General features: G+C 51.3%; 59 protein-coding genes and 1 tRNA gene (2 of these 60 cut by a window edge). 6 read left to right on the top strand and 54 right to left on the bottom strand.

Annotated features, from left to right (window positions below; translation table 11 throughout):
- Positions 1-55, top strand: the 3' portion of a protein-coding gene (locus tag ACH50O_RS21165) for an aminotransferase-like domain-containing protein (protein WP_446809732.1). 1,376 nt of this gene lie to the left of the window's left edge; only the last 55 of its 1,431 coding nucleotides appear in the window; its start codon lies beyond the left edge, outside the window; its stop codon occupies positions 53-55.
- Positions 56-314: 259 nt separating this feature from the next.
- Here the strand turns inward: ACH50O_RS21165 and ACH50O_RS21160 are convergent, their stop codons facing one another.
- From ACH50O_RS21160 to ACH50O_RS21115, 10 genes are all read right to left on the bottom strand, one after another.
- Entirely contained in the window at positions 315-1,088 is a 774-nt protein-coding gene (locus ACH50O_RS21160) for a tetratricopeptide repeat protein (RefSeq protein ID WP_446809731.1), read from the bottom strand.
- A gap of 434 nt (positions 1,089-1,522) precedes the next feature.
- Complete coding sequence (locus tag ACH50O_RS21155) at positions 1,523-2,068, bottom strand: flavodoxin (protein ID WP_446809730.1); 546 nt, start codon at positions 2,066-2,068, stop codon at positions 1,523-1,525.
- A 334-nt stretch (positions 2,069-2,402) separates the two neighbouring features.
- Complete coding sequence (locus tag ACH50O_RS21150; RefSeq protein ID WP_446809729.1) at positions 2,403-3,677, bottom strand: MSMEG_0569 family flavin-dependent oxidoreductase; 1,275 nt, start codon at positions 3,675-3,677, stop codon at positions 2,403-2,405.
- A gap of 62 nt (positions 3,678-3,739) precedes the next feature.
- On the bottom strand, positions 3,740-4,027 hold the full coding sequence (locus tag ACH50O_RS21145) for an MSMEG_0570 family nitrogen starvation response protein (RefSeq protein WP_446809728.1): 288 nt from the start codon (positions 4,025-4,027) through the stop codon (positions 3,740-3,742).
- A complete protein-coding gene (locus ACH50O_RS21140; protein WP_446809727.1) occupies positions 4,020-5,195 on the bottom strand; it encodes an MSMEG_0565 family glycosyltransferase in 1,176 nt (391 codons plus the stop codon). Before ACH50O_RS21140 ends, ACH50O_RS21145 begins: the two co-directional genes overlap by 8 nt.
- Positions 5,188-6,333, bottom strand: coding sequence for a sll0787 family AIR synthase-like protein (locus ACH50O_RS21135; RefSeq protein WP_446809726.1), 1,146 nt, complete (start codon positions 6,331-6,333; stop codon positions 5,188-5,190). Before ACH50O_RS21135 ends, ACH50O_RS21140 begins: the two co-directional genes overlap by 8 nt.
- The gene (locus ACH50O_RS21130; protein ID WP_446809725.1) at positions 6,330-6,872 is read right to left on the bottom strand and encodes an MSMEG_0567/Sll0786 family nitrogen starvation N-acetyltransferase; all 543 of its coding nucleotides are present in this window, start codon (positions 6,870-6,872) and stop codon (positions 6,330-6,332) included. Before ACH50O_RS21130 ends, ACH50O_RS21135 begins: the two co-directional genes overlap by 4 nt.
- Before the next feature lies 1 nt (position 6,873).
- Positions 6,874-7,986 carry an MSMEG_0568 family radical SAM protein gene (locus tag ACH50O_RS21125; protein WP_446809724.1) on the bottom strand — a complete coding sequence of 371 codons (1,113 nt, stop codon included), beginning with the start codon at positions 7,984-7,986 and terminating at the stop codon, positions 6,874-6,876.
- Positions 7,964-8,968: a Nit6803 family nitrilase gene (locus tag ACH50O_RS21120; protein WP_446809723.1), complete on the bottom strand. Its 1,005-nt coding sequence runs from the start codon at positions 8,966-8,968 to the stop codon at positions 7,964-7,966. Before ACH50O_RS21120 ends, ACH50O_RS21125 begins: the two co-directional genes overlap by 23 nt.
- A gap of 71 nt (positions 8,969-9,039) precedes the next feature.
- A complete protein-coding gene (locus ACH50O_RS21115) occupies positions 9,040-9,522 on the bottom strand; it encodes an MSMEG_0572/Sll0783 family nitrogen starvation response protein (protein ID WP_446809722.1) in 483 nt (160 codons plus the stop codon).
- Positions 9,523-10,369: 847 nt separating this feature from the next.
- On the opposite strand from ACH50O_RS21115, the gene ACH50O_RS21110 reads away from it, so the two are divergent.
- Complete coding sequence (locus ACH50O_RS21110; RefSeq protein ID WP_446809721.1) at positions 10,370-11,530, top strand: sigma-54 interaction domain-containing protein; 1,161 nt, start codon at positions 10,370-10,372, stop codon at positions 11,528-11,530.
- On the opposite strand, the gene ACH50O_RS21105 is transcribed toward ACH50O_RS21110, so the two are convergent.
- The 8 genes from ACH50O_RS21105 to ACH50O_RS21070 form a co-directional block, all read right to left on the bottom strand.
- Positions 11,527-12,372, bottom strand: a complete 846-nt coding sequence (locus ACH50O_RS21105) for an amidohydrolase family protein (RefSeq protein ID WP_446809720.1) — start codon at positions 12,370-12,372, stop codon at positions 11,527-11,529. The two genes, ACH50O_RS21110 and ACH50O_RS21105, sit on opposite strands and share 4 nt — an antisense overlap.
- Before the next feature lie 42 nt (positions 12,373-12,414).
- Complete coding sequence (gene ssuD, locus ACH50O_RS21100; protein ID WP_446809719.1) at positions 12,415-13,554, bottom strand: FMNH2-dependent alkanesulfonate monooxygenase; 1,140 nt, start codon at positions 13,552-13,554, stop codon at positions 12,415-12,417.
- Positions 13,551-14,780 carry a bifunctional 3,4-dihydroxy-2-butanone-4-phosphate synthase/GTP cyclohydrolase II gene (locus tag ACH50O_RS21095; RefSeq protein WP_446809718.1) on the bottom strand — a complete coding sequence of 410 codons (1,230 nt, stop codon included), beginning with the start codon at positions 14,778-14,780 and terminating at the stop codon, positions 13,551-13,553. The genes ssuD and ACH50O_RS21095 overlap by 4 nt, the downstream gene beginning before the upstream one ends.
- Before the next feature lie 8 nt (positions 14,781-14,788).
- A complete protein-coding gene (locus ACH50O_RS21090) occupies positions 14,789-15,970 on the bottom strand; it encodes an acyl-CoA dehydrogenase family protein (RefSeq protein ID WP_446809717.1) in 1,182 nt (393 codons plus the stop codon).
- Entirely contained in the window at positions 15,970-17,073 is a 1,104-nt protein-coding gene (sfnG, locus tag ACH50O_RS21085) for a dimethylsulfone monooxygenase SfnG (protein ID WP_446809716.1), read from the bottom strand. The genes ACH50O_RS21090 and sfnG overlap by 1 nt, the downstream gene beginning before the upstream one ends.
- Positions 17,074-17,158: 85 nt before the next feature.
- Positions 17,159-18,340 (bottom strand): acyl-CoA dehydrogenase family protein, encoded by a 1,182-nt coding sequence (locus ACH50O_RS21080; RefSeq protein WP_446809715.1) that lies wholly within the window; start codon positions 18,338-18,340, stop codon positions 17,159-17,161.
- A gap of 12 nt (positions 18,341-18,352) precedes the next feature.
- Entirely contained in the window at positions 18,353-18,922 is a 570-nt protein-coding gene (msuE, locus tag ACH50O_RS21075) for an FMN reductase (protein WP_446809714.1), read from the bottom strand.
- A 54-nt stretch (positions 18,923-18,976) separates the two neighbouring features.
- The gene (locus ACH50O_RS21070) at positions 18,977-20,260 is read right to left on the bottom strand and encodes an OmpP1/FadL family transporter (RefSeq protein WP_446809713.1); all 1,284 of its coding nucleotides are present in this window, start codon (positions 20,258-20,260) and stop codon (positions 18,977-18,979) included.
- A 739-nt stretch (positions 20,261-20,999) separates the two neighbouring features.
- On the opposite strand from ACH50O_RS21070, the gene ACH50O_RS21065 reads away from it, so the two are divergent.
- Together ACH50O_RS21065 and gor are read left to right on the top strand one after the other, a co-directional pair.
- Positions 21,000-21,524: a peroxiredoxin gene (locus ACH50O_RS21065; RefSeq protein ID WP_446809712.1), complete on the top strand. Its 525-nt coding sequence runs from the start codon at positions 21,000-21,002 to the stop codon at positions 21,522-21,524.
- A 64-nt stretch (positions 21,525-21,588) separates the two neighbouring features.
- Entirely contained in the window at positions 21,589-22,938 is a 1,350-nt protein-coding gene (gor, locus tag ACH50O_RS21060; protein WP_446809711.1) for a glutathione-disulfide reductase, read from the top strand.
- A 303-nt stretch (positions 22,939-23,241) separates the two neighbouring features.
- Here gor and ACH50O_RS21055 read toward each other — a convergent pair whose 3' ends face one another.
- From ACH50O_RS21055 to moaB, 24 genes are all read right to left on the bottom strand, one after another.
- Positions 23,242-24,795, bottom strand: a complete 1,554-nt coding sequence (locus tag ACH50O_RS21055) for an NCS2 family permease (RefSeq protein WP_446809710.1) — start codon at positions 24,793-24,795, stop codon at positions 23,242-23,244.
- 990 nt (positions 24,796-25,785) lie between these two features.
- On the bottom strand, positions 25,786-26,619 hold the full coding sequence (locus tag ACH50O_RS21050; protein WP_446809709.1) for a c-type cytochrome: 834 nt from the start codon (positions 26,617-26,619) through the stop codon (positions 25,786-25,788).
- Between the two features lie 182 nt (positions 26,620-26,801).
- Positions 26,802-26,975, bottom strand: a complete 174-nt coding sequence (locus tag ACH50O_RS21045; protein ID WP_446809708.1) for a hypothetical protein — start codon at positions 26,973-26,975, stop codon at positions 26,802-26,804.
- Between the two features lie 183 nt (positions 26,976-27,158).
- Positions 27,159-28,286: a fatty acid desaturase family protein gene (locus tag ACH50O_RS21040; RefSeq protein ID WP_446809707.1), complete on the bottom strand. Its 1,128-nt coding sequence runs from the start codon at positions 28,284-28,286 to the stop codon at positions 27,159-27,161.
- Positions 28,287-28,933: 647 nt separating this feature from the next.
- A complete protein-coding gene (locus ACH50O_RS21035) occupies positions 28,934-29,854 on the bottom strand; it encodes an SIR2 family protein (protein WP_446809706.1) in 921 nt (306 codons plus the stop codon).
- Positions 29,851-30,507, bottom strand: a complete 657-nt coding sequence (locus ACH50O_RS21030; protein WP_446809705.1) for a hypothetical protein — start codon at positions 30,505-30,507, stop codon at positions 29,851-29,853. Before ACH50O_RS21030 ends, ACH50O_RS21035 begins: the two co-directional genes overlap by 4 nt.
- 4 nt (positions 30,508-30,511) lie before the next feature.
- On the bottom strand, positions 30,512-32,407 hold the full coding sequence (locus tag ACH50O_RS21025) for a hypothetical protein (protein ID WP_446809704.1): 1,896 nt from the start codon (positions 32,405-32,407) through the stop codon (positions 30,512-30,514).
- A gap of 4 nt (positions 32,408-32,411) precedes the next feature.
- Positions 32,412-32,645, bottom strand: a complete 234-nt coding sequence (locus tag ACH50O_RS21020; protein WP_446809703.1) for a hypothetical protein — start codon at positions 32,643-32,645, stop codon at positions 32,412-32,414.
- Between the two features lie 631 nt (positions 32,646-33,276).
- Positions 33,277-34,590, bottom strand: coding sequence for a type I restriction enzyme subunit R domain-containing protein (locus ACH50O_RS21015; RefSeq protein WP_446809702.1), 1,314 nt, complete (start codon positions 34,588-34,590; stop codon positions 33,277-33,279).
- A 4-nt stretch (positions 34,591-34,594) separates the two neighbouring features.
- A protein-coding gene (locus ACH50O_RS21010; protein WP_446807918.1) for an IS3 family transposase occupies positions 34,595-35,754 on the bottom strand; the annotation gives its coding sequence in 2 pieces (ribosomal slippage) (positions 34,595-35,481 and positions 35,481-35,754; 1,161 coding nt in all).
- Between the two features lie 29 nt (positions 35,755-35,783).
- Positions 35,784-37,247 carry a type I restriction endonuclease subunit R gene (locus ACH50O_RS21005; protein ID WP_446809701.1) on the bottom strand — a complete coding sequence of 488 codons (1,464 nt, stop codon included), beginning with the start codon at positions 37,245-37,247 and terminating at the stop codon, positions 35,784-35,786.
- Entirely contained in the window at positions 37,232-37,510 is a 279-nt protein-coding gene (locus ACH50O_RS21000) for a type I restriction-modification system subunit M N-terminal domain-containing protein (RefSeq protein ID WP_446809700.1), read from the bottom strand. Before ACH50O_RS21000 ends, ACH50O_RS21005 begins: the two co-directional genes overlap by 16 nt.
- Positions 37,511-37,660: 150 nt before the next feature.
- A complete protein-coding gene (locus tag ACH50O_RS20995; protein ID WP_446809699.1) occupies positions 37,661-38,761 on the bottom strand; it encodes a tyrosine-type recombinase/integrase in 1,101 nt (366 codons plus the stop codon).
- 40 nt (positions 38,762-38,801) lie between these two features.
- Complete coding sequence (locus tag ACH50O_RS20990; protein WP_446809698.1) at positions 38,802-39,269, bottom strand: hypothetical protein; 468 nt, start codon at positions 39,267-39,269, stop codon at positions 38,802-38,804.
- A gap of 176 nt (positions 39,270-39,445) precedes the next feature.
- A tRNA-Thr gene (locus ACH50O_RS20985) sits at positions 39,446-39,521 on the bottom strand.
- Positions 39,522-39,531: 10 nt separating this feature from the next.
- Positions 39,532-39,918 carry a phosphoribosyl-AMP cyclohydrolase gene (gene hisI / locus ACH50O_RS20980; protein ID WP_446809697.1) on the bottom strand — a complete coding sequence of 129 codons (387 nt, stop codon included), beginning with the start codon at positions 39,916-39,918 and terminating at the stop codon, positions 39,532-39,534.
- Complete coding sequence (hisF, locus tag ACH50O_RS20975; RefSeq protein WP_446809696.1) at positions 39,915-40,688, bottom strand: imidazole glycerol phosphate synthase subunit HisF; 774 nt, start codon at positions 40,686-40,688, stop codon at positions 39,915-39,917. The genes hisI and hisF overlap by 4 nt, the downstream gene beginning before the upstream one ends.
- A gap of 24 nt (positions 40,689-40,712) precedes the next feature.
- Positions 40,713-41,459, bottom strand: coding sequence for a 1-(5-phosphoribosyl)-5-[(5-phosphoribosylamino)methylideneamino]imidazole-4-carboxamide isomerase (hisA, locus tag ACH50O_RS20970; RefSeq protein WP_446809695.1), 747 nt, complete (start codon positions 41,457-41,459; stop codon positions 40,713-40,715).
- 67 nt (positions 41,460-41,526) lie between these two features.
- Positions 41,527-42,168, bottom strand: a complete 642-nt coding sequence (hisH, locus tag ACH50O_RS20965) for an imidazole glycerol phosphate synthase subunit HisH (protein ID WP_446809694.1) — start codon at positions 42,166-42,168, stop codon at positions 41,527-41,529.
- A 47-nt stretch (positions 42,169-42,215) separates the two neighbouring features.
- Entirely contained in the window at positions 42,216-42,809 is a 594-nt protein-coding gene (hisB, locus tag ACH50O_RS20960; RefSeq protein WP_446809693.1) for an imidazoleglycerol-phosphate dehydratase HisB, read from the bottom strand.
- 49 nt (positions 42,810-42,858) lie between these two features.
- Positions 42,859-45,501: an aminopeptidase N gene (pepN, locus tag ACH50O_RS20955; RefSeq protein ID WP_446809692.1), complete on the bottom strand. Its 2,643-nt coding sequence runs from the start codon at positions 45,499-45,501 to the stop codon at positions 42,859-42,861.
- 3 nt (positions 45,502-45,504) lie between these two features.
- On the bottom strand, positions 45,505-46,053 hold the full coding sequence (locus ACH50O_RS20950; RefSeq protein WP_446809691.1) for a phosphate-starvation-inducible PsiE family protein: 549 nt from the start codon (positions 46,051-46,053) through the stop codon (positions 45,505-45,507).
- A 3-nt stretch (positions 46,054-46,056) separates the two neighbouring features.
- On the bottom strand, positions 46,057-46,425 hold the full coding sequence (locus ACH50O_RS20945; protein ID WP_446809690.1) for a DUF423 domain-containing protein: 369 nt from the start codon (positions 46,423-46,425) through the stop codon (positions 46,057-46,059).
- Entirely contained in the window at positions 46,425-46,946 is a 522-nt protein-coding gene (gene moaB / locus ACH50O_RS20940; protein ID WP_446809689.1) for a molybdenum cofactor biosynthesis protein B, read from the bottom strand. Before moaB ends, ACH50O_RS20945 begins: the two co-directional genes overlap by 1 nt.
- 157 nt (positions 46,947-47,103) lie before the next feature.
- On the opposite strand from moaB, the gene ACH50O_RS20935 reads away from it, so the two are divergent.
- Positions 47,104-48,183 carry an AI-2E family transporter gene (locus tag ACH50O_RS20935; RefSeq protein WP_446809688.1) on the top strand — a complete coding sequence of 360 codons (1,080 nt, stop codon included), beginning with the start codon at positions 47,104-47,106 and terminating at the stop codon, positions 48,181-48,183.
- A 507-nt stretch (positions 48,184-48,690) separates the two neighbouring features.
- The gene (locus tag ACH50O_RS20930; RefSeq protein ID WP_446809687.1) at positions 48,691-49,056 is read left to right on the top strand and encodes a Rieske (2Fe-2S) protein; all 366 of its coding nucleotides are present in this window, start codon (positions 48,691-48,693) and stop codon (positions 49,054-49,056) included.
- 65 nt (positions 49,057-49,121) lie between these two features.
- Here ACH50O_RS20930 and ACH50O_RS20925 read toward each other — a convergent pair whose 3' ends face one another.
- The 12 genes from ACH50O_RS20925 to murI form a co-directional block, all read right to left on the bottom strand.
- Positions 49,122-49,589 (bottom strand): CBS domain-containing protein, encoded by a 468-nt coding sequence (locus ACH50O_RS20925; protein ID WP_446809686.1) that lies wholly within the window; start codon positions 49,587-49,589, stop codon positions 49,122-49,124.
- A 165-nt stretch (positions 49,590-49,754) separates the two neighbouring features.
- Positions 49,755-50,258: a M48 metallopeptidase family protein gene (locus ACH50O_RS20920; protein WP_446809685.1), complete on the bottom strand. Its 504-nt coding sequence runs from the start codon at positions 50,256-50,258 to the stop codon at positions 49,755-49,757.
- 22 nt (positions 50,259-50,280) lie between these two features.
- Positions 50,281-50,568, bottom strand: coding sequence for a DUF5710 domain-containing protein (locus ACH50O_RS20915; RefSeq protein ID WP_446809684.1), 288 nt, complete (start codon positions 50,566-50,568; stop codon positions 50,281-50,283).
- A 146-nt stretch (positions 50,569-50,714) separates the two neighbouring features.
- Positions 50,715-50,870 (bottom strand): hypothetical protein, encoded by a 156-nt coding sequence (locus tag ACH50O_RS20910; protein WP_446809683.1) that lies wholly within the window; start codon positions 50,868-50,870, stop codon positions 50,715-50,717.
- 159 nt (positions 50,871-51,029) lie between these two features.
- Positions 51,030-51,656 carry a TIGR04282 family arsenosugar biosynthesis glycosyltransferase gene (locus ACH50O_RS20905; protein ID WP_446809682.1) on the bottom strand — a complete coding sequence of 209 codons (627 nt, stop codon included), beginning with the start codon at positions 51,654-51,656 and terminating at the stop codon, positions 51,030-51,032.
- Positions 51,653-52,444, bottom strand: a complete 792-nt coding sequence (locus ACH50O_RS20900; protein ID WP_446809681.1) for a sterol desaturase family protein — start codon at positions 52,442-52,444, stop codon at positions 51,653-51,655. Before ACH50O_RS20900 ends, ACH50O_RS20905 begins: the two co-directional genes overlap by 4 nt.
- Complete coding sequence (locus ACH50O_RS20895) at positions 52,444-53,127, bottom strand: TIGR04283 family arsenosugar biosynthesis glycosyltransferase (protein ID WP_446809680.1); 684 nt, start codon at positions 53,125-53,127, stop codon at positions 52,444-52,446. The genes ACH50O_RS20900 and ACH50O_RS20895 overlap by 1 nt, the downstream gene beginning before the upstream one ends.
- Positions 53,127-54,095, bottom strand: a complete 969-nt coding sequence (arsS, locus tag ACH50O_RS20890) for an arsenosugar biosynthesis radical SAM (seleno)protein ArsS (RefSeq protein WP_446809679.1) — start codon at positions 54,093-54,095, stop codon at positions 53,127-53,129. Before arsS ends, ACH50O_RS20895 begins: the two co-directional genes overlap by 1 nt.
- A gap of 3 nt (positions 54,096-54,098) precedes the next feature.
- Entirely contained in the window at positions 54,099-54,755 is a 657-nt protein-coding gene (locus ACH50O_RS20885; protein WP_446809678.1) for a DUF3047 domain-containing protein, read from the bottom strand.
- Positions 54,756-54,761: 6 nt separating this feature from the next.
- On the bottom strand, positions 54,762-55,445 hold the full coding sequence (locus ACH50O_RS20880) for a TVP38/TMEM64 family protein (protein ID WP_446809677.1): 684 nt from the start codon (positions 55,443-55,445) through the stop codon (positions 54,762-54,764).
- Positions 55,446-55,495: 50 nt separating this feature from the next.
- On the bottom strand, positions 55,496-56,926 hold the full coding sequence (locus ACH50O_RS20875; RefSeq protein ID WP_446809676.1) for a dihydrolipoyl dehydrogenase family protein: 1,431 nt from the start codon (positions 56,924-56,926) through the stop codon (positions 55,496-55,498).
- 152 nt (positions 56,927-57,078) lie between these two features.
- Positions 57,079-57,462, bottom strand: the 3' portion of a protein-coding gene (murI, locus tag ACH50O_RS20870; protein WP_446809675.1) for a glutamate racemase. 459 nt of this gene lie beyond the right edge of the window; only the last 384 of its 843 coding nucleotides appear in the window; the start codon falls outside the window, past its right edge; its stop codon occupies positions 57,079-57,081.

Here is a 57,462-nt window from a genome sequence, read left to right as displayed (position 1 = left end):
AGCCTTGAAGAAGCTTGGAGATATGGCGAGGGATTTGATGGTGGAGAAACGTTGAGAGCCAAGGGCGGAGGTGTATAGGACGTGCTGAGCGGTAGCGAGGCGCATCGATCGCGAACGTTGTTTGTCGCTTCCTATGGGACTTGATTAGTTTGGTGTCACTGGCGAGACAGCTGATTGAATGCCGGATGCCGCTTTGATCCTGCGCTACGAAGACTTTGAACGGGAGCTCCATTGCGGTAATCGAAACCTTTTAATATTTGCGCAGTTTATTTGGCTGTTGAATTTGACGGCTATCAGACTCCTCCTTGCTGGAGTTAGAGCTTGAGAATGTCGTTTGCAATCTCAGGATAAAGATCTGCAAAGTAATTTTTGTCTATATTTTTGGTGTCCATTTCCTTAGTTGAAGAAATTTGGGCCTCATATTCTTGCTCGCGCCCCGATTTTTTATAGCAATATGCAAGTGCTATAGAATGCCACGGCTGAAAGTTCTTACCTTTATTCAGTTTTTTAACTTCTTCTAGCATAGATATGGCTTCATCGTATAAGTCCATTCCAATTTTTGCATAAGCAAGGTTAGCGATGGGCTTGTAATAAATTCCACTACTCTTTGGTAGGTTTGACTTTACGTAATCAAAAACCTTAGAAGCTTTTGCAAAGTCTTTTTGTCGCAGAAATGCCCGACCAACACCAATAGCCGACCATGCATCATCAAGAGAAAGCAGACGATCTATTGTTTTAAAAATATCATTTAGGTCAGTATCCCTGTTAATAGAAGACAAATCTTGTTTAGCTTCTATCCTTTCAACCTTCTTAAGTATTAAGTCTTTAAAAGTGTCAGAGTCCCCAAAGTCCATTGGTGCATATAGAGCCTCTCTTTTGAACCAGAGCAATATAAAGAAGGAAAATGCAATTGCAGTTGGATACAGAATAATAAACCAAACAAGTAATACTGCGTATGGCTTATCGGAAACAGCATGAAGTGAAACGGTCGCTACTGTTTCAATGAGGAATACGAATGTGGCAATCATCCCGAGTGGGTTGCTGGGGAGGATGCGACTCTTTGTGGACTCTTTTTGTGATTCAGACATCTTATTTATTGTAGTGTTTAATTGCAATTACCGGTCATTGCAATACTTATTTAACCTAACTTATTTAGCTTAGTGAAATATCAAATAAGTTTTCTGCGGCAAAGTTTCCGAAACTCTTTAGGGCGCGTCTGCATAGACCAGATATATTCTCAAATTGACCAATGATAGTCTATTGGTTCTACCTAAAATTAATTTTAGGGCCGTTGTGCTGAAAAGCGTGAAGCGCACCGTTCGCGACGGATGCGTCTCCTAACGAGACGCACATTCTACAAACTAGAACCACAACTTTCATATGGGATTTGCTACTTAGGTAGTTTCAATCAATTGCGAATCGCAGCCCACCGCCCACAATCGGCTCCCGGCCGGTCTTTTACATCATGCGGAATCTTCAATCCCACGAGCCACTAGGGAAGAGGCTAAATTACCGGCAGCAATCAATTCAGCTTCTCCACCAACGCCGGCTTCACTTGCTCGAGCCAATCCAGAATCCGGGTTTTGGTCATTTCTGGCTGGTTGTGATGATCCAACACCAAACCGACAAATTTACCATCGACCACGGAACTGGAATGGGTAAAGTGATAACCCTCCGTGCTCCAGGCCCCGACGACTTCGGCGCCGTAACCGGCGACATGGTGATACAAATGAATCAAGGAGCTGGCAAAGCGCGCATAGTATTTCTGCTGATTGCCCAAACCGAATAAAGCGACGCGCTTGCCGGACAAATCGGCCTGGTCCAGACGGAACAAAAACTCTTCCCAGTTGCCTTCCTCGCTGCCGGTGGTTCTGCCGGGAATTTCGCCGACGCCGTAACTGGGCATGCCCAAAATCAAGGCCTTATAGCCCAGCATTTCCGCGACCGAGGCCCGATTGACGTTCACCGGTTCACTGGCAATCTCGTCGCCTAACACCCGATACATCACCTGAGCCATCATCTCCGTCATGCCTTTCTCGGTACCGTAAAAAATGCCTATCTTGTTCATCGCCAAATCTCAGTTAACTGTCTACAGTCACCGAAGCAAAATTTAAACCAGCATTGAGCCGCGCTTGGTGTAAGCGATTAACCTGGGCATTAATGGGTTCTATAAAAATCAAAGCGATCTGCTGCTTCCGCCTAGGGAAGCCAGGAATGAAGCAATTAAATCAGCAGCTTACGCCCTAGCCCCAATCATCTTCCCAAGGCAAAAGGCATTACCGGCAGTTAGCTTAATCCGGCGCCGAAGAGAACGCCGGATGCGCACTTGGTGATTTTAGTAACAATAAAACCGACAGACGGACGAATTTGCGACAAAAATCTAACTGAATAAATTTAGGCCGTTAAGCCCCATAAGCCATATCCTTAACCGCCAGCTTTCCTTCAATAATCCCCGCCAAATACTGCGCGTCGTCGGCGATGCCCAAAAACCGTCCGGACCCCCAAGTATGCAGCCAGGGTAAACCGATGAAATACAGCCCATCAACATTGGTGATACCTCGGTCGAATTGCGGGAAGCCGCGGCCGTCGAACACCGGTAGTTCTATCCAGCGATAGTTCGGCCTAAAACCAATCGCCCAGATGATGCTGGTGATGTTTGCTTGGTCGGCATCGATGCCAGTCGGATCGAACTCCGGTTCCCAGACTTTGCGGAACGGCGGCTCGACCGGGGCCTCGATATTATTGGCGGCAATATAGCGGTCGATGTCGTTGCGGATGCTGACGTAGACTTCGTCGGCATCGTCCAGATTTTTGGTCAAATCCGGCAAAAACTCCAGTTTGCTGCCGCTGATATTAGCCATGCTGCCGTAGAGTTTGACGCCTTCCAGCGCGAATTTGCGCAAATCGATTTCGTGGCCGCCGCTGCGTCCGGTCAGATAATGGTTGGTCTTATGCTTGGCCTCGTCGCCCAAGGGATGGCGGTCTATGGTCAATTGGTAGAAACCCAGGTCGTACAACCATTCGGTGGTCTCCCGGCCGCGATACATGCGCGGCGAACGCGGCGCGCTCCCAACCGCCAAATGCACTTTACGGCCGGCCAGATGCAAATCTTCCATCAGCTGCACCCCGGACTGGCCGGTGCCGACCACCAGCACCTCGCCCTCGGGCAACTGGTCCGGGTTGCGGTAATTCACCGAGTGAATCTGGGTGATGTGCTTGGGCAGACTATGGGCGTAATCGGGCACGATGGGGATGTCGTAACCGCCGGTCGCGACCACCAAATGATCCGCCGTAAACTCGCCGCTACTGGTGACGACATTCAGCACTCCGCTTTTGCCTCGGGAAACACGCAGAACCGATACGCCTTCCATGATCGGCGGTTTAATTTTTGCGGCGAAGGCTTCCACATATTCGACAATTTCATCCTTTAACATGAAGCCTTGCGGATTGTTGCCGGGATACGGAAAATCCGGCAGACGGCATTGCCAGTTGGGCGTCACTAGGCAAAAGCTGTCCCAGCGGTCGTTACGCCAGGAATGGCCGATACGGTTTTTCTCGAAGATGATGTGGTTGATGCCGTGTTTTTGCAGGTAATAACTCACCGACAAACCGGCTTGACCGCCGCCGACGACAATCACTTCGTAATGCAGGCGGGTGTTTTCGCGTTTTTCTTGCATGGCTTCCTCTTTTATTGTGTTAAGTGCGTTTTGGAATGTGTGTGGGCCGGAATAAAACGGCCTTATTCGATGAACTCGATCACGGTCACGCTGGGTGTTTCGCTGTCCCAAAACCGGGTGGCGACGGCTTCGATGTCGGCCAGCTGGCTCATCGCGCTGGAGCAGGTATAGCCGTATTTCTGCCTGACCCGCTCGCTAGCAATCCCTAAGGCCTCGCGGCTGCGGCTGACAAATTCGTTTAACGGATAGCTTTGGCCGGCGTCGAAAAAATCCTTAATCACCAGCGACGGCGAATAACACAAGCTCTCGGACTGGTCCGGCCAGCGGACGCGGAAGCGCATTTCAGGCATATAGGGTTCCTTTGGTGTGAATGAGTGAACGGTAAATATCGCAATGGGTTTTGGCCGCTTGCCGCCAACAGAATTCGGCGCTCAAACGTTGGGCGATGGCGGGCAAGCTATCGCTTGGAAAGTCGGATATGGCGGCCCGCATCGCGGCGGCTATCGCGGCACTGTCCTCCGGGTCGGTCCAGACGCAGTCCCGATATTTCAAATATTCGGTAAACGGCGGCCGCAACGAGACGATGGCCGGCGTACCGGAAGCGATGGCTTCCAATACAGCCAAACCGAAACCCTCGGTTAAAGACGGAAACACCAAGGCATCGGCCAAGCGAAATACGGCCGGCATATCGGCGTCGGGTAGCGGTCCGGTCATGATCAGCGCTTGGCCCGGACCGTCGGCGATACCGCTTTCGGCGACGGCGGCCGCGAATTGTTGCCGGTACGCGCCATGGTCTAACAGGCTGGCACCGCCGACGATCAGTAATTGAGCGCCGGGCAGCTGCGGTAAAATTTGGCGAAAGGCGGTAAAGATGCGCAAGGTATTTTTACGTGCTTCGACGCCGCCGACGGCTAAAAACAGCGGTCCCCCGCGACGCAGCCCCAACAGTTGCCGCAGCGCTTCGTCGCCGGCTTGCGGTATTGGCGTATAACGCCGGGTATCGACGCCGTTATTGACCCGGATGGCAGTAATGCCGTGTTCGGACCGTAGCGTTTCCCGCCAACCCCGGCTGACGCACAACACCTGTTGCGCTTCGATGAAGGCCCGGTTTTGCCAGGCCGTGAATGTCGGATTGTCGAAATCGTCCAGATGGTGCACGGTCCGTATAAACCCCGGTATTACGCCGCGCGCCGTCAGTTCCGCCATCGCGCAACCGCTGATAGAATCCTGGGCATGGTAGACGTCGAACGCTTCCACGGCCGGTTGGCTGAAGTAATCGATATAAGCCTGAATCCGCTGACCGACGTTGGCGGTCAAGTCCTCGGATAAAGCCGGCAGCGGAATTAACTGCGTCCGGCAACGCGGAGCACGGAAAAAATCTTTGCCGGCTTCGGTGGCGGCAATCAGCGTTACCTCGTGGCCCAAGTCCTGCAACGCTTCGGCCAACTGCAGCGCATGCACCACCCCGCCGCGCGGATTGACGGAGTGGGTCAGCATCGCAATCCTTAATTTAGTCATGGCGGCTCTCCTTTGGGCTTGGGCCGCAGCCGGTCAAAGCTTCCGCGTTTAAATCCCAGAGCAGTTGGCGGTTGCCGCTATCGGCTAAATACACTTGGCGGCTGGCATCGGTCCCGCCGATTAGCGCGCAGGCAATATCGCGTTGCGTAAACAGATCGATGACGGCGTCGCAGGCATCGGTATCGACGCTGAGTACGAAGCCAAAGCTGGGAAAGCAGCTCAGCCAGCGTTCCGGATCGATGTTGGCCGGACGCGGTATCGCATTGATGTTTATCGCGCCGCCCAGGCCGGAGCATTCCAACAGCATCAACAGCGTGCCGATCACGCCGGCATTGCTAATGTCCTTGGCGGCAGCGCACAGACCGGTTTCGGCCAGGGTCGGCAGGATTTCCAAATCCTGGCGCAGACGCTCGGGCGGCGCGCCGGTGCTGGCGTCCCACCACAAATAGGGTTCGCGGAAATGGCCGCGCAAATCGATGGCCGCCAGCAGTTGTTGTCCCGGTTTGGCGGCGAAACTGCTGAGCAATTTTTGGGCACGGCCCAGGATAGCCACCGACAGCTGCGGGCGGTCGTTGCGTAAATTGCTGTGGCCGCCGACCACCGGCACGCCGTAAACTTGCGAGGCGGTCGCCATGCCCTCCAGTATCGGTTTGGCTTGGGTTTGGCCGTTGCTCCAGATTGCATCGACCACCGCAATCGGCCGACCGCCCATTGCATAAATATCACTGACGTTGACCATCACCCCGCAATAACCGGCGAACCAGGGCTGGGTAGAGACAAAGTCGTTCAGATAGCCTTCGGTCGCCAGTAGCAGGTAGCCGTCGCCGTCCGGGATCGCGGCGCAGTCGTCACCGACCGGTGTGAGGCTATCGCCTCGATGCTCCGTGTCGGAACTATCAAACCCTCTCCTGCTGGAGAGGAAAGGGAGAGGAGATTCCAAATAAGGTATTTGCCGATTTAACGTCTCCTCACCCCGACCCTCTCCAGCAGGAGAGGGAGATAAGTGGCTGGCGCGCAGTTTTGATACTGGTTGGTTAAGCCCTTTCGGCAAATACTTCATCACCTCGGCGATGTCGCGCTTATGTGCCAGCCCCAAGCCTTGGCGGATGCCGAGCGTCAATTCAGCCAATGCACTCATGCCGCGATCCTGGAGGTGGCGACGAAGCCGATAGCGCCGTCGGCATAGGGCGGATAACTATCCAGATCGGCCTGCATCAAATAATGCGGCCGGCGATGCACCGAGATTTCTTTCAGCGTTCGCCAGTGCAGACGGCGGAACAGCAGTTGGTTGCGTGCCTGTACCTGCGCTAAAAAGGTGTTGCAGCCCTGGGCGTGAGCGGATGTCACCGCCAATTTGATTAATGCCGCGCCGAGACTGCCTTGCCTGCGGTAATCCTGATCGACCGCCAAGCGCGAGCCCCACCAGACGCCGGGCTTTTCTTGGTGTATGCGCACGGTGCCGACTACCCGGTCCGGCAGTCCGGCCACGCAGGCCAGCGCAACAATGGGCGTCGCGACTTTGTCGATATCGTCCAGGTCGTCACCGGCGAAGATGCCCTGCTCTTCGCAGAACACCGCTTGGCGCAGCGCCAACATTTGCTTGCGCTCCCAATCCTGGGTGACGAACTTGATCAGATATTCATTGGCGAAATAGGGTTTAAAGTCCTCGGTCCACATCTCACACCTCGTAACTGGCCAGTGCCGAACAGGCGCCGCATTTAGCGCAGCCGGCTTTCATGTCTTGGGATAGCAGGTTCGCTTGTTTCAACATCGCACCGAGTGGCGGCAGGATTTGCGCCATGAAGGCCGGAGCCGGTGCGGGATACTTCTCCAGTGGCGTGCCGGTGATAGGAACGAAGGGCACGACGAAGGGGTACACGCCTTTGCCGATCAACTGCTCGGACATCGCCAAAATCGCTTCCACCGTATCGCCGAGGCCGGCCAGGATGTAGGTACTGACTTGGCCGCGGCCGAACACTTTCACCGCCGCCTCGAAGGCATCCATATAGCGCTCCAGCGGTACGCCGGCCTTGCCGGGCATTATGCGGGCGCGCACTTCCGGTGTCACCGCTTCCAAATGCATACCTAGGCTGTCGATGCCGCTGGCTTTCATGCGTTCGAACCAGACGTCGTCGTCCGGCGGTTCGCATTGACCTTGAATGGGCAGATCGACGACCGCTTTGACGGCTTGGGCACTTTCGCAGAGTATCGCCGCGCCGCGGTCGGTCAGATTCGGCGTACCGGTGGTCATCACCATGTGCTTGACACCGTCCAGTTCCACGGCGGCCTTGGCGACTTCGGCCAATTGCTCCGGCGTTTTGCGTAATATGGTCTTGCCGGCTGCCAGCGATTGGCCGATGGCGCAGAACTGGCAGGAGGTCTTACGGTTGCCGTAGCGGATGCAGGATTGCAGCAGCGTGGTGGCCAATACGTCCGACGAATGCAAGGTGGCGATCTGCGAATACGGTATGCCGTCGGCGGTCTGCAACTGGTAAAAGCGCGGCTGACGCGGAAACTCGATGCGGCTGACCTCAATGCCGTCGCGGCGGATTACGCTAATGCCGTGTTGGTCGGGGCGGCTGGCGACGAAGGGCGACTCGCAGGCCGAGGCGGTGGCGATAGGAATCATCACGGTTCGGCCAGCCAAGTTAACGGCTTTATGGTCGGAAGGGCCGGCCCCGCCTCGCCGGCCAGTGACGCCAACGTCGCTGTCTTCCAGGCGCAATCCTAAGGCTTGCAGATTGAGCAGCAAAGCCGCCGTGCCGGCGTCAGCCAAGGCTAATGGACTCATGGCGTTCTCCTTCTTGGTTGATGGGGGAAACACTGCTTGGCACCTTCGGAGAATCGCTGAACATCGGCACGGCGGGGCGGTCGTCTATGCGCAGACTGAGCAATTCCGGGCGGGCATAGTGGCCGACCGAATCCATCATCCGCTTACGCTTGGTGATCAAGTTCATGTCCAGGTCGGCGATCAAGATGCCTTCGCCTTCGCGTAAAGGTTCTACGACGTGCTGGCCTTCCGGCGAGATAATCGCGGTGCAGCAACCGCCGCGCAGGGCTTTTTGCAAGGCAGGATCGGTGGTGACCGCATCGATTTGCTCGTCGCTTAACCAGCCGGTGGCGTTGACCACAAAGCAACCGGATTCCAAGGCGTGGTGGCGTATCGTCACTTCGATCTGGTCGGCGAAAATAGGGCCGACCAAAGAGCCCGGAAACTGGCTGCAATGGATTTGTTCGTGCTGGGCCATCAGCGAGTAGCGGGCCAGCGGGTTGTAATGTTCCCAGCAGGCCAAAGCGCCGATGCGGGCTATGCCGGTTTCCACGACTTTTAGGCCTGCGCCATCGCCCTGGCCCCAGATCATGCGTTCGTGATAAGTCGGCGTGATCTTGCGGCGTTTCAGCGCCAGACATCCGGTTTCGTCGAAGATCAATTGAGTGTTGTACAGGCTGCCGTGATCGCGCTCGTTGACGCCCAACACCACCACGACGCCGTGAGCCTTGGCTTGCGCGGCAACCGCATCGGTAATCGGTCCCGGCACCGTCGGCGCATAATCGTACAGTTTCAGATGCTCGCGGCCCTGGGCGACCGGCGGCAACACGAAGGAAAAATACGGGTAATAAGGCACGAAGGTTTCCGGGAACACGACGATTTGCGCACCCTTGGCGGCGGCGTCGCTGATGGCCTGGCAAACCTTGTCGCCGGTGGCGGTGGCGGAATCGAACACCGGCGCAATCTGTACCGCCGCCGCTCTAACGATATTGGGGGTAGTCAAAATTTGATCTCCTGCTGCGGGTCAAAAAATGCCCGAACACTGGTTCGGGCGAGTGCTGATGGCTGGAGGTTTTACAGCGTCCAAGTATCCAAAATAAAGGAGTTGTCACGGTGATGAATCAGAACAATGTCTAACACATCCAATGGGCTGATTGGCCGAATGCCCGGCAACAAACTCGGTTCGCCATGGCCGTACAAGGCTTGTAAGGCAAAGCGGCAGGCGTAGACCTTGCCGCCTTCTTCGATGAATTTGGCGATCTGGTTGGCGTAGTTTTGATGGCCAGGGAAAGATTCGTCTCCCAAACGCGGAAAGCCGCGTTGCAGACCCAGCGTCACGCCCGGCCCGTAGAGCAGAATGGAGGTCTCAAAGCCCTTGCGTTGCAAACGGGTGGCTTGTAACAGATTGACGAAGCCGATTGAGCCTTCGAAGGCGACGGTATGGAATTTAACCAGCGCTTTCTGGCCGGGCTCCGCTTTAACATCTTCGAAGACTTTTTCTTCGAAATCGACAAAATAATCGCCCTTCTGGTGAGCTGGGAAAGTAACGGCTGGCATGAAAATCTCCTGATAGTCAGTAAAAAATCCCTGCATCGGAGAGCGATGCAGGGCAAGTCAACAATGATTGCCAATCCGTTAACGCGATTGACGGTACATACTTTACGGACGCCGCCGATTTCGAAACAGAAGCAGGTGAGAGATGAATAATCGAGTACAGATTTACTTAAATCGAGACTGTGCCCGTAGAAAAAGCGGCTAACTGTTATGCTTGAAATACAAAGAATCAAAAGAACCAATGATGGCCGATCTCATAATTGCGAAATGAAATCTCGAAATTTAAGGAATAGTTAAACGCTTGTTTATGCGGGGAAAGGTTGATTGGCTAGGATCTAGCCTTTGCGGTCTTTCGGATATGACAGTAGCCTATGTGAGCAATACTTCCTTCGGCCGGCATACAAATCTAACCGGCGCCATCCAAATCAAACTATAAGAATATCTTTTTGCCGAACGGTAAAACCCAAAGCTTGGGATACCAAAGCAACTCCGCAGCAATTGGTGTTTGCCCGCAGTCATCAAATGATTAGGCATGCTGGGGTCGGGCGAGGTCAAATCGCTCGGAGAAATAGCCGGACCGGAGAAAACTTCCCCCCTAATGCCCAGAAAATGGATTTGAAGCAAAGGAATTCGGGCAAATATCAATACCCCGCCAACCGTTACGCTTCAAGATTTTCAGCAGATTTGGGCATCCAGGTTGTGACAAGCCATAAATACTCTTATTCAAGTTTGAGATAAACAAATCAATTTAAATCGATTTACCAGTTGCACAGCATGAATTATCCTAACTGCAAACCATTTTATTTTTTACACACCAATGACTTTACTTGCATTCAACAACCCTCAGGAAATGACTCTTTCAATAAGAGCATCCGCCTTGGTATTTGAAGACCCGCAATCTGAGAAACTGCTTAAACGTATTAAGCAAGTAGCGCCATCCGAGGCGAATGTTCTGATCATTGGCGAAACCGGCACGGGTAAGGAATTAATCGCCCGCCATATTCACAGTATTAGTGATCGTAAAAACGAACAATTTGTTGCCATTAACTGTGGTTCGTTATCGGAGTCACTGGTAGAAAGCGAACTTTTCGGCCACGAAAAAGGTGCATTTACCGGAGCGCATGCGGTAAAACAAGGGTGGTTCGAGACCGCTTCCGGCGGTACCTTATTTCTGGACGAAATCGGCGACTTGCCGCTGGCTATGCAAGTGAAATTATTGCGGGTTCTTCAGGAACGCGAAGTGGTCCGCGTCGGCTCGCGCCTTCCCATTCCCATTAACGTGCGCTTGATTGCGGCGACGAATGTCAATCTGGAAGAGGCGGTTCTAGCCGGGCGTTTCCGAGAAGATTTGTATTATCGATTAAGTGTGGCGGTGCTGAATTTGCCACCACTACGTTTGAGGCCGGGCGATATTTTACCGCTTGCCCGTTATTTTTTGGCGTCCTATGGCAGACGCCTGGGCTGTCCGGATAAAACATTCTCGGCGGAAGCTGAGACTCTGATGTTCAGCCACTATTGGCCGGGCAATATCAGGGAATTGGAAAACGCGGTTCATCATGCTGTTTTGGTGTCTGCGACGCAGGAAGTCGCTGCCGAAGATTTTAAATTATCAACGCTGAATACGCGACCCGCCGCAAGCGATAATCCGCAGACCGGTTTTGATGATTTGCAGCCATTATTCGCCGAGTTGTGCAAGCAGCAGCCGGAGAGACTCGCGCTAAGGGTTGAACAGATGCTGCTCAAAGCAGCTTATGAAGCTTGTAATTACAACCAGCTCGCCGCTGCCCGCTTGTTGGGACTAAGCCGTCATGTGGTTAGAGCGAAATTAATTGCCCACGACATTATTCCCGCTAACAGCAAGGCGCAGGTCGGTATTTCAACGACCACGCCCCCTCCTCCCACCGGAGACAAATTGTTGCTGTTTCCTTTCAAAGTAAAACTGCAACATACTGATTTCACCGGTATTGATACGCTTCCGGCTGAAGCTTGTGCCGAGGTTTGGGGCTTTTAGAGCTTGAGTATTCGCTGGGCGTTTTGGTAAAACACCTTGTCCAATACAGTCGCTTTGAAGCCCAATGATCCATAATCGTCTATCGTCTGACGTAAGGCCCGGAAAGGGTAGGACGAACCGAATAACAGCTGATCCTGCAAAAAGCCATTGGCCGCCTCGACATACAAATGCGCACCAGGCTGAAAGATATACATGTCTGGCACCAGATAAATATTGCTGTAGCGAAATGCCGCGCCCAGGATTTCGTTTACAAACGGATAATAACCATGGAAGCAGATAATGTTGAGATCCGGGTAGCGCCGCGCCAAACGCGCCACTGCATTCGGATGTGCGTAATCGAAGTCCGGCGTGGTTGGTCCGCTCATTAGGCAGACCGGTACGGCGAGCTCCAAACAGGTCTGATACACCGGTTCCAAGAGCGGATCGTCGGCATGATGTGCCGGACGGCCAAACCCCGGCTCGATATTGATGGCCTTAAAACCCAATTCGCGCACGGCTCGCTTGATTTCGCTGATTGTTGAATCGGCGCCGCGAGTCTGGACATCCACCGAACCGATACCGATTAAACCTGAGCTATGACTAACCAAGGCCGATATTTGATCGTTATTGATCGTTAGATCCGGGGTCTCCCGACCAACCACTACCGCTTTATCGATGCCCGCCTGTTCCAGCTCGGTTAAATAGCCGCTTAAGGTTGAAGAGCGCTCCAAGTGCCCGACTTCCAGCGAGCCGACTCGGTGGTTGAGCCATACTGCGGTGTCATGGCTGGCGGTTCCGGGACTTGCGCCGAAAAAGTCATGCAAAAATGCCGGGCGGTTACGCATGTCGATGATGGTAGACAAATTGACCTCGCTTTATTCAGATAAGAAATTTAGCCTGTGCGGCTAATGCGCCTTTTCCAAGGCAACCCGGCCGGTATCGCCGACCGGACTCAAATGCACCACCGGTTGCGCCTTGGCTTCACCGCTACGCTTCGCCAAGGGTAGCAACGGAAACAGCAACTCGGCCACCCGATATGCCTCTTCCAGATGCGGATAACCGGATACCACAAAAGTATCTATCCCCAGCGCGGCATATTCTTTTAATCGTATTGCAACGGTTTCGGGATCGCCGACCAAAGCCGTGCCGGCGCCACCGCGCACCAACCCGACACCGGCCCACAGATTGGGGGCGATTTCCAGATGGCCGCGCGAACCGCCGTGAAGTTCGGACATACGCCGTTGTCCTTCCGAATCGGAGCGGGCATAGGCTTTTTGTGCTTGGGCTATCGCCGTGTCGTCTACATCGCGAATCAACTCATGCGCGGCACACCAAGCTTTTTCGTTGGTTTCCCTGACGATAATGTGAATACGCAACCCAAAATGGACCGTTCGGCCCCATTCCGCAGCCTGAGCTTGAACGTCGCGAATTTTTTCTGCGACCGCAGCTAAAGGCTCTCCCCAACTCAGGTAGTAATCGATGTGTTGTGCAGTCAAGCGATGACCTGCTGGCGATGAGGCACCGATAAACAACGGTGGATAGGGTTTTTGCACCGGCGGGAAAGCCAGTTTCGCCTGCTCGACCCGAAGATGCTTGCCCTGATAACTAACCGTTTCACCTTGCATAAGGCGTTTCCAGATTGTCAGAAACTCTTCAGTCAGTTCGTAGCGGCTATCATGATCATGAAACAGACCATCGCCCGCCAATTCCACCGGATCACCGCCGGCCACGACGTTGACCAATAACCGTCCGCCGGATAGGCGGTCCAACGAGGAGGTCATTCTTGCCGCCACGGTTGGCGAGGTCAACCCAGGCCTCACCGCCACTAAAAACTTCAGGTGCCGAGTCACCGGTATCAACGAGGACGCGACTATCCAAGGGTCTTCACAGGTTACGCCGGTAGGAATCAATACGCCGCTGTAATCAAGCCTATCGGCAGCCTGAGCAATTTGCTGCAAGTAACCGTAATCGGCCGCTCTCAGTCCATGTTGCGAGTTCAAATAGCGCCCATCACCGTTGGTCGGTAAGAACCAGAAAATATTCATAAGTCGTTTGTCTCCAGTAAGCTGCTGATCTCTCTTAAATGCCCCATCCTTTCAGTCTTGGTGCGTAGATAATGCAGGTTTTCCGGATTCGGCCTGGGTTCCAGCGGCACCCGACCAGTAATTTTCAGCGCATAACCAGTCAGTCCAGTAAATTTGGCTGGATTGTTGCTCATCAGTAATAAGCTGTTGACGCCGAGATGAGTGAGGATTTGGGCGCCGATGTCGTAATGGCGGGCATCGGCTGGCAAGCCAAGCTCCAAATTGGCCTGTAAGGTGTCGCGCCCCAAATCTTGCAGACCGTACGCCTGGATTTTATGAGCCAAACCGATACCCCGACCTTCGTGACCGCGCAAATACACTAAAACCCCGGCTCCCGCCCGAGCAATCTGTCTTAACGCCATTTTCAGTTGGTTGCCGCAATCGCAACGCAACGATCCGAGTACATCGCCGGTCAAGCACTCGGAATGAACCCGGACCAGCACGTTTTCGCGGCCGGCAATCTCACCTTTGACCAGGGCTATGTGTTCGGAACCGTCTAACAACGATCGGTAGACATGTACTTCAAATATACCGGCTTCTGTGGGCATTCGGGCTTGGGCAACCCACTCGATCAATTTTTCGCTACGCCGCCGATAGGCGATGAGTTCCGCTATCGAGATTAGCGGTAAATCGTAATGTCGGGCAAATTCAATTAAAGCCTCACCTCGCAACATGCTACCGTCATCGTTCACCAGTTCACACAATACCCCGGACGGTTGCAAACCGGCCAAACGTGCCAAATCGCAAGCCGCTTCGGTGTGACCCGGTCGCTGCAACACGCCTTGCGGCTTGGCGATCAGCGGGAATACATGGCCGGGCCTGGAAAAATCGTCCGGCTTGCTCGCGGGGTCGGCCAACGCCTTAACTGTGGCGCTGCGGTCATTGGCTGAAATACCGGTTGTAGTGCCGAGTTTCAGATCGACCGAGACCGTGAACGCGGTATGATGGGCATCACTATTACGTGCCACCATCGGCGGCAGTTGCAATGACTGTGCGCGTTCCTCGGATAAGGCTACGCAGACTATGCCGCTGGTATGACGGACCATAAACGCCATTTTTTCCGGCGTCATTGATTCGGCGGCGATGATTAAATCGCCTTCATTCTCGCGATCCAAATCGTCGACCACTACGACAAACTGACCAGTACGAATAGCGTTAAGCGCCTTTTCGATGTTGTTATCGTCCATAGCGTATCTCATGAGTAAAAGCTGGGTTTAGGTGCTTGGCCGTTCAATAGCCAGGCACCCAAATCAGCTAGTTTGTAGTCAACCGGATCATGCAGGGAATGGGTACGCAGATTACGCCAGAAACGATCGAAACCGGCTTGAGCGGCGGTTGCTCTGGCGCCTGTCACTTCGAACAAGCGTTGCGTCACATCCAATCCGGAGCGGGTTGCCAACACTTTGGCGGTGGCAGCGGCAATAGCGGTATCAGCGCGCTCCTGCACCGTCAAGGAATCCTCTTTGCTCCACGCCAGATCCAATGCTTGCGCGGCATAGTCTGTCGCCAACGCCGCAGCATTGATATCCACCCAAAACTCACCATATTTCTTTAGGGTATAAGGGTCTTGCGTGGCACTCTCCACGCCGGATAGAAACCATGCCCGACTTTGCGAGCGGGTATATTGCCTCGCCTCGGCCAACGCGCCTTCGGCTATACCTAGGTAAATATTGGTCAGGACAAGCTGCGCGATCAACGGCCTAAGCGTCGCGAAGACACTTCCCAACGGTCCGGGGTTACGCAGGATTTCGTGATCGTAGACACGCACATGGTCGAACGCGACACTGCCGCTGTCAGTCTGGCGCTGCCCCATGTTGTTCCAATCGGCAAAGCGGGTAATGCCTGGGCGGTCCGGCGGCAACGCGGCTATAAAAAGCTTGCCGTCGGGCTCGCGTAATGCCGAAACGATCAGATAATCGGCATCCAATGCGCCAGAGCAAAAGCTCTTATGGCCGTCTATCAACCAATCGGCGCCATCCGCAATCAACTTCGCTCGGGTGTCCAACGGATTTAAGGTATTACCCCAAAACCAATTGTGTTCGGCCGTTTCTCGGTAAAAATGCGGCCATTGGTCCCCGAACAGTCTCACGGTAGCCAGTAGTAAATGCTGAAAGCCGAACAGGTGGCCTAGCGAACTGTCTGCACGGGAAATAATCCGAACGACACGTAAGGTGTCATGCCAATTAAAACCAAAGCCTCCCAATTCTCCGGGAATGATGAGTTTCAGCAGCCCGCTGGCGCGCAATTGGTCGCGCTCCTCCTTTGCCGTACCCCCTAAACGATCTCTTTCAATCGCGGTTTTGGCAAAATCGGCGGCGAGCCGCTCGGCCTGCTCGAACACGGCTTGTATTTGGCTGCTCGCCACCACAGGGCCCATCAGGCACCCACCGATTGTTCGCTTTCCAATTGCCTGACCAGCGGCAGTACATGCTTGCCAAAATAGGCCACTTCTTCTTGAAAGTGCAGAAAGCCGGTCAGCACCAAATCAACGCCGATATGTTTCAATGCCACAATACGTTCGGCAATTTGCTCCGGAGTACCGATCAAGTTGGTCTTAAAACCGTCGTTGTATTGCACTAGGTCTTCTAAAGTGGATTTAGCCCAATTACCTTCCCCCTCCGGAGAAGCTTTACCGGCTTGTTGCACTTCACGGCTGAATGCTTGCACCGCCTCCGGATTGGCTTTGTCGATAATTTCGTTCAACACGGCCTTGGCTTCCGCTTCGGTATCGCGAGCGATGACAAAAGCGTTGACGCCAATTTTGACCGAGTGCCCGTTTGCCGACGCCTTGGCACGAATATCGTCCACTTGGGCTTTGATGCCTTCCACGGTATTGCCGTTAGTGAAATACCAATCCGATACTCGTGATGCCATATCCCGGGCCGCGCGCGAGCTGCCGCCCTGGAAAATCTCGGGATGCGGCTGTTGTAGCGGTTTTGGCTTCAACGAGTAATCGTGAAAGCGGTAAAAGTCGCCTTGGAAATTAAAGTTATCCTCGCTCCAAATACCTTTAATGGATCTGATAAATTCTTCCGAGCGACGATAGCGCTCATCGTGTTCCAGCCAGTGTTCGCCGATAGCGGTAAATTCGCCTCGAAACCAGCCGCTGACAATATTCACGGCAATACGCCCCCCGCTTAGGTGATCAATGGTGGCAATTTGTTTGGCCAGCACTGCCGGGTGCCAAGGGCCGGGCAAAACCGCAGCAATCACTCTCAGCGTTGAAGTGGACTCCAATAACGCATGACTGAACGAGACCGATTCGTGCTGATTCTCGGCGCCGTAACCGGCCGTAAAGCGAATTTGAGTCAGCCCGTACTCAAAACCGGCTGCTTCGGCAATCCTTGCCAGCTTGCGGTTATAGTCAATATCCCAACTGGTGCGCTGTTCGATATTACTGATAATTAATCCGCCACTGACATTAGGTACCCAGTAGGCAAATTTAATCGGAGAGAGTTGATTTGAAGATAGCAGACTCACAATAGTGGCTCCTTTTAAGCGCAGAAAGAGTCCGGATGCCGCGCATGGGCAGCATCCGGGCGGACAAGATAGGATGGTTAGTCGGTTATTCGCCGCCAGCCTCGAACAATTCCAGCGGTAACCCAACCAGAACTTTGCCTATCCATTCGCGCGCAATATTGTTGGACGGCCCCATACCGATACCAGCGCGGGCATCGCGGAAAATGCGTTCGATCGGACCTTTTTTGTAGCCGTAACCGCCACTGACATCCAGTGCGTTGCGCGCCGAGATATTAGCCACTTCAGCGGCGTGCACTTTGAATTCGGTCAGTGGAATCAAGATTTGGCCTTGTGGTTCGCCATTAGCCTGTAAATCGTCCAGTTTGCGAGCCAGTTCGCGTTGCCACGGACCAAGGCTTTCGATCAACACTTTGGATTCGCCCAATTGTTGTCTCAACACTTGGTAGTCAGAAAGTTTGCGATTAAAGTCGCGATGTATGTTGGCGGATAAATGTTCCGATGCTCTTTCCAAGGCAGCACGCGCTACACCGTGCCACACCGAACCTAAACCAATTAGATAAACCGGCGATACGCCGTGGTAGACGATGTCCTTGCCTTGGCCTTCTTCACCCAAGCGGTTGCGCGTTTCCACCCGTACATCCTTATAGGTAATCGGGCCACTGTGATTTCCTCTGACGCCTAACGCTTCCCATACGCCGTGACTAATCCCGGGTAACTTGGAATCGACGATAAAAAAACTGATATCGGTTGGTCCCTTGGCACCCGGCGAACGCGTTTGAAAAATGTAATAGTCCGCCTGACCGGCACTGGTGGTGAAGGACTTTTCCGCATTTAACAGGTAGTGGTTGTCCCCGTCTCGAGCCGCTTCGCTGAAATTGAACCACCAGTGTCCGCCAGAAGCTTTTTCGCTGGTTGAGTAAGTGCCGACCAGACCGTCGCGCGCCGGTTTCAGCCAACGTTCCTTTTGATCATGATTCCCGAACAGATTGATGGTTTGCGCAGCACCAGTGTGCATCACGTATACCAGTCCGGTGGAAGCACAGGCACGACCGATTTCCTCGGCTACAATCGAGAAGGCTACATGGTCCAAGCCTAAGCCACCGTACTCCTTGGAAATTAGCACACCGTTCCAACCTTCCTTAGCCAAGGCATTCAGATTTTCCCGTGGGAATATACCTTCATCGGTTTTTTCGGCGTTGGGTCGTATTACCTCATCGACCAGTTTGCGAATGTCGGTGCGAATTTTTTCGTAATCATGTTGAGCCATGGTTGTATTTCCTTATGCGGTTTTCTGAGTGGTTTGAAGGGAGTGAATGCGGGTTTGAGCGGCATCAACAGCCTGTTGTGCCGCCGCCGAGATGCGTTCCAGTACGATTGGTTCGGCAAAACGTTGGCCATCGTAATCCTGCTCCGCCGCATAAATACCAACCGGCAAGGCATTAGCGCCAAAGAATGCAAACAATGGGCGCAGTTGATGCTCGATAACCAACGCATGTTTGTAGCCGCCACCAGTGGCGGCCAAAATCACGGGCACGCCGACCAGAGCATTAGGATCGATAAAGTCGACTAAATGCTTGAAAGCGCCGGTATAGGAACCTTTATAAACCGGACTAACTGCAATCAGCAGATCGGCCGAGGCTATGGTTTGCAATACCTTGCGGGCTTCATCGTTCAATTCTCCTGGGTGTCGAGCCGGACCAAATATTGCTGCCCAGTCGGCTAGTTGATAAACCGTGGAATTAAGCGGTGTCAGTAACTTTATTTCAGCCAAAATCTGTTCGGCTAAAGTCAGGGTTTTGGATGGAAAACCCAGGTTACCGGATACCACCACGACGTTTAATGTACTCATAAATTTAACCTGTGTAGATGTTGAAAAAGTCTTGTTAACCAATGCGTTAAACGCTCAGAATCGGAAATTAGCGCCGGCACCTATCGACCATTCACTGCCATTTACCGAGTAGCTGCCCAGCGCCAGCGTGTCGCGATGCGCCGAACCCTCAAAGGCATACGCACCAAATGCGTCCAAGCGGAATTTTGGATTGAATTGATAGCCGAGACCGGCGGTTACGGTGTGTTGCCAAACCACGGGGCCTAGGGTTGTTTGCACGACTTTGATTAAGTCGTTTTGATTGAGGACACCGGGAACTGTGGTGTCGAGCGGCAGTGTGCCGAGGCCGGAAGCACCGGAAACCGTGCCGTTCGGTTTGTCGCGCAAGACATCGCTGGCATAGCTGTAGCCACCACGAAATTGCCAATTACCTTGACTCCACTGTCCGCCAAGCAATGCAAGGAATTGGTCTTGGTAAATGTCTTGATACAGTGAGGATTCGGACCAACGTTTCCAAAGCACATCGGCCTCAAGCAACAAATTCCGAGTCGGATTGCCAGCCAGTCCCCAAGTAACTTCAAAGGGTTGCTCGACATGCAGAGTCTGGTATCGATCATTGCCTCCCACAGTAGTGGATAAGACGTTGCGATAGCTGTATTTCAGTGGGCTCTTGACTGAAACGCCAATAGAAAGCTCGGGTAATAACTGGTAGGTCGCGCCTAACGAGCCGCGAGTTGAAATATTGTGCGCACTTGCGGTGGTGCCGCCGAAATTGCCCGTCAAGCTTTGTAAGCCGCTGCTGTTACCGCCCGTACCCAGCTGACCGATGCCGTAGCCTACTGTCAATGCGGCACCCACCGATAACTTGGGGGTGATTTCATAGGCCGCCGCCAAGTTGGCGCTAAAGGATAGCAGTTCAACCTGTAACGGCAGAGTTGCCGCGCCGGCGACACCGTTACCTTGTAAACCCAGACCTGCGCCGGCGTTAATAGGTTGTGTTCTGTAATCCGCTCCCAAACCAGAATCCACCCCTATCCCTGCGCCAATTACGAACCCTTGTCCAACTTCTCCACTTAAAGCGACATCTGGAGCAATGTAGTTTGTCGCTTGGCTGTGCGAGATATTGCTGAATCCGGCGTTACTTTGTTGGCTATTGACTTCTGGTTCCAAAATGGCGGCCCCCAAGCCAAAGTTAAAACCTTTAAATTGGGATAAGGTGGCCGGATTCCCAAAAACCGCTGCCGACACTTCTTGAGGGCGGACGAAAGCAGCGCCAGCCATGCCTCCGGCGATGGGCTTCAAGCTCAGATCGAGGTCTGTGCCGGCATTTAACGCCCACACCCAACTGGATACACCCATCAGCGATCCTGTTACTGCGAATTTATAAAATCCTTTTAAACCCGTTCTAGGCTTAAGCTGACAATTAAAACGTTGCTTCATAGGTTGTTACTCACAGTCGTTAAGAAAAAGCTTCTAGCGCATGCATCAGACCTTGCGGATAGCGGGTAGATATCACTGCTTTTTTCTTAATTCAGCCAAAACCGTGCCAACAATTAATTGTTTTAAATCAAACAGATAAAATAAACTCCGATTTGATCGCTGCCTCGATATCGGCAAATTACCAGCAATTAGCCGCTACGGAGGCAAAGCGCATTCGCCGAAAATCTTGGGCATTGGTAAGAAGATTTTCAGTCCTCGACAGGTGCAACTTCTGACGGTTAGCTATTGCCGCCGCTCATTTCGCAGCTGGCGTGATTGGCATAGCTACCGGTTTTTCCTAGGATTCGAGACGACCCGGCATCGGCTACCGTTTCCCCATTGGTGTCTGCGGCACTTCTTCCAGTAGGGCCGAACTATTCGGTACGGCGTCCCTATTGCTACTGCTTAGGAAAACGAAGGTCTCCGATTTTCCTGGAACCATATTTTGCTGACTTGACCTTAGCCCCACAAAATAGATAGTCAATATCTATCGTTAGTATAAAAACAATCGATTTTTCATTGCGATCGGTCGTCGATAGACTATCTCCGTACTGAATCAAAAGCGTTTCACGTATGGCGGCCAAGCCGTCCAACACTGACTTATAACCGGAGAATAACCATGACTAACACCGTACCCAATGTTGTATTCAAAACCCGCGTTCGCGATGAAAGTATCGGCGGCGATAATCCGTTTCGCTGGCAGGATGTGACTAGCGACGATATTTTCAAAAACAGAAAGGTTGTGATTGTGGCGTTACCCGGCGCTTTCACGCCCACTTGTTCAAACACCCATTTGCCGGGCTACGACGCCCAATACCAACAAATCATCGACCACGGCGTGGATGAGATTTACTGCCTTAGCGTGAACGATGCGTTCACCATGTTTCAATGGGGCAAGCATTTGGGCATTCAACATGTAAAGATGCTGCCCGACGGCAACGGCGACTTTACCCGCGGCATGGGCATGCTGGTAAAAAAAGAGAATTTGGGTTTCGGTTACCGGTCCTGGCGCTACGCCATGCTGGTTGAGGATGGCCGGATCGTTAAATTGTTCAGCGAACCGGGACAAGCCGACAACCACCCTGACGACCCTTTCACGATCAGCGATGCCGATACCATGCTTGCTTACTTGAATCGAGCTTAAGCATCCGCCCGGACCGGAGATTCGAAATCTTCGGTCCGGCTTCCAAAACTTGGAGTGAACTAATATGACCGAATACGATGTGGATTTGTTTGTGATCGGCGCCGGCTCCGGCGGCGTGCGCGCGGCCAGAATGGCGGCCGGCTTGGGCTTGCGGGTAGTCGTAGCGGAAAACCAATATTTGGGCGGCACTTGTGTGAACGTGGGGTGTGTGCCGAAAAAACTGTTTGTTTATGCGGCCCATTTCGCGGAAGACTTTGCGGCTGCCGCGGGCTTTGGCTGGTCTGTTTCCAAGCCGCAATTCGACTGGCGGCATTTGCTGGCGCAGAAAAACCGCGAAATCGACAGGCTGCAGGGCATATACAAGGGCTTATTGGAAAATTCCGGCGTGAAGGTCCTTACCGGCCAGGCACGTTTACTCGATGCCCATACCGTAGCGGTAGGCGAGCAACAATTTCGCGCCGAGCGCATCTTACTAGCCACCGGCGCGCAACCGGCGATACCCGATATTCCCGGTAAAGAATATGTCGTCAGTTCCAACGAAATGTTTGCGCTTGAGCATCTGCCTAAACGCGTATTGATTGTCGGCGGCGGCTATATCGCCGTGGAATTTGCCGGCATTTTGCACGGTTTGGGGGTTGAAACGACGCTGAGTTATCGCGGCGATAAACTGTTGCGCGGCTTCGACGACGATGTCCGGGATTTCGTCGCTCAGGAAATGACCAAAAAAGGCATAGTCATCCGTTTTAACAGCCAAATCAACCGTATTGAAAACACCGAGTCCGGTTTGATCGCCCACACCGAACAACCAGAACCCTTGGCCGCCGATTTAATTTTATATGCCACCGGCAGAACGCCGAATACCAGCGGTTTAGGCCTGGACGCCGTGGGCGTGGCGTTCGATGCCAATGGCTCGATCAAGGTCGATGCTTTCTACCAAACGAATATTCCTTCGATTTATGCCCTGGGCGATGTCGCCAATCGCATCAACTTGACACCGGTTGCCACTGCCGAAGCCATGGCCTTTGTCAACCATTGCTACCGCAATCTATCCGCCGCCGTGGATTATGACAACATCCCGACCGCCGTTTTCAGCCAACCCAACATCGGCACCGTCGGTTTAAGCGAAACCGAAGCCAGAAAGCGGTATGCGGACATCGATATTTATAAGTCGGTTTTTACGCCGATGAAACACACGCTATCCGGACTAGGCGAAAAAACGCTGATGAAAATGGTGGTGGAGCGCACTACCGGCAAAGTATTGGGTATACACATGGTCGGCGCCGATGCCGGCGAAATTATCCAGGGTATGGCAGTAGCCATTCGGGCCGGGGCGACCAAAGCGGTGTTCGACTCCACCATCGGCATACACCCGACCGCGGCGGAGGAGTTCGTGACGATGCGCAAACCGGTTTAGCCATAAGTTCATTATCGGCCAACCTGAACGGACGCCCGGTATAGCATCGGGCCTTTGCTACAATTTGCCGGACACACGTATCTGTGAGTTTGCCGTCGAATGCGTAGGGTGCGCGCGTAAGCCCGCCGACACGGCGGTTTTCCAGGCCTTCGATTTTGTAATAATCGTTGAATTGCAAATGCGCTTCCGACCCGGGGACTTAAGCTCAAGCGCAGATCGGCAAAATCAGCGACATTAATTGGCTAAGCCGTTTTGTGTTTTCATCCCGCATCCCCTTGGCGTTCACTGCGTTACGGGTTTAGGCTAAGGCAAGTGGTCGGCATTGGATTTCGCAAGCGTATTGTTCCACCAACCCAATCCGAAAAAGATTGCCGCAATCCCGCCATATCCCAATACAAATGGCCAAGTGTGTGCCGGGCCGTATGCATTGATTACGGCGCCGTTTTCCAGACTGTAACCATGCATCAAGCCGGTGGCACTGACTACAGCGGCAACCACCGCCCACATGGCGGCGGCACGGTAGCGTTTATCGATCAGACAGACGGTCATCGCCGACAAAATCATAGAGGTGAATATAAAACCGCGCTCCAGCGCAATCAATCCGGCAATAGGCATTTGCAGCGTCAACGCTTTGATGCCGACGGCTTCGATATTAGTTCCCGCAGCCCGCAAAGCGCCTTCCAGCAGCATTAAGCCCCAAGCGGCCAAGGCCGGAAAAAAACCGACCACCACTGCGGGTGCATGCGCTTTGGGAGTGGCTTCAAAAGCTTGGGCCGCGATGATAATCCCAATCCACAGCAGTATCGCCGCACCGGCTTCCACCGGTACCAAGGCCGAAACAAAACCCACCAATCCCAACAGGCAAAGCAAAGTAATCGCGACACCATTGGCAATCGAGTAGCCGGCACCAGCGCCCATCTTCTTCCAGCCCGGATGGCCGATATAGATCGTCGTTGGAAAAACGCTTCCGAAGCAGGCGGCGGCCATCGTGCCGAGGCCGTTCATGGCTAACGAGCTTTTCACCGGATAGTGGTCGCCGGCCGCGTTCGCGCTTTCCAAATTCTGCAAGGAACCGAGTAAATTAAATAAGCCCATCGGAATAATCACCGGAAGATAGGTAATTATGTAGGTCGAGAATGTCGTTTCCATCAGGTCGGCGACAAATGGCCGGGGTAGTTGCAACTGAACATGCATGGCATTGACCAGCATTGCCGTATCCATGCGCCCCAATCCCCAGGCCAACAGGGTGCCGAGCACAACCGCGACCAGACCGGCCGGCACATCCTTGGGCAAGGACATGTGGCCGATATATTGGAGCAGGATAAAAGCCAGCGGGATAAATCCGATCAAGGGATCGGCGAACAGACGAAAGCAAAAATCCATGGAAATAAAGGTGATGGCAATGCCGGCCAGTGTGGCCAGCAGGGCCGCGCGCGGCGTGATTTGTTTTACCCGAGCGGCGACAAACGCACCGCCAAACTCAATCAAACCCGAGCCCAGACAAGCCGCCAATCCAACCTTCCACGCCAGTTCCACATCATGAGTTTGATCCAGTACCGGTTTCATCACAAACAGAATAAAGGCAAACAGGGACACGGTATTTACCCCATACGGTAAGGCTGTAACATCGGCTTTTCCGCTGGTTAACGTCAAAGCTCGGGCTTGATAGGCATAGAATAGATTTCCGACTAGCAGGCTGACGGCGACACCGGGCAGAATACGCCCGAACACCATTTCTCCGGGCATGTTCAGGATCGCGCCGCACAACACCACAATCAGGATCAATTGGATCAAATTATCCACGAACAAACCGAAGAAGCCATCCAAATCACCTTTGCGCCACCAACTAAACTGCATCTATCTTCACTCCGAATTGATAGGCAAAAAACCTTGCTAAGCGACATTATTACTATCGATTGCTAACAAAAGTGCCGATGATTGAAGGAACTTCGGTGTTGCCAACCAGTCCTTGACTATGTTTACGCACCACGAGAGCGGAATTTCACGGCAAAAAACGATATTGGCCGGCTAAGCTTGTACCCTTTTCCGATAATCCGATCTTAATTTACTCGTAATGTAGTTTTAAGGAAACCCGGATAAAGTTGCCGCACACAAAAGGACCTAGCCAGTCGGCTTAGGCAGTAATAAGGAAACATTATGGATAATAGAACAGCGATACCGATAAGTAATCATACCGAGATTGAGCAGTGCAGCCATCCCACCTTGATGATGGAGCTTGCCTACGGTGGACCAACCGGAAATTTTATTTGCATGGCATGCGGATGTTTGGTTTCGAGCTCGACGAATCAGCAGAACCGGACCATTAAACCACCCGCTCCGCTAAATACGGCGACGCCGCTCAGATTGCCCGCATTTATCGTTTGAAGTCATGCGAAAAAACTAGGCGCACAAAAAAGCCGGGAATGTCCCGGCTTTGAATTGTCTCATTGACAATTTAGGGCGTTTCCGCACGTTTAAGCATTCTATTTTGTCAGGGTTAGACCAGCCTATTGTCTGATCTCAACGTCTCGCCATGCCTCTACGGCAAACAATGTCAGTTCTTTGATGAGTCCGCGCAAAAACAGCACTAGACCATAGCCAATTCCGGCCAATATCAATATTGCAAATAGTTTCATAATACCTCCCGCAAGCACCAAGCCCGGAGGATTCTGCCACCATCTCACTAAAACTCAATAGGGCTTTCGTCCTTATAATTGACGGAAACCGCTGAAAATTCAAACAAAATCTTCTAAAACAAGCTTATGCAACACTTTATTAAAGTTAATTAAATTTAGCATTTTTGCGTTCGACAACGACTATAGCCTTGTAAATCCCGCGCGTTGACATTCATTTATTGGCGCAAGGTGAAGGTTGTTCGTTTTTCAGCGCGCTAAGATAGTTGACGATGTGTGTAATGGCTTGCTCCCGTTCTTCGGAAGCAAGCATGCGATTTAACGCCGGCATAACCGTGCCAGGCTTTATCACGCTCGGCGCTTCGATCCATTCCTTTAACGCGTTTTCTTGCCAACGGCAGCTTGCCTCAATTAAATCGAGCGGATATTTTTGCCCGCCTATGCCGCGAATACTATGGCAATTTAAGCAATATTTCTCAGTGTCCAACATACCTATCCGAGTCGCTTCCGAAGTATTTTGCGGACGAAGTTTATCTTGGCTGTTTTTGCGTTGTAACTCAATCCGCGTGACCTGATACGGCCAATCATAGGCACCATGGGTAATGAGTTCTTCAACGCCTAAATTAGCCCAAATCAAATAATAAGGCCCTAGCTCAATGCCTTTTTGATCGTGTTCTATATTATCGACGGTAAATGCTTGCGTATCGCTACGCGCGAAGGCCAGATACGCCCGGTACTTTGTCAGTTTTGCACTGGATATGGCCGATCTGTAACCATCTTTGGCGAAGAAAACAATCTGGCTGTCCGCAGACTGCCATTCATTCCCAAACATCCGAAACAACAATTCGTCCATGGGGACTGCGGCATATTCAACGTAAGAGTAACGGCTCTTACTTGTCTGGTGCGGCTCGACAACCTTGATGCTGCGTTCATGTAATTTGTAGTTTGAGATTAAGTCGGCCGCGGCCGGCAAATCTTGTGCGGCACTTGTTCCGGAAATGAACCGCGCGAATAAGGCAAAAAGCACCAGCCTAGAGTAGGTTTTCATAATCAATACGCCAGGGTCAGGAAAAAGATACCGGCACATAACCGCACCCAATGCATATGCTACCAGCGCTAGCTAATGTCACAAGCCGCCATTGGCTTCGCGTAACCATCAATTCTTTTGAACTTTAGAACCTTTAACCGTTTCCCTTCCCCGGCAAACAGCCGAGGGGAAAGCTAACGCAACTAGCTATCGCCGTCGGGTTCTGCCTTCGGAGTATCTTCAACCGTCGTTTTTTTCGGCTCCTCCTTGTTCGATTGCTGATTGATACGTTCCAACTGGGCTAAAAAATACGAATCGTAATTCCAATTGGGCTTGGCCGCGATTGGTTGGGGTCTGGTATCAGTGATATCGCTCATATTGTTTTTCTCGTTAATTTACTCGCGTATGGCCAGGAACATGGCCGTGTGGGATCGTCATCGCCTGCATTGATGTTGGCACGCACGTAGCGAAGTGACGAAAACTAAAAATATTAAACTTGCTCCAGCAGGCATCGAAGACAACACTGCTTTCAATCCTTACTGGAGCAATTCGCTTTCGGTTTAATGCGCAAACGCCGGCTTCAGCATTGAGGTTTTGCCTACCATAATATCCGCTGCTTTCAACATGCGTTTAAATACCGATTCCTGGCAGTAGGGAATATTATGCTTTTGGCATAAAGCTTTCACTTGCGGCTGCATTTTTTGGTATTGACTTAGCGGCAAATCCGGCCACAAGTGGTGTTCGATTTGATAATTCAACCAGCCGTAGAAAAAGTCATTGAAATTAGACCCGGTTGGATAATTGACCGAACCCAAGATCTGCCGCAAATAAAATTCGCCCTTGCTGTGCGATTTCTCATCGAACATCATCACGTCATCGCCGGCATGATTCGGGATCATCACCAAAAAGCTGTGCATATTGGTGAAAATCTCCGCCAGAATGGAATTGATCAACACACTGATGACGGCAAAAGATCCCAGCGGTAAGAACAGCAGCGGTAATAGCACAAAACGATAAGCGGTATAAGGCAATACGCTTTCCAGCCACAATGCCTTGCCTTGCGGCGTAAACAGGCTCCAGGCACCGATACGTGTGGTTTCGGGTTTGGGTTTACCTTGCAAGCGGGCGGCATTCAAAACCAATTCCTTATGCGTGCGCGGCGTGTAATAAATAATTTTCCAGATACCGGAAAAAAACGCCACGATGGCATAGCGCTGCCACATGGGCAGACTGGATTGCCGCAACCATTCCATGTTGTGCTGGGCGTTATTGGGATCGGTTTCTTCGCCCAGGTTGTAATGGTGTAACAAATCGTGTTCGTGATGCCAGCCTGCGGGGGTCATCCAGTCCGGCCAATCCAAAAACCGCCGCCAACCCTTCGCGAATTTTTTACTGGTGTAATTTTTGTCAGTATCCTGCATTTTATCGAAAGCTTTATGCACGATGGGATGACCAACTGCAGTCCAGCGGGAAAAACTACCCTGACTGATTAACAGTGCGGAAACCGGATTTGGCATAATCCACGCCGTAGCGTAACCGACGATAGAACAAGCTTTTCCCCAACGCTCCATCTTTTTCAAATGCGCGAAATCCGCTGGGCCGATATCGGCTAAAGCTTGCTTGTGAAGCTGACTGATGTCTCTGGCTAATTGCTCGCGATCAACCGACTGGTAACTATTTAAACTCAAAATATGTTATCTCTATAAAGTACAAGGGAAGGACGTGAAATACCTTCGGGTAAAAAGTCCTGATTGAAAACCTCGGGACCGCGCTAACAATTAGCGGCCTAAGACCGGCCGGGCCGGGACAAAGCGACTGGCAGGACAGGAAGGCATAAGTCTATACGCCATCCGCATTTTTGCATGCCATCTCACCCTTCCCGGCACTTTGTACGAGAAACTTGCGAGGCAACGTTTGCAAATTTTTAACAAGGTTAATGTGTTGATTTTTTAAATGGTGCCGGCAATAGGAATCGAACCTACGACCTTCGCGTTACGAGTGCTTGTTAGACGAATTGAAACAACCGGAAACTACTGCCCAACCATTATATATCGGAAGTTTCAGTATGTTTCAATATGAGTTGCTTTTAACTCAATTTGTTTGAGATGTGCGCCTAAATTTACGCCTAGTTTTTTAGTAGTTCAATGCGACTAATTTTCCGATCAATCGGCTCGGCCTAGCTTCCTGAATTCGATAACTTATAACTGGGCGATGGTTTTTTAAAATGATGGAAGTTTCGGTTTTGCTTGATTTTGGGTTGGTATCGTTTGATTGGTGCACCTAAATTTGCACTTTGCCTGATACTGAGTTGCACTTGAATTCTACATTAAGCAATTCATTGCTGCCTTTGTGCCGCACGCTGACAAATACTAAAAAGTATTTTTGGGATTTGATCGAAACCAGATACTTGATACTGAAACACACCTCGAGATTCCCAGCTATTCGATAATGGGTCTGCAGCTAGGCTGAATCTCACTCCCCAAAATAGCTCTCCTGTCTGTTGTTTGGCATGTGTATCATTTGCTTTTTTTAGCAAACTTGTTAAATTTTTGTCATGTCCAGATAGCCCAATAAACAGGCATGTATGAGACCGGAAAACATCTAAAATTGCAGAATGCCAATAGTCAGATGAGTTTCCAGTAATATCATCGTAATCTGCTTGCGTAAAGATAATATTGCGAGGAATGTTCTCGGCTAAGGTAGATGGAAGTAGCCCGTGAGGATGAAGCACATGAACGTCCGCACGTCTGCTCCAGGCTGGAAGGTTCACGCCAATACAAACATCATAGCCAAAATAAGATAGGTATACTTTTATAATATCGTCGAAATTGAATGAAACAACTTTAGCCGCATTGCCTCGACTAGAAGCCATAGTGAGCGCACCAACCGCCGCCAATAGATCGTTTTTACGCAAATCATCAAAAGTCAGTGATGCTCCCTTATAGAGCGCCCGGCGTACTGCTTCAGCAAATTTCATCCGATCATTAGAATATACGCCTATGCATAATTCTTCGGCAGCTTGTTCGAGTGACCAAGAACTATTTCGCGTTTTGCCAACTTCGGTAAACATCTGATCTATTAGCTCTACCCAACTTGGTAGACCGAAACCAAACGATGCACCAGCCCCCAGAACGATAGCCAAGGATCCTTTTTGCAACTGCCCGGCAAGATAGTCATTTAAAATATCTCCGTCCTCGTAACTTGTACGAACCGCCATTTTGCTCATAGCTGCAGTTGATGATATCCCTTTACTCATTCTAAATCCCAGTTCATAAATTCGTGTTTGGCGAGAAATCTCAGCGCTTCATCTACTTGGCGTAAACTTTGTGGACCACGATGCACAAAACTAACTTCCCCTCGTGAACTAATAGTTAATACATCATCCCGATAAATCTGATCGCGAAGTGTTACGCGGTAGGGAGCTATCTGAGGCGCAATATCTCGGAATAATTTTGCATCAGCTAAGTCTGATCCGTACATTGAAATAGAGCGGAAAGCCTGCCCGAACCCATCAATACGCGCATAGACAGTGCTCAGCGTATAATTCTTCGGACGATCAACTAGCATTTCCACCAGCGCTGCAATGTTTATTGTTGGTGGAGTCACGCGATTTTCCAAGTCTGCAATTCGCGTAACATATTCGAGCACCTCTTTTGCTGTACATGCAAGTAGGAATCGAAAGTCACTCTGACGAACAAGGAAACGGTAAGCAAACTTACCTTGCTCATTTGTCTCTTCGTGTTCACCTACTAAGGCCTTTTCCGTTGTTAATAGATAGGAGCACCAACCTACTGATTCATTTGCATTTTTAGCGATATTGGGAATAATTTCCCAGGCGGGTTGAACTGGGCGATCGTGCCAGCGAGGAGCCAACAAATTCCCAACGAAAAAATGCTTCTCTTTCGACATAGCCTCATCCACCGAAAGCTAAGTGATAGAGAATCCACGCGGCTCGTGATTCATTTGATGCCGTGTCTTTCGCGTACGCTGTTATGAAACGTATAGGGTTTGATATCTGCGTACCATTAAATTCCATTGATTTTAAATGGTAGCCTTCATGATCACCACTCGCTGATAACGATTCATGAAACAGTTTTTGCGCAACTCGTGGTTGATATAAAAAGCCTCGGACTAACTTGATGAAAGGTATACGAAGCTTCAGTTCCTTGCAGTAGTAGTCTCTCTGATATTCTAACTCTGTCAGTGCCGATTCTATTAGCTTGTTAGGGTACTTTGTTCGCGTATCTTTTAATATATTTATTACCTGATCAATTGTGTGATTGGATCCATCCTCAGTTCTTAAATTCGTCGCATGAACAGCGCACAAGGTGCGTACTATATACGCAGGAACGCGTGATTGAATATTTGGGATGACACCCCAGCTTGCCCAGATAGATGGAACATAGAGCTCAGGATTTCGCTGGTAGAAATAAAGAAAATCGAAAACATGTGTAATTGTTTCGTTTAGATCTGCCCACTCTTCACGAATTATATTTGCTAGGTCTTCCGCAGTGATAGTGTTATTTGTCGATCCATTACCCTTTTTAGTTTCGGTTCGATCTGAATACAGCATCCAAAGAGCATGGCATAAGAAAAGCACAAGCTGATCATGGGTATTAGAACATTGTTTTGACCGATTCAAGAGACAGATGGCGTCGTCAAGATCAGAAGATATGTCCGGACGTGGCAACAGTATTCCAAGAGCACCATCAATAATCGTATGACTAATTTCATGAGTGATAGTTAGCGGTGTCCAAGCAATTGTATTACAGTTTGTAATAACTTCGAGTGGTGCGCTCAATGAAAGCTTTGTGCTCCTAAAACCGTCACGTCCACTAAAGCAGGTTACAAGGGGCAATACTGCAATAGAACTCTTATCACTTATCAGTATGTTTTCAATTTCCGATCGAAATAAATGCTCCTTGTCCCAGTATTCATTCGTCCCCGAAAGACTACGTAAGTCTGACGACTCAGGGGGGATTTCGCTCAATGCTTTAAGTCTTGCGTTAAGTCGTGAGTCCGCAAATATTTGCTCTACAAATTGACGAATCCGTACCAATGCCAGCGATGGGACTCCAATTCCAAGTAACGAATGAGTCCAGAAGTGGCATTCGGTTTCAATGATTGGGCTTATGCCAGAATATGTTTGCGATGTGTGTCGGGAAAGCATCGCATTAGCGATAACAACCTGCCCTTGCTTCGCAATTTCGTCGAGATCCTGGTAGCTGAGAATTTCACAAAACAGTTTGTCAAATCTTTCCAAATCACTTTGAATAAATTTGGCATATAAAGATGCACGACCAATTGCTGTACCTATCAATACAGAATATTCACGGATAGCGGGCTTGAGGCTATCACCTATTTCATGGACTGAGTTGATTGAACTGCTTGAGATAGAACAGCAGTCGCTGGCAGAGTAATTGACATCCGTCAAATAACTTCCATCAAGAGTCCACTGCTCCCATTGCAACTCTGAGTCTTTTGCAAACTCTTTGGCATTTACAGCATCGGATTCAGTGTCGGAGAAAATAATTACGTTGAATAGCCCTAGACTAAGAAAAATACAAGGGAAGTCATCAGCGTTAATATTGCCTGGGAATATTGGTCCAGTAAACAGAATCCAACGACGCTTCCCATCGTTGAATTTAGGTATGGTTACAGTATTTGTAGGAAATACTGGACTGACTCTAGATGAGCATGTCCAGTTGTGGAAAACTTCGCTAAAGCTATCTCGAATTTCTACCCGATATTTTTTTTCACCCTCTCGAGCAAGTAAAAAATAACTGGTTCCGCCGGAAAGCCGCAGCATTCACTCAGCGTGGGTAGTACAGTAGTTCGCCAGTAATTGGATCTTCTTCGGTTTTGAAGCTATCCATTGATGCTGTTTGAAGAGTGCCAGGCTTACTTGAGCGGCCAGAGCATGGAACAGTCATAATTGTGGCTGGGCCAGCTATTGCATTAGCATCATGATCAAAGTGACCATATGCGCGGTCACCGATAGCTTGCGCCATGTGAAGAGCCGGCACTATTTCTTTTAGTGTCAACATATCAATCTGTCATAGTCTGGATAATTAAAACTGTAAGTATTCAACATAGCATTGGTTTTGTTAGATCTACTGCGGACATCTAACAAGCTCCATGCAAATCACAAAAAGGCATGACTGCCAAGCACAGTTTGGCTATCAACCTACCGAATGAGTAGATATAAAACCTACTATGTCTCGCATCCTGCTAACTAAAGGATGATGCTAATAAATGAACCTGTCTATTATATAGCAAAAATCACTAAAAATTAAGATCCATAATTTTTAAAAATTCGAAAATCGCTATTTTTTGGCAGTCAGGATTGAAATCGGCAAAAATTACGCGACCGAAATAGTCTACGGCGCACCTTCCAATTCATCCAGCGGTCTTCGTTTGCAATCCAACAGGCAGGCGCAAACAGCGATTACAATGATAACTTGGACGTTTCTCGATGCCTAGCAATTTTCTAAGCTTTCCACGCAAGTTCTGAAACGCCGCCCCCATCCTAATGCTATAAAGCGCTTGAATTTTGTGTCTACCCAGAGGTGGGTGCCAAGTTTAGGAATAGGAAGATAAGGTTCAAATCACGCTATGAGTCGAGTAGCTTTTCCAGATCGGCAAAACGGTTAACTACATCATGTAGATGACTCTTCACTAAAAACTCCCATACCGACTAAACCCAGCCCCTTGGTAGTTAGCATAAACATGCTGATAAACCAGTAAGCTTTTAATGTCGACCTCATCATCCGGGTAAGGCTCTTGCGGCAACCATTGCAAGCTGTGGTCGATCAGAGTTTTAACCTGCGCTGTTACCTGGGTACTTTCCCGCCAACGCTCAATTTTTAGTTTTTCCGCTTTCAATAGCGCCAATGTTTGTTTGGCTACCTCTTTGACTTTGTTTTCTTCATCCTTGGTCAATTCCGGCTTTTTCAGCAGATCAAAAATTGCCAAGGTTTCTTCATCCAATCCCTCACGCATTGCCCGTTCGGTTTCCGGCGACAGGTCGTTTTGCATAAATTCGTTCAGATCGTCAAAGGCCTTCTGCACCGCTTGAATATCCTTGCCTTTGTTATATTCATCGATAATTTTTTGGTATTTCTCGTAAAACTCCAGGCGGATTGGGTTTTGCTGCACCATTTGCGCAAGTTTCTTCTCAATGGCAGTTTGCAAATCAAAAACTACTGCATTTTTCTGGTTCGACTTGGCAAACGCGGCCCGTAGTTTATCGAAGTCCAAGGTACTTAAATCGACATAATCAACATCGCGCACTTCATTTGTTCTAGTGCTAACACTGAAATTTACTTCCTGTTGTAACCGACGGATAACAGCGGAAATATCGGCTTGCTTGGTTTTTTGATTGAGTTGATCGTAAATCGCCTGAATGGCATTGAACGCTGGCAAAAAGGGCTTTGTTTCTGGCTCAGGAAACAAAGCCATATATTTACGAAACACATCACGCGCGGCAACTTCATATTGGGTTCGGGTGGTTTCATTCAAGCAAACCGCATTGGTTGCTTGCTTAAGTTGTCCTAATTTTTCAACTGCTGATGCAGCGTGAATCAATTTATCCAAATCAAAGGCAACTTCCAGCAAAAAATCACGCACGACTTGAATCGCTTTGTCCAAGTCATCAACCAATTCGACTAGTTTTTCGACAGAATTACCCTTGTCATCTTCTCCCTTTTGGCCAGGCTTGGTTTTTCCACCACCGTCACCGTAAACCGAATAAGCTTTCTCCATTTGCATATAGACATTGCCATAATCGATGATCAGCCCGTTTTCTTTTTCGTCATCATAAACCCGGTTAGCCCGCGCAATAGTTTGCACCAGGGTATGACCGTTGATGGGTTTATCCAGGTACACGGTCGACACGCACGGCACATCAAAACCGGTAATCCACATCGCACACACAATCACCAAACGAAACGGATTGTTTTCATCCTGATCTTGCCCGGATTTGACGGACACTCAACTAAGCGACTTTTTTAGCTTCAAAATTTTCCGGGCTGATATAGCCTAATTTGGAGTGAAGCCTTTTTCGATTGTAATACACTTCGATATATTCAAACACTTGGTACTTGGCGGCTGATCGGGTTAAAAACCGTTCACCATGAATCGCCTCGACTTTAAAACTGTGGTTCCAGCTTTCCATGGCGGCGTTGTCATAGCAATCGCCTTTCTTGCTCATGCTGCAAATCAATTGGTGTTTGGTGAAAAGCTTCTGGTAGGCGGCAGAGCAATACTGGCTGCCTCGATCCGAATGGACAATGACGCCTTTAGGCATTCGGTGACGCCATAACGCCATGATCAGGGCATCACAAACCAACGTTGCCGTCATCCGTTCGGAAATGGCCCAACCGATCACTCGACGTGAATAAAGCTCAAGTACCACCGCTAAATACAGCCAACCTTCTTCCGTCCAAATATAGGTGATATCCGATACCCATTTTTGATCGGGGCCGTCTGCCGTGAAGTTTTGTTCCAACCGATTCGGGGCGACCGGTAACGAGTGGTTGCTGTTCGTTGTGGCTTTGTATTTCTTAGCCGCCTTCGCTCTCCAGCCATGGCTTCGCATGATCCTGGCTACCCGGTGTCGGCCTGCTGATTTTCCTTCGTCTTGTAGTCGCTGTGTAATTCTGGGTGAACCAGGACGGCCTTTCTCATCCTCAAAAATACGTTTAATCTCATTGGCTAGCCATTTATTCGCTTCGCCTCTATCGGAAAGTGGCCTGCACTTCCAGTCGTAGTAGCCACTCCGTGAGACCGTTAACAGGCGGCACATGAGTCCCACAGGGAATTGATCTTCATTAGCTTTGATCATGGCGTACTTCACTTGGGCTGTTTGGCAAAGTACGCTGCCGCCTTTTTTAAAAAGGCGACTTCCTCTTCCAGGCGGGTGTTTTCTCGTTTAAGCCGCGCCATTTCGGCCTGCTGTAGCTTTTGATCTTCGAAGGGCTGTCCTGTTTGGCGACGCTTGGCTCGCCAGTTGTACAGCATCGATTCGGCGAGCCCTAAATCTTTGGCCGCCTTTGGGATGCCATCCTTGTCGGCACGCTCCAGGGCTTGTTCTTTAAACTGCGCGGTATATTTGTTGCGGACAACGGGGATCTTTGATTCGTTTTGGGCTTTCATGATTTTCCTCGGGGTTAGAGATTACTCTCTTAGCCGAGTGTCCGATAGATCAGGGCAAGATCATCCTTAAATTCCGTCTCCAAATCCCTATCCACCATTTTTTTACGGTGTAGCTCAATATCCAAGCCGAGATTGGCAAATTTTTGGACTTCGTTTTGCTCGCTACTCACCACCACGCAAACTTCGGTTTCTTCAACCCGTTTCAAGTGATGCTTCAGTTTCAGCGCTTCCTGCTGATCCTCTGCTTTGGCAATCCGTTGCTTCAGTTCAGCCACATACTCGGGCCAATACTTCATCACTAAACCATACATACGCACGGCAGTAGGTTTATCCAGCGCCACAAACATGGCTTTACCCTGATAACCCCGCTCGTTGAAATGCCAGACCAAATCCTTGGCAATCGCATCCAAGCGATGCTCAGCTGTCAAAATGGGATAATCGCGCTTAAACGCCCGTTCCAATTTACGCCGCTGGTCGTCATCCAACTCGGTATCGTTGATGATGTCGGCCATGCGTTGGTCAAGATCAGGATTTTCAATCGCCAGTTTCTCGCCACGATTCAAATAACGCACTGGCAAAGTCGCGCCGTCATCAATTGCCCGCTTAAAGTCATACACAGACACATACTCACCAAAAATATTCCGGGTCAGTTCCTGCTCGTCTTTAAAAATCGGCGTGCCGGTAAATCCCAGATAAGAGGCATTGGGGATACCTTTAAAACGCATATTGCGGGCAAACGCCCCGCCTTGGGTGCGATGCGCCTCGTCGGAAATCACGATGATATTTGGGCGATCCGCGATCAACGGATAATCGGTTTCCTTCTTGGGATCAATCGAAAACTTATGGATCAAGGTAAACACATAGCGATGATTCTCCGCCAGTAACTGGCGCAAATGCTCGCGGCTTTTCGCCCGCACATTGTCTTCCGTCACCGCACCAACGCCGCTAAAGGTGTCGTAAAGCTGGCCTTCCAGCTCGGTTCTGTCCACCACCAACAAAAAGGTATAACTGCCGCCCAGCTTGCGCAGCATTTTCTGACACAGAAAAACCATGGAATACGACTTGCCGGAACCCTGAGTATGCCAAAACACTCCCAGCTTGCCTTTTAATACCTCGATATTTGCCGACTGATCCATCACCTTGTTTACGCCGATAAACTGATGGTTTTTCGCCATGATTTTGGTAACTTCCGAGCCTTCGCCGTCAAACAGCAAAAAGTTTTCAAATAAATCCAACAGCCGATGTGGTGCACAAGTGCCGCGCAACAAGGTATCCAGGCTAACCACGCCTTCGTCATCTTCTTCGATGCGCTTCCAATCCATGAAAAACTTGTAAGGGCTGGTTAACGTGCCAACCTTGCTATCGATGCCATTGCTCAAAACTACAAAGGCATTGCAATGCAGCACTTCCGGGATGGTGTCTTTGTAATCGCTCAGATTATTGTCAAAGGCATGGCGTAAATCGGTGTGATGCGCCTTCAGCTCAAAAAACACCAACGGAATTCCTCGGGCACCAGCATGGCCCCGGCCGCCAAAAAGTGTTCTTTAGTCAGTTTGACTTTGCCGCGCGGGGTTTCCGGCAGGCTGGCTTCCAGGCTTAACTTGGCCTGTTCATAACGGTTTTGCGCGTAGCGCAACAAGATCAAGCCGAGTACCGGGTCTTTATATTCCGCCGCCGTCAGCTTGGAATTGGCCCGCAGGTTATCGGCGCTGGCCCAGAGTTCGGTTTCAAGTTGTTTGATTTGTTGCTGGTTCATGAACTGGTGTAACGTCCTATGCTTTTTTGCGCGTTGATAGCGCTCCGTTGGGTTTTGACAATAAGTACTGCCGTAGTGGACAGACCTTAGTGGTTTTTATTATCCCATTCTGGCTCTCATTGTGGCGATTGTTTGCACTGTTTTAATCAGTTAAGCCTGGTTGCGCTGCTCGACGGCTTTGACCAACTCCAAGGCGATTTCTAAAGTGCTTTGAGTTTTAGGGGTACGAAAGACACCCAACTGCTGGATGATTTCGCCTTGTCGATGTTGCTGCACCTCGCCATAGCTGTATAAGGTCGTTAATACATCGTCATGGCCCAAGTTTTGACTCCATGCCTTAAAGGCTTCCGGAGTCTGACAAAGTTGTTGGCCAAGCGTACCCAAAGTTTTACGAAAGCTGTGGGGATTAAAGTAGGCCAAATCTGCGGCTTCAAAGGCATCACGAAAAATGCTGCGGATGGGTGTGGCATTGCTCCAGTGTTCTGGTTTGATACCTGATGTAATGAAGACTCGATCTTCGCTGTTGATAACATGGGTTTTAGGAAACAAGGGATCATCATTGCCCCATAGCAATTCTGTTTTCAGGAAATTAACCCAGTCCACCACGATTTGCTGAATATCATCGCCGACTGGAAAAAAGTAGGTGGTGAAGGTTTTACTAAACTTGGTTTTGACCTCACGGGCATCCTGAAAGATGCAATTTGCCAGCAAATCAACATGCTTAATTTTCATCGATGCGATTGCGCTATCACGTGCACCGGTCAGCAAAGTAAAAGCGATCAGTGCGCGGTTACGACGTTCGATAACCGTGTTACTAGGCATTGATGCAATGACGTGTTTAATTTGCTCAATAGTCGGCACACGAGTTTGCCGTTTAGCCGTCGCAATCCGCACCTCTTTTTCGGATAGGTTGAAATATTCAGCCTCGGTATAGCTGATGTGCGACTTGTAGCCCGGTTGCATGGCTAACCATTGAAAAAAGGCTTTCAACTGACTAAGGGTTGAATTCATCGTCGACTTGCTCAGTGGCTTGCCGGTCTGCTGATTGGTTTGTTTGGCCAGATCAGCCTTGAATGCAACGGCTTGAAGATAATGAAAGGCCTTGAAGTCACGGTATTTTGTATGGGCTTCAAACCGACTGATGGCTTTGGCAACAGCATCGACTGAGCTTTCGTTTTGGCGCTTGGCTTCTTTCAAAAAGATAAAGTATTGGCGCTTGATACGCTCGTTCTGAGCATTGTGTTTTGTCATGGTTTTAACTCACTATTTGAAGTCACTGTTTACGAGGGGTTTATCGCTCTCGCTTAACCCTTGCCATTTGGTTGCGATAATCTTTTTTGTTCCATTTGGAAAGATATTCGCCGCAAACTTCGCGGAAGGTTTTGTAGCGGATTCGCTTGCCAGCCTGCAGAAACAATTCAGCACCGCCCATGCTCTCAATTTCTTGCGATGACAATTGCAACAGCTCCTTTTTAGAAAGGGCATTGATTGCTTCCAGCCGAGCTTGATTACAAATGGCGAACAGATCAACACCCAGTTGGTTGAAAAGTTCTTCCCCGCCCATTGCGTCAATGTCTGCATCGGACAGCGCTAGCAATTGCGCCACTTCGAGGTTCGGAATTGTCTTAATGCTGCGTTCGATCTTGTTCGCCCAAGCTTGAGCGAGTTTTTCAGAAGGGAAGGTTTTGTTTTTGACGATACCTTTCATGCGGACATCGGCACGGAAGTTTCCGTTTGCTAGGGGTCTGATGTATGCCATCACACACCTCCAAGAACAAAAAATGAAATCGGATTGAGTAAATTTTTGGGGTTCATTGCGCCACCTCATTGAGCAAAATTAAGCAGCACTGCGCCTAAATTTGCGCCTTGCTGCGGACTGTTGCTTCAACTCGACGGGCAATCTTGTTGAAAATTATTACAAATCAAACACTTAAATGGTGCCGGCAATAGGAATCGAACCTACGACCTTCGCGTTACGAGTGCGCTGCTCTACCTGCTGAGCTATGCCGGCGTGTGATTGTCTACTTATAGATGGCTTTGGGGTCTTTCAGTACCGGCTCGGTGGTTTGCCACTCGCCGTCTGTTAGGCTACGGAAAAAACAGCTTTCCCGGCCGGTGTGGCAGGCGATGCCGCCTTCCTGTTCAATTTTAAGCAAAATCACGTCCGAATCGCAATCCAATTGAATATCGAGGACTTTTTGCCGATGACCGGACTCCTCGCCCTTACGCCATAAACGCTGGCGGGAACGGGACCAATATACCGCATAAGCCTCGGCAACGGTTAAGGCAAGCGACTCGCGGCTCATCCAGGCGAACATCAGAATGCGACCGCTGACATGATCTTGCGCAATCACCGGCACCAAACCCTCCTCCGTCCACTGAATTTCCTCCAGCCAGCTTACACTCATAAGCGCACCTCTATGCCTCTGGCCTGCATATGCTTCTTGGCCTGTTCTACCGTATATTCTGCAAAATGAAATATGCTGGCTGCCAATACCGCATCGGCTTTGCCCTCAATGATGCCATCGGCCAAATCATCAAGATTGCCGACACCGCCCGAGGCGATCACCGGGATACTGACCGCTTCGCTGATAGCCCGAGTCAATGCCAGATCAAAGCCCGATTTGGTACCGTCTCTATCCATACTGGTCAATAGAATTTCGCCGGCACCATAGTCTTTCATTCTCACGGCCCATTCGACCGCATTAATGCCAGTCGGTTTGCGGCCGCCGTGGGTAAAGATTTCCCAGCGGTTTTCCTCGCCGTCCTGACTGACTTTTTTGGCGTCGATAGCCACCACGATACATTGCGAACCAAATTTTTCCGCAGCTTCCTTGACGAATTCGGGCCTAAATACCGCCGCGCTGTTAATGCCAACCTTATCGGCACCGGCATTGAGCATACGGCGAATATCTTCCAACACCCGGATGCCGCCGCCCACGGTCAGCGGAATAAACACTTCGCTCGCAACCTGTTCGACAACATGAACTATGGTATCGCGGTTGTCGTGGGTCGCGGTGATGTCCAGGAAGGTGATTTCGTCCGCACCCTCCCTATCATAACGCCGGGCAATCTCCACCGGATCCCCGGCATCGCGGATATCGACGAATTTTACGCCTTTAACGACGCGACCGTTATCGACATCCAGGCAGGGAATAATACGTTTGGCTAGGCTCATGGTTACGATTTATCGGCTAATAGCTCAGGCATCCGCCCCACCGAAGGACTCTGCCAATCTCTCTCCTTCGGCAAAATCCAGCGTACCTTCATAAATGGCACGGCCTGTAATAGCACCCATGATACCTTCGTGTGCAACGGCGCCGAGAGCACGAATATCATCCAAGTTGGTTATGCCGCCGGAGGCGATGATGGGGATGTGGACCGAACGCGCCAATTTAGCGGTCGCTTCCACGTTGACACCCTGCATCATCCCATCGCGGGAAATGTCGGTATAAATAATTGCGGCAACGCCGTTGGCTTCGAATTTTTGCGCCAAGTCAATTACATCATGACGCGACAATTTCGACCAACCGTCGATTGCGACTTTGCCGTCGCGAGCATCCAAACCAATGATGATGTGGCCGGGAAACTCGATCGATACATCACGCACGAAATGCGGTTCGCTGACCGCTTTTGTACCGATGATCACGTACTGCACGCCGGCTTCCAGATAAGCCTGAATAGTGTCCTCGTCGCGGATACCGCCGCCGATTTGCACCGGTACGTCGGGATACGCTTGGACGATCGCATTAATGACGTCGGCATTTTTGGGTTTGCCGGCAAAGGCGCCGTCCAAATCAACCAGGTGTAATCTTTTCGCCCCTGCTTCTACCCAGCGCCCGGCCACAGCCACCGGATCGTCGGAGAACACGGTGTCGTCTTCCATACGACCCTGGCGCAAACGGACACATTTTCCTTCCTTTAAGTCAATTGCGGGTATCAGCAACATATCTAAATCTCGACAGTTAAAACACTAAATCTAAAGGTTAGTAAAACCAACGTCTTCGGGTTGGGGCTTAAGCGACGCCATCCCAGCCCAAGAAATTTTGCAATAACTGCAAACCCACGGTCTGGCTTTTCTCGGGATGAAATTGCACGGCGAACACATTGTCTTTTGCCAATGCGCAGGTGAACGCTGTGGGGTAATCGGCGGTGGCTGTGCTATCCTGCTGATTGTCCGGCACAGTGTAATAGCTGTGCACAAAATAAAAACGGCTAGAATCCGGAATGTTATGCCAGAGCGGATGCGGCGTTTGCTTGACCTGATTCCACCCCATATGCGGGATTTTCAAGACATTGCCTTCGCTATCGAGCATATGTTCGGCAAATCGCCGGACATGACCGGGGAATATATTGAGGCAGGCAATACCGTCGTTTTCCTCGCTATCGGTCAACAAGGCCTGCATACCCAGGCAAATACCGAGAAACGGTTTGCTTTTCGCAACTTCGCGGATTACCTCGTCTAAAGCGCTATCGGTCAAAGCCTGCATGCAATCGCGTATCGCGCCCACGCCGGGAAACACCACCCGATCGGCGGCACGGATAACGGCAGCATCCGCGGTTATTTGTACGTTGACGCGGCTATCGGCATGTTGCAGCGCTTTGGCAATGGAATGCAGATTGCCCATTCCGTAATCGATAACGGCTACTGATGACATAAAACTAGTGATTCAGGGTCAGAGGTTCTTGGCGGAAAGCTTGGAAATTATAGACTGCCTTTGGTGGACGGCATGATGCCCGCCATCCGTTCGTCATGGCTGATTGCCATCCTGACGGCTCGGCCGAATGCCTTGAAAACAGTTTCGGCAATATGATGGGCATTACCGCCCTTCAAATTATCGATATGCAAGGTCACGCCGGCATGATTCACAAAGCCTTGGAAAAACTCTTTAAACAGGTCTACATCGAAATTGCCGATAAACGCCCGTTTGAATTCCACTTCATAGAACAAACCGGGACGGCCGGAGAAATCCACTACCACCCGCGATAAGGATTCGTCCAATGGACAATATGCGTGACCATATCGGTAGATGCCTTTTTTATCGCCTAGTGCTTTGGCAAAGGCCTGACCGAGGGTAATGCCAATGTCTTCCACGCTATGGTGAGCATCGATATGCAGGTCGCCATGCGAGACAATGTTCATATCAATCAAACCGTGCCTGGCTATCTGATCCAGCATATGATCCAAAAACGGCAAGCCGGTGGTAAACGCGGCCGCGCCGTTACCGTCGAGATTAATGGAAACGTTGATCTGGGTTTCGAGCGTATTGCGCTCAACCTGGGCGGTGCGTGGGTTCATGCTTGATGCGAATGGCTTATTTCGAAGCTAGTTTACGTGATTCTGACGACTACGCCAAACTCTTGCTGGCAATCTCAAACACATCCTTGGACAGATGCTCGGTAGCGACAATACGCTGTAATTGCTGTTTCATCAAGCCCTGGCGCTCCGCGTCATAACGTCGCCATTGCGCCAGACCGGTCACCATCCGCGAGGCAATTTGCGGATTAAGAGTATTCAACGCCAATACTTGATCGGCCAGAAAGCGGTAGCCCTCGCCGTTTTTGGCATGAAAATGCAGCGGATTGGCTTGGCTGAAAGCGCCGATCAATGAACGCACCCGGTTAGGCGTTTTCATATCGAAAGCCGGATGCTGCATAAGGGCCTGCACGGTGGCAAAGGTATTGGGCATGCTGCTGGTAGCTTGCAAGGTAAACCATTTGTCGATAACCAGCGCTTCCTGCCGCCACTGCACATAAAAGCTGTCCAGACTTCTGGCCTTGGCCGGATGGTTACTGTTAACGATGGCCGACAAGGCCGCCAGTTGATCGGTCATATTCCGAGCACTGTAAAATTGCTGCTCGGCGATATGGTAAACGTCCTGGTTTTCCAGTTTACTCAGATAGCTCAGGCAGGCGTTTTTCAACCGCCGACGCCCCACAGCACCGGCATCAAAACTGCCGGATTCGTCGCGGTGATGTTGCACATACAGCTGTCTAAACTCGCCCTGCAATTGCTCGGCCAAGGTTTTTTTCACAAATTCGCGCGCTTGATGGACGGCTTCGACATCGATGACAGCCATCTGCCCGGACAAATAACTTTCTTCGGGCAGCACCAGCAATAGCGCCTGATAAGACAAGTCCCCGCTACTGTCGGTCAACACACTACGGTAGGCGTCAACAATAACCGGCTCCAACTGCAAAGACCGACCCAGCTCGATAGCGTCGATCAAAGTAAAAATCACCTGCACCGCCAATTGCTGACCGGCTTCCCAGCGGTTGAAAGTGTCGCTGTCGTGCCGCAGCAGAAAAGCCAGCTCTTCCAGGCTACGCTGCATTTTCAGGGTAACCGGTGCGGAGAATCCTCGCAGCAGAGAAACTACCGGCGGTTGCGGCAGATTATCAAAGCTGAAAGTTTGTTCTGCTTCGGTGACATCCAATGTAATTTCAGATTGGCTGGAACCTTTAAAGTGAATCGGCGCCACCGCCCCGTCCGGCGCCAACAAGCCCAGTTTCACCGGAATGTGTAGCGGCGCTTTTTGCGGTTGATTCGGCGTCGGCGGGCAGCTTTGACCGATGGTCAAATGCAGTTGTTGCCCTGCAGCGTCGTAATGCTGACTAACCGTCAGCACCGGCGTACCGGCTTGCGAATACCAGCGGCGGAATTGCTCCAGCTCGACACCGTTGGCGTCTTCCAATGCCTTGACGAAATCTTCGCAAGTTACCGCTTGGCCGTCGTGGCGTTGGAAATATAAATCGCAGCCTTTCCTAAAACCGGCAGCACCCAATAAGGTGTGCAACATGCGCACTACTTCCGCGCCTTTTTCGTAAACAGTCAGCGTGTAGAAATTGTTGATTTCGATATAGGCTTCCGGCCGAATCGGATGCGCCAACGGGCCGGCATCCTCCGCAAACTGCCGGGTGCGCAGGGCGTTGACATCCTCGATGCGCTTAACCGCCGGCGAAGTGCGGTCGCCGCTGAATTGCTGATCGCGGAATACGGTAAAGCCTTCCTTCAAACTCAACTGAAACCAGTCCCGGCAAGTGACGCGGTTACCGGACCAGTTGTGAAAATATTCGTGCCCGATCACGCCTTCGATATGTTCGTAATCGCTGTCGGTGGCGGTATCCGGGCGGGCCAGCACGAACTTGGTGTTGAATACATTCAGGCCTTTGTTTTCCATCGCCCCCATATTGAAATGGTCGACCGCGACGATCATGTACAAATCCAGGTCGTATTCCAGGCCGTAGGTTTCCTCGTCCCAGCGCATCGCGTTTTTCAGGGATTGCATGGCGTGGTCGCATTTGTCGACGTTGTGCTTCTCGACGAATATTTCCAACGCGATCCGGCGACCGCTCATCGTGACAAACTCGTCGGCGACGCATTCCAGTTGCCCGGCTACCAGCGCAAATAAATAACACGGCTTGGCGAACGGATCTTCCCAACTCACCCAATGCCGATTGTTTTCCAGCTCACCCTGACCGACCTTGTTGCCGTTGGACAGCAAGACCGGATATTTGCTCTTGTCGCCGGTCAACGTGGTTTTGAAACGGCTCATCACATCTGGCCTGTCCAGAAACCAGGTGATTTTCCGGAAACCCTGCGCCTCGCATTGGGTACACAACATGCTGCTGGACAAGTACAAACCTTCCAGCGCGGTATTGGCTTGCGGATTGACGATATTTTCGATGACGATCTGAAACGGTCTATCCTGCGGCACCTCATGCACGATTAACGCTTCCTCGCCCAGCAAATACTGGGTTTGTTTCAACTTCCGACCATCTATCGCGATGCTGACCAACTGCAATTCCTCACCCAACAGCGTCAATGCGACACTGTCGGCCGGACTCTGCGGATTGCGTCTTAAACTCAATCTGGAACGGACTTGGGTGCGTTGCTCGTCCAGATCGAAATCCAGTTCAATCCGGTCGATCAGATATTCGGGCGGGGTGTAATCTTTCAGGTAAACGGTTTGCGGGCTTGCATCGCGCATTATTTATCGCTCTTCTTGTTTAACGGGTTGTTGCGGCTTATAGGAAATCAGCCAGTAAGTTAAGCCCAGCGCCACAATGACCGCGGCGATGGCCATCACATAAGCCGGATCCAGATCCTTGAAATCCAACATGATCACTTTTCGGGCCACAGCCATCAAGGCAGTGGCAATGACCATTTTAATCGGTAGCGTGTCGTGTTTGATGTACAGCGTGATGTTGATAAAAATTTCTATCGCAATCAACACCGCCATGAACGAGCCGAAAATCACCAGTATGTCGGAGACCGTCAACATCATAAACGGTTCCGCGATCAGACGCTGATACATCACATAGCCCACGTCGACCACGCCCCACAATATGACCAATACCATCAACACGGCCAATATTCTGACTGCAAAATGAATCACCGCATGTAAAAACTTCAGCATGCCGTCCTCGGGAACCGGCGGCACTTTTACTTCATGGTTTTCGTCGCGCGGATTGCGACTGCCGCCTGGGCGGCTGGTTGCGGATGGCGGCGCGGTTGGTCGAACGGGTGGTTTGGTGTCCATCTATCACTCCTGATTTCTCTGCCAAGCAACATAGGCCAATAGTCCCCATGCAGCTAAAAAGGCCAGGCCGCCGAACGGCGTAATCATCCCCAGCCAACCGATATTGAATATCGCCAGTAAGTATAGACTGCCGGAAAACAGCACGATGCCGGCCACCAACAACCAGCCGGCCCAGCACAGCAACTTATGCTCCGGTAACACCGCGATTAGGGCCAAGACCAATACGTGCCACATCTGGTAACTTACCGCAGTTTTGTAAACATCCAGCAGATGCTCGGACAGCAAGTGCTTTAAGCCATGCGCGCCAAATGCACCCATCGCCACACCGACAAAACCGCCGACTGCGGCCAGAAACAAAAAAGGCGGACGCATCATTTCTCCAACAGGCGCGGCATCAGTTGCACCAGATTACAGGGCCGGGTGCGGTAATCCAGTTGCTCCTTGATCAAGGACTCCCAGGCGGTACGGCAGGCCCCGGATGAACCGGGCACGCAGAATATATAAGTGGCGTTGGCGACGCCGGCGATAGCCCGAGACTGCATGGTCGAGCTTTTGATGTCTTGGTAGGAAAGCATCCGAAACACTTCGCCGAAGCCGTCCAACACTTTATCCAACAGCGGTTGAATCGCTTCCGGCGTACCGTCGCGACCGGTCACACCGGTACCGCCGGTGGTGATCACAGCATTAACCGCCGGATCGGCGATCCAATGACTGACGGCGGCGCGGATTTGGTAAATATCGTCGGGAACGATTTTTTTATCGATCAAGATATGGCCGGCATCGGTCAAACCGCTAACCAAGGTTTGCCCGGAGACATCATCCAATTCGGTACGAGTATCCGAGACTGTCAACACGGCGATATTGATCGGAATAAACTCTCGGGCTTCGCTCACGATAGGACTCTCCAACTAAAGACTACCGCATTCTATGTAAAGCGCAGTCGGACAAGCAAGCGTTGTTTAAATAGCCTGTTGTCATACCGGCTTAATCGATAATGCCGTACACTCCCGACTATCCATTCAAATTCAGTTAGCTGCCGTCTACCCGATCATGCCTATCCAGATTTCCCGTTACGAAAAAATCGCCAGTCTGGCGGCCTTGTGTCTGCTGCTGTTTGCCTGTTATCAGGTGTTAAGGCCGTTTATCTTCGACTTGTTATGGGCGGCCATTCTGTGCTTTGTCACCTGGCCGCTATATGCACGCTTACGCGATTGGAAGCTAACCGCCAACTGGGCCGCCACCGCGATGGTGTTACCTATCGGCATATTGCTGCTGACACCCTTCGTCGCGGCCGCCCTTACCTTTACCGACGACATCAATCGTCTACTGCAATGGCTAAATCAGAGCCGGCATGTTTGGCCGGAACCGCCAACCTGGCTGCAAGCCCTGCCGCTGGTCGGCGACAACGCCGTCACCGCTTGGCAAAGCTTCGGCGAAGACTCCAGCCGCCTGGTCAATCTGGCCCGGCAGTACGCCTTGGGTGCCAGTAGCTGGGTGCTGCAACAGGGGATTAGTTTAGCCGGCGAGTTAATGCATATGGGGCTGGCAATTTTGGTGCTGTTTTTTTTCTATCGCGACGGCGAACACGTGGCCCAACATGTCGTGATTGGCGTCGAACGCCTGGCAGGCGAGCGCACCCAACGTATCCTGCACATCGTACGCTCCAGTCTGCGCGCGGTGGTATACGGCATACTCGGCACCGCCCTGGTACAGGCTTTGGCCTCCATTCTGGGCTTTGTCATCGCCGGCGTGCCTTACGCCTTTGTGTTGGGTGTAATCGCCTTCTTTTTGATGATCATTCCGGCGGCCGGCACGGTAGTCTGGCTGCCGATTGCACTATGGCTACTGGCCGAAGGCGAAACCGGTTGGGCAATTTTCATCGCACTGTGGTTTTTACTGTTCGTCGGCACGATAAACAATTGGCTACGGCCGATTCTGATCAGCCGAGAAGTGGAGTTGCCGTTTGTGTTGATCGTATTCGGCATCTTCGGCGGCTTGCTGGCGTTTGGGTTTATCGGCGTATTTATCGGCCCGACCTTGCTGGCCACCAGTTATGCCTTAATTCTGGACTGGCTGATTCGCAGCGAAAACGAGGCGCAGGAAGCCGAAGCCGGCTTGCGCGACAGCTAATTTTGCGACTATTTTCTCGCACGAAAAACGTGGTTTGGCTCGGCACCCATCTCGGTTGAAATACGCTAAAGTAAGTTATTACTATCTTTATCCGCGCATTCCTGATAGATTCGGAGCCGTGATCGAACCGCAGTGAGATCACAAACGACCGACAATGACAGCAAAACTGCAACCTTGCCCCTCGTACTCCTACCGTCTCCTCTTGCACTTGCCTTCCGGCAGCCCGAAGAAACGTCTTAATTAATTCAGCACCACCCCCAGCAAAAATCGAGGCTTTAATGATTTTACGCACTCCGCCGCCACCCCGTATCGGCTGGCACTACGACACCTATTTCCTGGCCCAATTAAACAAAACCAAGAAACCGGCCACAGCTTCTTAATATCCGCTAGCTCGGATACGCTCGCTAAACATCAGCGGCGACTTGCTTACTCACCGACGATCGACCAACAAAACCGACTGTTTTATGGCCCGAGGTTTGCTTCCGAACATAACGGAGGATAAAAATCATGTCGGTGAAACACCAATTTACCATCTGCCCCGCCCAACAAGTTCCCGAGCTCGGCAAATTTTCGTTTAGCCTGCTCTATCGAGGCTTACCGCGTAACGCGGTTCTGGTGCGCTTCCAGGGCGAAGTCTACGGCTATCTGAACCAATGTGTTCACATGCCCAAGGCATTGGATTGTGAGAACAGCAACATTTTCGACGCATCCGGACGCTATTTGCAGTGTTCCATGCACAGCATCTGCTACGACCCGATTAGCGGAGAGTCTTTAAGCGAAATTTGCTTGGGCAAAAAACTGACCGCGTTGAAAGTCAAAGAAGAGAACGATTGGATCTATTTAGTGGACAAAAGAGCTGCAATCGCTAGCTAAAGCCTTAGCAGGACGCGAAACAGCCCCCTTTACTCAGACGGCATGCATAATAAATCCGCCCGGATTTAGCTGTGTGCGGCACCTTCTTTGATCTGCTGTTCCAGCTTTTCGTGCGCGCGTTCCAGTTTGGCAAACACTCTTAAAATATCGGTAGCGGACAATATGCCGACCAATTTATCCTTTTCCACCACCGGCAACGCGCCGACCCGGTGTTCCGCCATCATTGCCGCCGCTTCCGACGCCGGCGTTTCCGGGGTAACGGTGTAAACGCCGCGATGCATGATATGCACCACTTTTTGCGATACCACGTGCAATTGCGTATTGTCTTTGGCAGGCTCCACCGCATTGGAATTACTTTTTGGCCCAAGGGCTTTGTACAAATCGCGATCGGAAACGATGCCGACCAATTTGCCTTTCTCGACCACAGGCAAATGGCGGATTTTCTCGTAATGTATCAAGAAGAACACGCGATCGATCAAATCGTGCGGTTCGACGGTAAATACCTTGGTGGTCATTAACTCAGCTACACGCATGATGTTTCTCCAATATAAATGTCTGTAAAAAAGTAAGTAAATTCTGACGCAATAGTCGAACTATAGCTAGGCAAAATCAAGAAAAATCGAAATCAATTAGATCCGGGCGCGGGTAATTTCTTGGAAAGGCTTGCTGCCCAGCCTCCGCCACAGCCTAGCGGCAATTCAATAAAGTTTCCCACCCAAATCCAGACACGTCAGATAAAGCCGCATATCGAACTCCAATTGGTGATACTCCGGCTCCATGTGCTCGCATAATTTGTAAAAAGCCTTGTTATGCTGCTTCTCTCGTAGATGCGCCAACTCGTGCACGACTATCATTTTTAAAAATTCCGGCGGCGCAATTTTAAAGACCGAACCGATGCGAATTTCGTTTTTTGACTTTAAATTACCGCCTTGCACTCGCGAAACCACGGAATGCAAGCCCAAGGCCTGATGCGACAAATCGATTTTGTCGTCGTAAACAACTTTGCTAAGCGGACCGGATTGCCGTAGACACTGATTTTTAAGGTCCATCGTGTAGGCATAAAGCGCTTTATCCGTCTTTATGTCATGCGGGCGGGGGTATTTTTTTTGCAAGAGAGCCGGCAACTTATCGCTTGCGATCAGCCGATTTACCTGCTCGGTGACGGTAGGCGCGTAACCGGCCAGGTATTTCAAAGGGCGCATTAGCTATAGTCAAACAGGACGTTCAATCCCATGGCGGTTCGTCGCCGTCATAGGCCACAAAGTTTTTGTCGCTAGCGCGGGTTGTGCCGCCGACAGCGTTATCGGTGACAACAGGCAGCTTGACTATATTGGGCGCGCCAACAGGAGACGCAACAACAACTGACTCGGCTTGCCATTTGGCAAACAGCGCCAGGTCCTTATTGGCCGGGACATACCATTTCTTAACGGCTGCATCCCATCTGGCGCCAAGCGCTTTGGCCGCGTCTTTTTCGGCGTAGGGTACGTTCAGGTAAGTTTTCGCGTCGGCCATTTACAACAGTAATTGATTGTATACATCGCAACATTGTAAATCATTGCTTACGCCAGCGAAGCGGATAATCCCTTTTTTCCCAGCCTATACACAGAGTGCAGGCCGCTTATCGAAACAACTGCCGGGCGGGCCAAACCACACGCAAATCAATTCTTACGGTTTTTCCGGCTCGAACTCATATTGCTGGCAAAGGTGGTCGCCGCAAATAATGCGGATGAAATAATAAAATCGCCCGAGATGAATTCGATAACACCGGTCACGAATACCAAGCCGGTGACAATATCTTTGTGTAATTGATTCATGTTCGTTTCCCGAAGTAATACACGGACTTAGACTATATGCCCGATTACATTCATTGACAATGATTCAAAAAACACATTGATTGATCGCTAAAAGGAAACAAACTCATTTAGCCTGTTGCCGATGTTCTCTAGCGCCATAAAAACGCTGCCGATTAATTCTTAAGCAGAATAGAGGGCTTGAAATCGGCGCCAATCTTCGACGCTATCGACATCCCACTGCTCGGCTAGCTCGTGCAATTTCAGACCGCTATAGGTAACGCGCCGCTGGGTTTCGGCCATGACCGCGTTGCTGCCCCAGGGCATATTCGCAAACAACTCGGGCTGCGGTTGGTTCATGCCGATCAACACATAGCCACCATCTTCCGCCGGCCCCAGCACCAGATCGGCGCCATCCATCAATGCCGCAAATGCCTGCCGCAGATTTTCGATGCTCAAACTGGGACAATCGCAGCCGATCAACACCACACGCCGGTAAATCTGCAAGGCGTCGGCAAAAGCAGCCTGCATCCTTTCGCCCAAGCCGGCGCCGTTTTGGCGATGCAAGGTCAACGGGTAATTTGCCGCACACTGTTGAAAAAACGCATGCTCAGGATCGGGCGCGCAACACAAACGCACGTCGCACAGAGACTGGTGAAAAGCACGATCCAGCGTAAAACGTGTCAGTTCGATATGCGCCGCAACCGCTTGCGCGGCGCTCAAGGCCGGTTGCAGCCGGGTTTTGACTTGGCCCGCCACCGGCGCTTTGCAGAAAATCAACAATACGCAATCGGGAAACAGATAACTCATCTCCCGCGTAGACGCCGAAACGGCAAGGCCAATAGGCCGACAAAACCCAGTTCCGCACTATCGCGATACTCGTCCAAACCTATCGTCATTTCGGTTTGCGTTTTTCTCGCCTGCTCGCAATAGGTTTTGAACAACCTATCCCAGCACGACAACGAGAAGCCATAATTGCTATCGGTCTCCGGCTGAAACGCGGAATGATGAATGCGATGCATATCCGGTGTCACCATCAAATAGCGCAAGCAGCGCTCGATGACTGGCGGCAGGCCGACATTGCCGTGATTGAATAAGGCACAACCGTTTAAGATCACTTCAAATGCAATCACCGCGACTGGATCAGCACCCAGCAACACCACCAGCACCACCTTGTAAAGCATCGACAGCATGATTTCCATGGGATGAAAGCGCACAGCAGTCGTGGTATCGAAATCCATATCAGTATGATGTACCTGATGCAAGCGCCAAAACCAGCGCCAGCGATGGGCGGCGATGTGTTGGGCATAAATCGCCAGATCCAGCAGCAATAGACTCAGCGTTATCGACAGCCAACTCGGCATTGATACCAGATTGAACAAGCCAATTTGTTGCTCGGTAGCCCAAATCGTCGCCAGCCAGGCCGCAGCGCCGATGCTTAGCCGCATCACGCCGACATTCAAGATCGCCAACCCCAAGTTAACCGGCCAGCGCCGGCGCCGTTCCAAGCTCAATTGCCGCTTCGGTCGCAACAATTCCCAAGCCGCCATTAACAAGAATATCCCCAAAAACACGCCCAAGCGCACCATTGCTTCCATCACTGCCTCCGATAATACCGCGCCGCCAAATCATCCGGATTAGCCCCGAAAAAATACCGCAGCCGCAAGCGCCACATCAATAAGATGGTAGCCAGGATACCGTGTTGCTGCCAGCGCCGCGCGGACGTAACGACATTGGCCTTCAAACAGCAAGGTTCAGCGAGTTTTTTCAGCAATTTGCTGATGGCAATATCTTCCATCAACGCAATCTCCGGAAAACCGCCCACGGCCTGAAAAGCCTGCCGGGTAATGAAGAGGGCTTGATCGCCGGTGGCAATACCGGTCAGCCGGGAGCGCGCATTCATCATCAAGGCAATCAATTTAAAAACGGCTTGCCGGCTGTCGAATTGCACATCAAAACGCCCCCAAACCGCGCCGTGCTTCACCGCCGACATAATCAAATCGATAGCCTGATCCGGCAATTGAGTGTCGGCATGCAGAAACAACAGTACATCCGCTTGCGCATATTGCGCCCCCAGATTCATTTGTCTGGCCCGGCCGCACGGACTTTGCAAAACCTGATCGACCAATGACTCGGCAATAGCCGAACTGACATCTTTACTGCCACCATCAACCAACAGCAATTCGCAGCGCGTTCTCAGTGGCTGCAAAGCTTGCAATTTGCCCTCAAGCTGCGCCGCCTCGTTGAAGACCGGCATGATAATGCTGATTTGCGGGATCATTAACCTTGGGCACCCAAAGCGCCGCCGCAACTGCTGCCTTGGCCAGCGGTACAGCCGTAACAATGCGCGGCCGTGGCTATATCCGCACCGTGCAATGCCGCTGCGTTCAATTCGCGAATATGCGGCCGGGGCTTATCGGCCACCAAAGGCATCGCCAGCATCTGATTAAAATCGCAGTCGTACACATAACCCTGCCAGTCGATGCTAATGGTATTCAGGCACATCAGGCCGGCTAGATTCTCGGCACGGAAACTATCGCGGAGCAGACTCAGATATTCCTCAAACCGCCCCTGACTGACCAACATGCTACCGAAGCGCTGAATCGGCATATTGGCAATCGCGAACAGGCGATTAAACACAATGCCGTAATGCTGATGCAGATGCTGTTTGTATGCCAGCTCCAAGTTGTGCTGATCCGGCGGCAATACCGCCTCTTGCGGGTTAAACACCAGATTTAACTGCAACGAACTATCCGGCTGGCCGTAACCCAAGCCATTCAAGCGTTGCAAGACTGCCAGACTATCCTGAAACACGCCCTTACCACGTTGTTTATCGACATTTTCCTGCAAATAGCACGGCAAGGAAGCAACGATCTCGACCTGCTGCTCGGCCAAAAACTCGGCAAATCCTGCATAAGCCGGCTCTTCCAGAATCGTCAGATTGCAACGGTCGATAACCTTAATACCCCTGTCTCGCGCCGCGCGCACCAGAGATTGAAATTGCGGATGCATCTCCGGCGCGCCGCCGGTTAAATCCAGGGTGTGAATCTTGGCTGCTTCGGCAAACGCCAACACCTGTGCCAAGGTATCCTCGCTCATCAACTCGGTACGTTTCGGCCCGGCGTTGACATGGCAATGCACGCAACTGAGATTGCACAGATAGCCGAGATTGATTTGCAGAATTTCCAACGATTTGCGGGAAATAGCCGGGAAGTCGCTGTTGACCAGTAAAGGTCGGGTGTTGTACATGCATTAATCCTTGGAAAACCAAATATCACCGTAATACGCCAAAGCCTGGCCACCGCTGTTGTCGGTGTCGGTCATCAGCGCCAATGCATCAATGTAGCGGATGTCTTCGCCGAACAGTTTTTGCAGGTCGGCTCTGACGTTGCGTTTTTCCTTGAGCCAGACATTTAGCTTAGCTTCCGTGCCACGCAACGCCAACATCATCGCGTGATCGCCGGCAAACGCATTCGGCCAGACGGTGTCTTTGGCGGTGTTACCGGCCCAGACATAATTAATGGCCTTGGTATTCCAAAATGCCAGCCCGCCTTTTACCACCACGTAGACGCGGGCCGCATAATCGTCGCCGGCCTTGCTTTGTTCGTTTAGCCCACTCAGGCGTTGGCCGACTCGCCACGACCAGTTCAGAAACGGGGTTTGCTGCAAATCGATACGTTGCTCCTTGAACAAGCCGGAACCGGCGGCGCGGCTGTCGGCTTGCAATGCGGCGCCGCCGTCAACGCTTTGCAGATTATATTGGGTGTGGCCTTTAAAGCTTTTTTGTTCCCAGCCGTCCAGGCGGTTTTGGCTGAATTCACCGAGCGGCACACGCGGTTCCGCCGCCAATGCAAGCAAGCTCGACAATGCCAATAGAAGTAGTGATCTGGTCAGTTGACGATTCAACATTCCGTCTTACCCGCCAAATCGATTCGGTTGCAAGTGTTTGGACAATACCGGGATCAATGCCAAGCCGCCCAGCAGGCTCAGGGCCAGCAACGTTTGCCAGGAAAACACATCATCCAGCCGGTTGATATTGCCTAGCGACTGCCCCAGATTGGCAAAAATAAAGCTGCCCGGCAGGATACCGACAAAGGTTGTAATTACATAGGTGCGCAACGATACCTGGGTAAAGGCCGGCGCCAGATTCACCAGCCAGAACGGGAACAGCGGCACCAGGCGCAGGAACAGCAGGTAATTGAAAGCATCTTCCTGAAAGCCCGCCAACAGCTTTTGCGACAACGCATGACCTTGCAGACGCTGCCTGGCCCAATCCGCCAATAAATAGCGAGCCAGCCAGAACACGGCGGTGGCGCCTAGCGTCGCGGCCAGCAGAATCAAGACCGTGCCGACCCAACGCCCGAATAAAAAGCCCAGCAACAAGGACAACACCGTACCGCCGGGGAGACTTAAAGCCGTTGACAGGGTATAGACTACGCCGCCAGCCAGCAGCATCGCCAGATAATGCCGCTCGGTGAAAGCCGTGAGCATTTGCCGATGCTCGCTAATGTTCTCAAGGCTAAACAATTGCGGGCCGTCGAACAGAAAGAACGCGGCTATCGCAATCGGCAGCAGCCAAATCAAATAGTGCTTTTGCATGACTCTTTCTCCTTAATGCAAACGACCAGTTCGCCTTGATCGGCGTTTACTTAGCCTCTTAAACCGAATAACCATTTAAGCCAGCGCTTACGCTGGGGTGTCAACGCTTCCTTCAGGCGCTGGTCGGCGACTCGGCGATTGATTTGCGCCAGCGTCGGGTAAATATGAATGGTGTTGCTCAAATCGGCGGCAGACATGCCCTTGCTGATTGCCAACACGTATTCGGCGATCAATTCTCCGGCTTGTGGCCCGACGATACAGGCACCCAACAGTTTACCGCGCGGCGTGGTGATGATCTTGGCCATACCGACGGTTTCGCCAGCCGTCACCGCCCGGTCGATGTCGGCAAACGGGAAACGATAGACACGGTGCGGTAAGCCTTGCGCCACGGCTTCGGTTTCCGACAAACCCACCCGCGCCAGCTCCGGATCGGTATAGGTACACCAAGGGATGTTGCGGGTTTGGGCTTTGCTCGGCCAATGAAACAGCGCGTTCCTTAACACCACGTCCGCCTGATGCTCGGCCATGTGGGTAAACAAATACGGGCCGGCAACATCCCCGCAAGCATAAATGTTTTTATTGCTGGTGCGCAGCCGGGCATCCAATATCAAGCGGCCATTGTCCAGTTCGACGCCGGCCAAGCGTAGCCCCAGATTTTCCAGATTGGGCTTGCGCCCGGCCGCGATCAACAGATGGCTGCCTCTAAGCCAATACTGGCCTTGTTGCGGATGTTCCAGCAACACGCGCACTTCGCCATTGGCATGCTCGAATTTCAGCACTTTAATGCCCAGATGCAAATCAACGCCTTCCTGCTTGATTTGCTGATACAGCACCGCGCTCATATCTTCGTCCTCGCGCGGTAACAGGCGGGGCGCCAGATCGAACAGCGTCACCCGGCTACCCAGCCGGGCCAGGCTTTGTGCCATTTCACAGCCGATAGGTCCGCCACCTAATACCAGTAATTGCGGTATCGGCTCCTTCACCGCAAACAGGGTTTCGTTGCTTAGATACGCGATGTTTTCCAGGCCGGGTAATGGCGGAATCGCCGGGCGGGTGCCGGTGGCAATGACAAAGTTTTTGGCGCGGACTTGTCGGCCGTTGACGGTAAAAAGGTTTGGAGTGGTAAATTCACCGGCGCCGAAAATGACTTCAACGCCCAAGCCGGCAAAACGTTCCGGGCTGTCGTTGGGTTCGATCTGGGCAATCACGCTTTGCACCCGCCGCATTACTTTGGGCAAATCGATGGCCGGCGTTTGCGCAGCAACGCCAAAGCGCTCGGCATCGCTGATGATTTGTGCAACCTTGGCACTGTGAATCAGCGCTTTGCTCGGCACGCAACCGTAATGCAAACAGTCGCCGCCCAAGGCGCGTTTTTCCACCAACACCACTTTCGCGCCCAAGCTTGCCGCACCGGCAGCCACCACCAAGCCGGCCGCGCCGCCGCCAATGACGCATAGATCGAATTCTTGCGCGCTACGCATGCAGCCTCCCATGGTCAATCAAATCCGGTAATCGCGATAGCCGGCAAAATCTCAGGCAATTTAGATTAGGTATCGTTCCCCGACTTTACTCGTATGGCGAAGGTTTATGCCTGAGGGTTCTGCAAATGGCCTTACAACCCAAAACGCACTCGCTAGCCGGAGGCTCCGAAACCTGTCGGTTGACAAGAACGCTGCGGCTCAATCTCCAAAACCTCCACTCTGCTGCCCCATAGCGCGGATATGATTGCACTAGCACCGCTGCCTCCTGCGCTTGAAACAAAACGAACCTCTACCGGACGCTCTGCGCATATTGAGGCTCGGTTATCGCCCAAGCGCCGGGCGACTTCCTTTGCAACCGCGGTAGCCGGGTCGATTATCGCGACTTCCGCACCCACGATGTCGCGGATGAGCGGGGCAAGAAAGGGATAGTGGGTGCAGCCAAGCACAATCGTATCCGCGCCAGCCGCCAGTAGCGGCGCAAGATAACGCTCCAGAAGCTCACGCGTCGCCTCGCTGCGCAGTTCCGCTTTCTCGAC

This window comes from Methylomonas sp. 2BW1-5-20 (assembly GCF_052474515.1).
The sequence above is the reverse complement of the archived record's forward strand: the minus strand, read 5'-3'. Positions and strand labels throughout refer to the sequence as shown.

Excerpts from the sequence above, each read along its gene's own strand:
- ACH50O_RS21160 (WP_446809731.1), bottom strand. The coding sequence starts at position 1,088 with ATGTCTGAATCACAAAAAGAGTCCACAAAGAGTCGCATCCTCCCCAGC.
- ACH50O_RS21155 (WP_446809730.1), bottom strand. The coding sequence starts at position 2,068 with ATGAACAAGATAGGCATTTTTTACGGTACCGAGAAAGGCATGACGGAG.
- ACH50O_RS21150 (WP_446809729.1), bottom strand. The coding sequence starts at position 3,677 with ATGCAAGAAAAACGCGAAAACACCCGCCTGCATTACGAAGTGATTGTC.
- ACH50O_RS21145 (WP_446809728.1), bottom strand. The coding sequence starts at position 4,027 with ATGCCTGAAATGCGCTTCCGCGTCCGCTGGCCGGACCAGTCCGAGAGC.
- ACH50O_RS21140 (WP_446809727.1), bottom strand. The coding sequence starts at position 5,195 with ATGACTAAATTAAGGATTGCGATGCTGACCCACTCCGTCAATCCGCGC.
- ACH50O_RS21135 (WP_446809726.1), bottom strand. The coding sequence starts at position 6,333 with ATGAGTGCATTGGCTGAATTGACGCTCGGCATCCGCCAAGGCTTGGGG.
- ACH50O_RS21130 (WP_446809725.1), bottom strand. The coding sequence starts at position 6,872 with ATGTGGACCGAGGACTTTAAACCCTATTTCGCCAATGAATATCTGATC.
- ACH50O_RS21125 (WP_446809724.1), bottom strand. The coding sequence starts at position 7,986 with ATGAGTCCATTAGCCTTGGCTGACGCCGGCACGGCGGCTTTGCTGCTC.
- ACH50O_RS21115 (WP_446809722.1), bottom strand. The coding sequence starts at position 9,522 with ATGCCAGCCGTTACTTTCCCAGCTCACCAGAAGGGCGATTATTTTGTC.
- ACH50O_RS21110 (WP_446809721.1), top strand. The coding sequence starts at position 10,370 with ATGACTCTTTCAATAAGAGCATCCGCCTTGGTATTTGAAGACCCGCAA.
- ssuD (WP_446809719.1), bottom strand. The coding sequence starts at position 13,554 with ATGAATATTTTCTGGTTCTTACCGACCAACGGTGATGGGCGCTATTTG.
- ACH50O_RS21095 (WP_446809718.1), bottom strand. The coding sequence starts at position 14,780 with ATGGACGATAACAACATCGAAAAGGCGCTTAACGCTATTCGTACTGGT.
- ACH50O_RS21090 (WP_446809717.1), bottom strand. The coding sequence starts at position 15,970 with ATGGGCCCTGTGGTGGCGAGCAGCCAAATACAAGCCGTGTTCGAGCAG.
- ACH50O_RS21080 (WP_446809715.1), bottom strand. The coding sequence starts at position 18,340 with ATGGCTCAACATGATTACGAAAAAATTCGCACCGACATTCGCAAACTG.
- msuE (WP_446809714.1), bottom strand. The coding sequence starts at position 18,922 with ATGAGTACATTAAACGTCGTGGTGGTATCCGGTAACCTGGGTTTTCCA.
- ACH50O_RS21070 (WP_446809713.1), bottom strand. The coding sequence starts at position 20,260 with ATGGGTGTATCCAGTTGGGTGTGGGCGTTAAATGCCGGCACAGACCTC.
- ACH50O_RS21065 (WP_446809712.1), top strand. The coding sequence starts at position 21,000 with ATGACTAACACCGTACCCAATGTTGTATTCAAAACCCGCGTTCGCGAT.
- gor (WP_446809711.1), top strand. The coding sequence starts at position 21,589 with ATGACCGAATACGATGTGGATTTGTTTGTGATCGGCGCCGGCTCCGGC.
- ACH50O_RS21055 (WP_446809710.1), bottom strand. The coding sequence starts at position 24,795 with ATGCAGTTTAGTTGGTGGCGCAAAGGTGATTTGGATGGCTTCTTCGGT.
- ACH50O_RS21050 (WP_446809709.1), bottom strand. The coding sequence starts at position 26,619 with ATGAAAACCTACTCTAGGCTGGTGCTTTTTGCCTTATTCGCGCGGTTC.
- ACH50O_RS21045 (WP_446809708.1), bottom strand. The coding sequence starts at position 26,975 with ATGAGCGATATCACTGATACCAGACCCCAACCAATCGCGGCCAAGCCC.
- ACH50O_RS21035 (WP_446809706.1), bottom strand. The coding sequence starts at position 29,854 with ATGAGTAAAGGGATATCATCAACTGCAGCTATGAGCAAAATGGCGGTT.
- ACH50O_RS21030 (WP_446809705.1), bottom strand. The coding sequence starts at position 30,507 with ATGTCGAAAGAGAAGCATTTTTTCGTTGGGAATTTGTTGGCTCCTCGC.
- ACH50O_RS21025 (WP_446809704.1), bottom strand. The coding sequence starts at position 32,407 with ATGCTGCGGCTTTCCGGCGGAACCAGTTATTTTTTACTTGCTCGAGAG.
- ACH50O_RS21020 (WP_446809703.1), bottom strand. The coding sequence starts at position 32,645 with ATGTTGACACTAAAAGAAATAGTGCCGGCTCTTCACATGGCGCAAGCT.
- ACH50O_RS21000 (WP_446809700.1), bottom strand. The coding sequence starts at position 37,510 with ATGAACCAGCAACAAATCAAACAACTTGAAACCGAACTCTGGGCCAGC.
- ACH50O_RS20995 (WP_446809699.1), bottom strand. The coding sequence starts at position 38,761 with ATGACAAAACACAATGCTCAGAACGAGCGTATCAAGCGCCAATACTTT.
- ACH50O_RS20990 (WP_446809698.1), bottom strand. The coding sequence starts at position 39,269 with ATGGCATACATCAGACCCCTAGCAAACGGAAACTTCCGTGCCGATGTC.
- hisI (WP_446809697.1), bottom strand. The coding sequence starts at position 39,918 with ATGAGTGTAAGCTGGCTGGAGGAAATTCAGTGGACGGAGGAGGGTTTG.
- hisF (WP_446809696.1), bottom strand. The coding sequence starts at position 40,688 with ATGAGCCTAGCCAAACGTATTATTCCCTGCCTGGATGTCGATAACGGT.
- hisA (WP_446809695.1), bottom strand. The coding sequence starts at position 41,459 with ATGTTGCTGATACCCGCAATTGACTTAAAGGAAGGAAAATGTGTCCGT.
- hisH (WP_446809694.1), bottom strand. The coding sequence starts at position 42,168 with ATGTCATCAGTAGCCGTTATCGATTACGGAATGGGCAATCTGCATTCC.
- hisB (WP_446809693.1), bottom strand. The coding sequence starts at position 42,809 with ATGAACCCACGCACCGCCCAGGTTGAGCGCAATACGCTCGAAACCCAG.
- pepN (WP_446809692.1), bottom strand. The coding sequence starts at position 45,501 with ATGCGCGATGCAAGCCCGCAAACCGTTTACCTGAAAGATTACACCCCG.
- ACH50O_RS20950 (WP_446809691.1), bottom strand. The coding sequence starts at position 46,053 with ATGGACACCAAACCACCCGTTCGACCAACCGCGCCGCCATCCGCAACC.
- ACH50O_RS20945 (WP_446809690.1), bottom strand. The coding sequence starts at position 46,425 with ATGCGTCCGCCTTTTTTGTTTCTGGCCGCAGTCGGCGGTTTTGTCGGT.
- ACH50O_RS20935 (WP_446809688.1), top strand. The coding sequence starts at position 47,104 with ATGCCTATCCAGATTTCCCGTTACGAAAAAATCGCCAGTCTGGCGGCC.
- ACH50O_RS20930 (WP_446809687.1), top strand. The coding sequence starts at position 48,691 with ATGTCGGTGAAACACCAATTTACCATCTGCCCCGCCCAACAAGTTCCC.
- ACH50O_RS20925 (WP_446809686.1), bottom strand. The coding sequence starts at position 49,589 with ATGCGTGTAGCTGAGTTAATGACCACCAAGGTATTTACCGTCGAACCG.
- ACH50O_RS20920 (WP_446809685.1), bottom strand. The coding sequence starts at position 50,258 with ATGCGCCCTTTGAAATACCTGGCCGGTTACGCGCCTACCGTCACCGAG.
- ACH50O_RS20915 (WP_446809684.1), bottom strand. The coding sequence starts at position 50,568 with ATGGCCGACGCGAAAACTTACCTGAACGTACCCTACGCCGAAAAAGAC.
- ACH50O_RS20910 (WP_446809683.1), bottom strand. The coding sequence starts at position 50,870 with ATGAATCAATTACACAAAGATATTGTCACCGGCTTGGTATTCGTGACC.
- ACH50O_RS20905 (WP_446809682.1), bottom strand. The coding sequence starts at position 51,656 with ATGAGTTATCTGTTTCCCGATTGCGTATTGTTGATTTTCTGCAAAGCG.
- ACH50O_RS20900 (WP_446809681.1), bottom strand. The coding sequence starts at position 52,444 with ATGGAAGCAATGGTGCGCTTGGGCGTGTTTTTGGGGATATTCTTGTTA.
- ACH50O_RS20895 (WP_446809680.1), bottom strand. The coding sequence starts at position 53,127 with ATGATCCCGCAAATCAGCATTATCATGCCGGTCTTCAACGAGGCGGCG.
- arsS (WP_446809679.1), bottom strand. The coding sequence starts at position 54,095 with ATGTACAACACCCGACCTTTACTGGTCAACAGCGACTTCCCGGCTATT.
- ACH50O_RS20885 (WP_446809678.1), bottom strand. The coding sequence starts at position 54,755 with ATGTTGAATCGTCAACTGACCAGATCACTACTTCTATTGGCATTGTCG.
- ACH50O_RS20880 (WP_446809677.1), bottom strand. The coding sequence starts at position 55,445 with ATGCAAAAGCACTATTTGATTTGGCTGCTGCCGATTGCGATAGCCGCG.
- ACH50O_RS20875 (WP_446809676.1), bottom strand. The coding sequence starts at position 56,926 with ATGCGTAGCGCGCAAGAATTCGATCTATGCGTCATTGGCGGCGGCGCG.